The sequence below is a fragment of the Collinsella sp. AM36-4AA genome (genome assembly GCF_003467795.1).
Lineage (GTDB): Bacteria > Actinomycetota > Coriobacteriia > Coriobacteriales > Coriobacteriaceae > Collinsella.
In genome coordinates this window covers 1-42,217 of sequence record NZ_QSHS01000004.1, presented here as the reverse complement: position 1 = coordinate 42,217, position 42,217 = coordinate 1, and the positions used below count along the sequence as shown (strand labels likewise).

Below are 42,217 nucleotides of genomic sequence, written 5' to 3'. Positions count from 1 at the left end.
TTGGTCGACGGATCGTAGTTCTTGGGCATTTCTTCCATATATCTCTCCCTGTCCCGCCGGCGTGTCCGCCTGCTTGGTTTTCGCTCGGTCAAGTCCTGGCTCGCACGAAGGCCACATTAAGTGGCCTTCGGCTCGTGCGGAATCTACGAAAATCTCAACCCGGCCCCTCGGACCGGAGCTGCGGTAACTTTGCTGCGAATCCTCGCGCCCGTTGAGCGACGCGCCCCACGCATAACCCTTATGTCGGTAGGCTGATGCGTTGCGTCCCTGATGGCTACAGGGTTGAAACGAAGGTGGACAGGCGGTGGAGGCCTTCGTCTAGGTCTTTGTCGGAGACGCAGTAGCTTAGGCGGATGTGGCCTTCGGTGCCGAAGCAGTCTCCGGGGACTAGGGCTACGTTGGCCTCTTTGATGGCTTTGATGCAGAAGTCTTCGCTTGTCAGGCCGTACTGTTTAATGCTGGGGAAGGCGTAGAAGGCGCCGGCTGGTTCCACTACGTCGAGATCCATGGCGTCTAAGGCTGCGAGTACGCGCTCGCGGCGGGCTCGGTAGACTTTGAGCATGGGGGTTGGGTCGACGGTGAGGGCTCGGGCTGCGGCGTCCATCTCGAAGGAGACGGCGCTCGATACTAGGTATTGGTGAGCTTTTGCGATCTCGGCGATGACGGGTGCCGCTGCCGCGAGCCAACCCAGGCGCCAGCCGGTCATGGCCCAGGGCTTGGAGAAGCTCTCGATGACGACCGTCTGCTCGCGCAGCTCCGGGTGTCGCTGGGCGAAGCGCTCGTAGCCGTCCACATAGACGAGGCGGTTGTATACGTCGTCGCAGACTACGTATATGCCCGCCTGCTCTGCCACGCGCGCCACGGCGTCGAGCGATGCCGTGTCGAGGATGCAACCCGTGGGATTGTTGGGCGAGCAGATGACGATGGCCTTGGTCGCCGGGGTCACACAGGCGCTAAGCGCGTCCTCGTCAATCTGGAATTGCGCAGGCTCCGTATCCAAGAAGACCGCCTTGGCGTGGTTGGCCACGACGATGCTCTCGTACAGGCCAAAGGCGGGCGTGGGGATAATGACCTCGTCGCCGGGGTTGAGCATAGCCATAAATGTTGCCGACAGTGCCTCGGTCGCGCCGTCGGTCAGGATGACCTCATCGGCGGAAAACGCCAGGCCCGCGTCATCCATATATTTGGACAGTGCATCACGCAGGGCGGGGCGACCGTTGTTGGGCGGATAGTGCGTGTCACCGCGGTCCAGCGCGGCGGTCACCTCGGCGCTAATCACATCGGGCGTGGGAAAATCGGGCTCGCCGAGCGCGAGCGCGATACACCCCGGATGCCGGGCGGCGAGCGCGTTAATCCGGCGGATACCGGAGGGCTTGAGCATGGCAAGCGAGGTATTCATGGGCAGACGCATGGCGTTCCTTTCATAAGGGTTGCACTAGGATAGCGCGGCGGGGCGCCACCAGACGGTGTAACCTAAACGGAAACGAGCCGGAAAGGAGATGGCATGGAGACGACCGCGCGCGGCGACTTACCAAAAACACTGCACACCATTGCGTATATCAGTATTCCCAATAGCGCCGATCTTGATTTTTTGCTCTGGGACCTGCAGGATGCCATCGCCGCCTATGCTCAACTTTCCGGCACCGCACTCCCCCGCCCGGTCGACTTGAAGGCAAATGACGCCGGCAGCGTTGCCGATGGCATCGTGCTGGCCATTGAAGATGTGGCTGACGATGAGACGTTGACTGCTATCGAGCAGGCGCTTGAGCGCTTTGGCGGTACGGGAACGCGCGTCTATGCCGCGATTCGAGCCGCACAAGAGGGCACTGAGCAGGCGCGTGGGACCGCCGTTCGCCTGCACAAGGCATGTGAGCGCCATGACCAATTGTGGTGTGGCGGCGTTGCCATCTGCGCCGGCAGCGGCATCGCAGCGCTTCGCCATTCCCCGCGCATGGGACTCTTGCGGCGACCGTTTTCGGAGGCCATGGACAAGCTCGTGGGCGCCGTGCGCATGGGCTGCTCCGTCGAGCATGCACAGCGACTTGGCGGCGGCAATGCCGCCAACGTCGACGCCGACGGCATGGTTTGCGCCGAGCCAGCCGTGCCCGCGCCGATCTGGCGAGGCGTTCTGAAACGTCTGGGCGCCCACGCTCAAACAAAAATCTAAATTAAATAACAGCCCAGTCAACGGCTTCGTGCCAACGCTCGACAAGACGCTCCAGTCGCCAGGCGGCATTGGCAGGACTTGTCGAGGGCAGGACGACGGCGGGCAACCCCGTCCGATCTTGCAAGTAGCGTTTGTAGAGTCGCCCTGCCGTACCGCCGTTACAGACAACGACCTCGATCGGCGCGGCATCGGTAATGCGCTCGATATGTGCCGGCACAACGTTGCGAATGCTCGCGTCGCTCGAGCCCTTAATGTCGCAGCCCTCGATTGCATCCCACAGGGCCACGCCGCCGTTCAGCAGCATGGCCCGCTTGGCGGCAATGGAGGCATCGAGCGTCGCGGGCTCACCGCTTGCCAAAGGATCGCCCTCGTTGGGCGGCACAGGCACACCGAGGCACGCAGCCATCACACGCCAAAAGCGATTCTGAGGGTTGCCGTAATAAAAGGCATTTGCACGCGAGAGCACCGAGGGAAACGACCCCAGCACCAAAACGCGCGAGCGCTGGTCGAACACAGGCTCAAACCCATGCTCAATATGTTGATAGTCCTCGTCAGACACGGCCATGGGTTAGGCTCTCAACAGATAGCGCACCTCGTAGGGTGCAAGCTCAAGGGCACCCGTCAGCTCGACCGTGGGCGCATCGTCGGCAAGCAGGCCGACAAAGGACCCGTTGAGCTCGCCGGCGCCAAAGGCGTAAGGCTCGCCCACGGCGTTCACCGCCACGAGCACCGTCGCGTCATCACAGGCGCGCTCGAACAGCAGCTGCTTGTTCTGGATCACCACGTTGCGATAGGCACCATAGTTGAGGGCACGGGCCGCCGCGTCGTCTGCCGAGCGCAGGTGCGCGAGCTGCTTGATGAAGGCCGTCAGCTCGTTGGGCGCAGGCTCATCGAGCGCAGGTCGCAGCGCCCAGTCGCCATCGGGGCCACCCTTTTCGCCAGGAATCCCCCACTCGCTGCCATAGTAGACGCACGGAATGCCCGGCATGCCAAAGAGCATGCCATAAGCGGGGCGCAGACAGGACTTGTCGGTAAGGATGCTCGCCAGGCGCGGCACATCGTGGTTGTCGACAAACGACAGCAGATGCTTGCCGCGATAAATGCACCACGGGTCACCGCCAAACTGGCGATGCAGCGAGTGGGCGATCTCGAACATGTTGACCGAGTTAAAGCTGGAGTACAGGCCCTTGTAGCACTCGTAGTTGGTGCAGGAGTCAAGCATCTCGTCATTGACGATCTGGTTGTAGTCGCCGTGGAGCGTCTCACCAATCAGCACAAAATCGGGCTTGAGCTCACGGGTAAAAGTATGCAGGCGGCGCATAAAATCGCGATCGAGCATATAGGCGACGTCCAAGCGCAGGCCGTCGATGCCAAAGCCCTCGGCCCAGCGACGCACGGACTCAAGCAGGTAATCGACCACGGCGGGGTTTTGCAAGTTGAGCTTCACAAGCTCAAAATGGCCTTCCCAGCCCTCGTACCAAAAGCCGTCGCCATAGCAGGAGTCGCCGTCAAAGCTAATGTGAAACCAGTCCTTGTAGGGCGAGTCCCACTTGCGCTCCTGAACATCGCGGAAGGCCCAAAAACCGCGACCGACATGGTTGAAGACGGCATCAAGCACCACACGGATGCCATGGGCATGCAGTGTCTCGCACACGGCGGCAAAGTCGGCATCCCCACCCAGGCGACGGTCGATATGGCGCAGGCTGCGCGTGTCGTAACCGTGACTGTCGGATTCGAGCGGCGGGTTAATGAGCACAGCACCGATGCCGAGCTCTTGCAGGTAGTCGGCCCATTGGGCAATCTTCATTATGGGCGCATCGGGGTTGGGCGCAGCGTTGGCAGCCTGGGCGAGTTCATCCTCGGCAACAGGGGCGGCGTTTTCGCGCGGAGCTCCGCAAAAGCCCAGCGGATAGATCTGATAGAACGTCGTCTCGTATGCCCACATAGCAACCTCCCGGCAATCTTTCACGCAACGCCATCCATTGTATGCCCGCCGCGCATCCCCTCCCCCAAAATAAGTTGCGGTGAAATAGGGACTGTTGAGACCAATAAACCGGGCAAACAGTCTCTATTCCACCGCAACTGATGAGGGAACGTGATTAGGCGACGGGCTTTGCGCGGCGTATGACCGGGAACAGCACCGTAATGGCGAGGATGACGCCCACGACGGTAATCGCCCCGCCCGCAAAGCCAATCCAAGCGATACCGGGACCCGAAACCACGGCGCCGCCGATTGCGGTGCCCGTGCCGATGCCGAGGTTAAACAGGCCCGAGAAGATCGACATGGCGACGGCCGACGAATCCGCCGGTGTGTACTTGATGAGCTCGGCCTGGAACGCCACGTTAAAGGCTGTGGAGCAGCAGCCCCATAGCGCGCAGACGGCAAGCACTGCTACGAGCGACGATGCGACCGGACCCATGAGCAGCAGAGCCACCGGCACGCCGGAGAGCGTGATAGCCAAGAACGGGAAGCGATGCCCATCGAACAGGCGGCCAAACAGCCAGCTTCCGAGCAGACCGGAGCAGCCAAACGCCGTCAGCGTCATGGTAATAGCGCTTGCGTCGACGTGCGCGACCTGCGCCAGGAACGGCTCGATATAGCTGTAACCCGCATAATAGCCGGTTGCCATGAACACCGTGACCGCATAAAGCGCGATGAGGAACGGATTCTTGAGCAGCTCGGGCAGCTGCTTAACGGTAAAGCGCTCGCCCACCGGCATGGCCGGGAACACCGCGGCCTGGTACACCACCGCGGCGGCAGAGAAGGCACCGACCACGGCAAACGTCATGCGCCAGCCCACAGCTAGTCCGATGGCGCGGCCGATCGGCAGGCCAAAGATCTGCGCGATGGACGAGCCCGTGGCGATTATGCTGATGGCGAGCGCCCCGTGGCGACTGTCGACCAGGCGCGAGGCCATGATTGAAGCGACCGACCAGAACACGGCATGCGCGCAGGCGACCACCAGACGCGCGCAAACCAAAATAGGATAGGTGGGCGCCACAGCGGACAGGAACTGGCCGAGCGAAAACACGGCCAAAACGCCCAACAGCATCCGCTTGAACTCAAAGCGCGAGGCAAACACCATAAGCGGCAGCGACAGCAGCATGACGCCCCAGGCATAGACCGAAATCATGATGCCTGCCTGGGCCTCGGTGAGCGAGAACGACGCGGCGATATCAGTCAGAAGGCCGATGGGCATGAACTCTGATGTGTTGAACACGAACGAACAGCAGGCGAGCCCGATAAGCGGGAGCCACTGCTTGAGCGAGATGCCATCTTGTCTTGCCTGGGTCATGTAGGAAACCTCTCCGATTGTCTTGAGCGGTGGGCGATTATATAGCAACGACCCCGCATCCGTCAGTACAGATGCGGGGCCGCAATCAACTCAATACACAGAGGTGGCGACGTCAATTAATAGCTAAGCCAACCCCAGCAATATGCCCGCCGAATGCACGACAAACGCCACGATCCAGGCGACCGTCACCTGAAACGCGAACACGGCAACGGCATAGCGCGCGCCCAGCTCACTCTTGACGGCGCCGATTGCCGCTACGCAGGGCGGGTACAGCAGCGTAAAGACCAGGAACACGTAAGCGGGAAACGGCGAAAACATGGTCGACAGTGCCGCGGGCGAGGTCGCGCCCAAAAGCACGGTGAGGGTCGAGATGACGCTCTCCTTGGCGATAAGTCCGGTGACGAGCGCCGTGGATGCACGCCAGTCGCCAAACCCAAGCGGTGCCAGCGCCGGCGCGATAATGCTACCCAGACCGGCAAGTAGACTCTGCGACTGATCGGCGACCACATTAAAGCGAATGTCGAACGTCTGAAGGAACCAGATGACCACGGTAGCGGCAAAGATAATGGTAAAGGCCTTGGTAATAAAGTCTTTGGCCTTATCCCATGCCAGCATCACCGTCGTCTTGACGCTCGGCAGGCGGTAATTGGGAAGCTCCATGATAAACGGCACCGGGTCGCCCTTAAATGCCGTGCGGTTGAGCACCAGGGCGGCAATGCAGCCGACCACGATACCAATCAGATAGAGCGAGACCATGGCGGGAACTGTCGCCTGCGGGAAGAATGCTCCGCACAGCAGACCGTAGACCGGCAACTTGGCCGAACAGCTCATAAACGGCGTGAGCATGACCGTCATCTTGCGGTCGTGCTCGGATGGGAGCGTACGGGTCGACATGATAGCCGGCACGGTGCAGCCAAAACCGACGAGCATGGGCACGAAGCTGCGGCCCGACAGGCCAAAGCGACGCAGTACCTTATCCATGACAAAGGCAACGCGCGCCATGTAGCCCGAGTCTTCCAGAATGGAGAGGAACAAGAAGAGCACGACGATAATCGGCAGGAAGGTCAGCACGCTGCCCACGCCCGTAAGCACGCCGTCGACAGCCAGCGAGCGCACCACGTCGTTGGTGCCGAACGCCTTGAGACCCGCATCGGCCGAGGCGATGATGGCAGCGATGCCGTCCTCCATAAGTCCCTGCAACGCCGCGCCGATCACGCCAAACGTCAGCCAAAAGACGAGGCCCATGATCACCAGGAACGCCGGAATGGCTGTGTAACGACCTGTCAGGATGCGGTCAATCTTGACGGAGCGCACGTGCTCGCGGCTCTCGTGCGGCTTTACGACGCAGCGCCCGCACACGTCGCCGATAAAGCCGAAGCGCATGTCGGCCAGCGCAGATAGACGGTCGGTGCCGGCCTCGCCCTCCATCTGGGTAATGATGTGCTCGATGGCGTCAAGCTCGTTTCGATCCAGATGAAGTGCCTCGGTCACCAGCTCGTCGCCCTCAACCAGCTTGGTCGCCGCAAAACGCACGGGAATGTGCGCCGTCGCGGCATGGTCCTCGATCAGGTTGGCAATGCCGTGGATGCAGCGATGCAGTGCACCGCCGTCTGGACCATCGGGCGCACAGAAGTCCAGGCGACCGGGGCGCTCACGGAACCGCGCCACGTGCAAGGCATGATCCACCAACTCGCCAATGCCCTCGTTGCGGGCAGCGCTAATGGGAACAACAGGCACGCCCAGCAGGCTCTCGAGCAGGTTGACGTCTACGGCACCACCATTGGCGGTCACCTCGTCCATCATGTTGAGCGCGATGACCATGGGGCAGTCGAGCTCCATGAGCTGCAGTGTCAGGTACAGGTTACGCTCGATGTTGGTGGCGTCGATGATGTCGATGATGGCGTCGGGGTCTTCGTCCAAGATGAATTGGCGGCTGACGATTTCTTCGCCCGTGTACGGCGACAACGAGTAAATACCGGGCAAGTCGGTAACGCTCGCCTCGGGGTGGTTACGGATAGTGCCGTCCTTGCGGTCGACCGTCACGCCGGGAAAGTTACCGACATGCTGGTTGGAGCCCGTCAGCTGGTTGAATAACGTGGTCTTGCCGCAGTTTTGGTTGCCGGCGAGGGCAAAGTGCAGCGGCGCGCCCTCGGGCACGGCCGTCTTTGCCGCACGGGGCGAATACGTCCCCTCGCCCAGGGCCGGATGCTCCGTCGTGCCGATTGCGGCGTTAGCGCGCGGACCCGTATCGGTGTCGTGAATACCCACAAGCTCGATGCGAGCGGCATCGTCCTTGCGCAGTATCAACTCGTAGCCACGCAGGCGGATCTCGAGCGGGTCGCCCATGGGGGCGTACTTCATCATGGTGACTTCGGTGCCCGGCGTTAGGCCCATGTCCAAAATATGCTGTCGGAGTGCCTGATCGTCCGATGCCACCGATGCGACAACGGCGTCCTTTCCAATCTCGAGTGTATCGAGCTTCACGCGCTCATCCTTTCGTTAGACGCGGTTAACCGTTTACCGGGGCTAACCAACTCGTAACGACAAATGATAGCGCTCTGAACTATTTTATAAAGTCAAATACCGATGTTTACCTGCGCAAACTTTATGCGGTGCGCCCCGAAAGCTCTTTGCGCATACCGCTCAGCGAGATCGAAATGGAACCCGACCGCGCGGTAGCAGTGAGTCGATCACCCTCAACCGACCCCGTGCATGTAAAGGGCGCCTTGCCCATCAAGACGTGGGAGATAGTACCCGAGAGCTCAAAGAAATCGCACTCAGCGCGGGCACCCGAGAGAGCGATATTGAGACCCCTGACGTTTAGTACTGCCCTGAGTGCGCCGTTCACCCCATGTGAAAACGTCACCTCGCCGCGCTTGCTCCCCACCGGCGTCTGGGCCAAAACCACATACGTACCCTCAAGCATGGCTCCTCCTCTAAGCAGACTTTTTGAAACGGGCAAGTAGTCTACTTTTACATATGGCGTTCCAGGAAGCGGAAGGCCAGGCGGATCCAGGGACGGACGGAAACCTGCTTGTCCTCGTTGTCGACCGCGGTGTTGGCGTTGCCGAGCGAAAGGCCGTGGCCGCCCTGGTCAAAGACGTGCATCTCGCATGCAACACCCTCCTCGGCCATGCGCTGCGCAAACGGATAGGCCTGCGCGATCGGCGCCGTCTTATCGTCGGACACGCCCCACACAAAGGTCGGGGGCATCTGACGCGAAACGTGCGTGGTAGGGCAAATGTCGGCCAGGTGCTCATCGGTCGCCTCGCCGCCCGTCACCATCGACAGATAGTCGTTGAGCAAATCGCGCCCCGTCTTGCCACCCGTCTTGGGCACGCGCAGGTCGATGCGCGGGTCGCGCGTCTGCATATCGCGCACATAGGCAAGGTCGAGCAACGGATAGCCCAGCACCACGGCGTCGGGACGAATATCCTCCGGACGAGCCCCGGCAAGGCCCGCGAAGGGTCCGGTCTTCCACTGCGTTGCCAACGAGGCGCAGATCATGCCGCCCGCCGAGAAACCCACGATGCACACGCGCTTGGGATCGACATGCCACTCGTCGGCGTTGGCGCGCACGGTAGCGACCATCTTGGCGAGGTCCGCCTGCGGGTGCGGAAAGCTCACGTCGCCCGTGGCGCTCGTCACATAGTTGAGCACAAAGGCCTGGTAGCCGCGGTCCAAAAACGCAAACGCCACCGGGTCCTGCTCGTGCGGAGCGATATGCGTAAACCCGCCTCCGCCGCAGATGATCACCGCGGGGCGGCGGCCATTGGGCTTGTCGGGCAGCGGCTCGGCACCCAGATACGTAAACGTCGCCGGATAATCCTCGGTCGGCTCCTCGCCCCACAGCGCATGGTTCTCAATAATCATAGGTGCTCCCTCCGTGCGATTCGTGCGCACTCGTTTTTCGCACCTTAGCGTACCCCACTTGAGCCCGCGGCGTAGAAACACCCCCGCAATAAGTTGGCCTTCAACTGATATATCACAAAATCGCTGTTCAGAGGTATCGTTGGACAGCGTAAAATAGGAGCGCTGACCGTGCTGGGAAACACGTACGAAACGTTTCCGGCAAACCACACGCGTGCAACATGCACGCCTGATACGTTGGAGGCATCTATGGGTCTGCTCGATTCGCTCAAGTCCACGTTCACTTCGTCGGGCGAGGCGTCCGTTCCGCCCGCAGCAAGCTTCGCCACCCGCGAAGGCGTCATCTACGCTCCTGTCAACGGCGTGCTCGTCAATCTGAGTGAGGTTCCCGACGAGACCATCGCCTCGGGCATGCTCGGCCAGGGCTACGGCATCGAGCCCATTACCGGCACCATTTACGCCCCCGCTAACGGCCGTATCGGCGCCACCACCGTCACCAACCACTCCATCGGCATGATCACCGAGGACGGTCTTCGCGTGTTCATCCATGTCGGCCTGGGCACCGTGGAAATGAACGGCAAGGGTTTTGCCCGCTTTGTCGAGATGGGCGACACGGTCAAGGCCGGCCAGCCGCTCATCAGCTTCGACCGCGACGCTATCAAGGCCGCCGGTCACGAGGACATCGTGACCGTCATCATCTCTGAGCTCGACCGCCTCAAGAGCATCGACCACGTCGGCGAGTCTGGCACGCTTATCGGCGGCAACCCGCTCGTCAAGCTTGGCGACCCGCTGCTGGTAGCCAAGACCAAGTAGCCAGGCCCCGCGCCACACAGCCAAAAGGCAACACGCCAAGCGCCCGCGACCATTTGGCCGCGGGCGCTTTTCGTTTGAAACCGTTCTGCCAATGCCTTATCTGTATAGCCCAAATGAGCCAAGCTGCTAGAATATCGAACTGTATGGATAACTATCATTCAACCGTTATGGGAGGATACGTGAACCGCACCAAAATCGCGCAGCTCTATACGCACGCCGAGTCGCTCGGCGGCCAAACCGTCACCGTTGCCGGCTGGGTCAAGTCCGTCCGCGACATGAAGAACTTTGGCTTCGTTACGCTCAACGACGGCAGCTGCTTCCGCGACCTGCAGGTCGTCATGAACCGCGAGGCACTCGACAACTACGACGAGATCGCCCACCAAAACGTCTCGGCCGCACTCATTTGCACCGGCACCGTCAAGCTGACCCCCGATGCGCCCCAGCCTTTCGAGCTTTCTGCCACCTCCATCGAGGTCGAGGGCGTCAGCGCTCCGGATTACCCGCTGCAGAAGAAGCGCGCAACCGTCGAGTTCCTGCGCACCCAGCAGCACCTGCGCCCGCGCACCAACCTGTTCCGCGCCGTGTTCCGCATCCGTTCTGTCGCGGCTGCCGCCATCCACCGCTTCTTCCAGGAGCAGGGCTTTGTCTACGTCAACACCCCCATCATCACCACGAGTGACTGCGAGGGCGCCGGCGAAATGTTCCGCGTAACCACGCTCGACCCCAAAAATCCGCCCCTCACCGAGTCCGGCGAGGTCGACTGGAGCCAGGACTTCTTTGGCAAGCACGCGAGCCTTACCGTGTCCGGCCAGCTCAATGCCGAGAACTTTGCCATGGCCTTTGGCGACGTGTACACCTTTGGCCCCACCTTCCGCGCCGAAAACTCCAACACCACGCGCCACGCCGCCGAGTTTTGGATGATCGAGCCCGAGATGGCCTTTGCCGACCTTAACGACTACATGGATAACGCCGAGGCCATGCTCAAGTACGTCCTTAAGGACGTTATGGCTACCTGCCCCGACGAGCTCAATATGCTCAACAAGTTTGTGGACAAGGGCCTGATCGAGCGCCTGGACCACGTGGCAAACTCCGACTTTGCCCGCGTTACCTACACCGAGGCCGTCGAGATCCTGGAGCAGGCAGTCGCTGCTGGCCACCAGTTTGATTACCCCGTCAGCTGGGGCATCGACCTGCAGACCGAGCACGAGCGCTTCCTGACCGAGGAGCACTTTAAGCGACCGACCTTCGTAACCGACTACCCGGCCGAGATCAAGGCGTTCTACATGCGCATGAACGAGGACGGCAAGACCGTCGCCGCCGCCGACTGCCTGGTTCCCGGTATCGGCGAGATTATCGGCGGCTCCCAGCGCGAGGAGCGCCTGGATCTGCTCGAGGCCCGCATCAAGGACCTGGGCATGAATCCCGAGCAGTACAAGTACTACCTTGACCTGCGCCGCTACGGTTCCTGTAAGCACGCCGGCTACGGCTTGGGCTTCGAGCGCTTGGTCATGTATCTGACCGGCGTGGGCAACATCCGCGACGTCCTGCCGCACCCGCGCACCGTGGGCAACGCCGACTTCTAATCGCCACAGCGCCACCAAACGCGTTCCAGCGCATCACGCCAGCGCCTCTCGGCAAGCCGAGGGGCGCTTTTTTCAACAGTATCCGTCAAGCTTTTGGCAAGATTTTGATCAGTTGAGCAGGGCTGTTGAAAACTCGACCCGCCGCTTGCCGACGACTACCGACCGCCCGGAGTGTCCTGCACCCCTGGGAAAGCCCCGCGCCCTAGGCTCCATACCGTCGCCACCCAAAACGGAAAGGACGTGGACGCCATGACCGAAACCGCTGTTGAAACTTACGAGACCACGACGAGGGGCGCCGCCTCGATGGCAGCCTATCGCGCCGTTCGCATCCTGCAACTATTAAGCGAAAACACCGGCGAGGACAAGGCCATGCTTTCCGATGAGTTGATCCGGCGTCTCGCCCATCCCGACGACCCCGCCCGCATGCCCATCTCGGCGGCGCGGCGCAGCATCTACACCGCCATCTCCGCACTTCGCCATGCCGGATACGAAATTGAATACAAGCGCGGCGTGGGGTATCGGCTCTTGACCCGTCCGCTCACCGACGAAGAGATCATCCGGCTCCACGGCATGGTCATGCGCAACCGCTCTACGCCCATCGCCATTCGAAAAAGCATGGCGCAGCACCTGGTCGCCATGGCGAGTGCCGACGTTCGCGGCTACCTCGATGCACCCGAGCCTGCTCCAAGCGCAGGCGACAAATCCACCAAGGCCACACGCACGCCCGTCAAGCGCATCGATGCCTGCGAGCTCATCGAGCAGGCCATCGACCACGGAACCACGGTGAGTTTTGATATTTCGAGTGTCACGGCACGCGGAGAGGTCGAAGTAGCGCGGATGACACTCCGGCCCTTTGCCATCAAGCAACGAGACGGCATCTCGTATTTGCTGGGAACGGTCTATGACGCGCGAGGCGCCGACGACACGCTGCGTACCGTTGAGATCGGCCGCATGAGAAACGTCACCACACGTCTCCTTGACGGCAAGAAGCTCTTCGCCGTCCTGGACGAGGACGATGCCTCCTCCGCCGCATAAGACCCTCCGCCGCCCATTCGACTACCCGTACCGCCCATCCGGTTCTGTATTAAAAAACCCGCCGAGCTGTTGTAAAAATGGACATCAGCGCTACTATAGTTCCACTTGCACTTTGTCCCAGTGCAGTGTTTCCAGCCATTTTTATACTGGGGGTAATGATATGAAGGACATCACCATCAGCCGCAGGAGCCTTCTTGTCTCCGCTGGCCTGCTCGCGCTCGCCCCGCTCGCCGGATGCGGTGGCAACTCTGATTCCGGCTCCGCTGCCACCGGTTCCGACTACACCATCGGCGTTCTGCAGCTCACCGAGCACTCCGCGCTCGATGCCGCCAACGACGGCTTCGTCAAGGCCATCAAGAAGAGCAGTCTCAAGGTCAAGATCGACCAGAAGAACGCCCAGAACGACCAGTCCACGTGTAAGTCCATTGCCGACAAGTTCGTAGGCGACGGCGTCGACCTGATCTATGCCATCGCTACGCCCGCCGCGCAGGCTGCCGCCGGCGCCACCGCTGATATCCCCATCGTTGGCTGCGCCATCACCGACTACGCCGCTTCCGGCCTGGTCCAGGACAACGACAAGCCCGGCACCAACGTCACGGGCGCTTCCGACCTCACCCCGGTCGCTGAGCAGCTCGAGATGATGCAGAAGGTCCTGCCCGACGTTAAGAAGGTCGGCCTGCTCTACTGCACCGCCGAGTCCAACTCCGACGTCCAGATCAAGGCAGCCAAGAAGGAGCTCGGCAAGCTGGGTCTGGAGTACACCGACTTCACCGTCTCGAGCTCCAACGAGATTCAGTCCGTCGTCGAGTCCGCCGTGGGCAAGGTCGACGCGCTCTACTCCCCCACCGACAACACCATCGCCGCGGGTGCTTCGCAGGTCGGCCAGATCTGCAAGGAAAACAAGCTCCCCTTCGTTACCGGCGAGGAGGGCATGTGCAAGGCCGGCGGCCTGTTCACCCTCTCCATCAACTACGAGGATCTGGGCTACGCCGCGGGCGAGATGGCCGTCAAGATCCTGAAGGGTGAGGCTAAGCCCGAGGATATGCCGATCAAGCACCTCTCGAGCAAGGACCTAGTCGTCGTCAAGAACGACGAGATGGCCGAGGCTCTGGGCATCGATCTTTCTGCTCTGGACGAGTAGCGCCATGCGCGGTAGCGCGTCTAGGGCACGCACTCGCGCCGTTGCCGTGTTATTCAATATCTGAGCCACAGGGGCGAACGCTAAAGACCGGCGTTCGCCCTGCTTGTTTCGGATGAGACAAAACATCCGTCCGCAGCTCTTTTATGCATTGGTACCGCTATTATGGAAAATCACGTGTCCACCCTATCCTAGGAGGTATGAAGCATGCTCATTGCATTGCAGGGCGCCGTTTCGCAGGGCGTCCTCTGGGGCATTATGGTGCTTGGCGTGTTTATCACGTTCCGCCTGCTCGACATCCCCGATATGACCTGCGACGGCAGCTTTGCCCTCGGCGGCTGTGTCTGCGCCGTACTCATCGTCAACAATAACGTCGACCCGCTGCTCGCCGTGCTGGCCGGCATGTGCGCCGGCGCCATCGCGGGCGCGGTCACGGGCATTCTGACCACCGTCTTCGAGATTCCCGCGATCCTCGCCGGAATCCTCACCCAGATCAGCCTGTGGTCCGTCAACCTGCGCATCATGGGCAAATCCAACACGCCCATCCTTGCCAAGGGCACCGTGTTCTCGGCCGTCAGCAATATGACCGGTCTGCCGCAGTCCACCGTTGCCATCATCTTGGGCATCCTGCTCGCCGTGGCCATCGTTGCCATTCTGTACTGGTTCTTTGGTACCGAGATCGGCTCCGCGCTGCGCGCCACCGGCAACAACGAGTACATGATCCGCGCCTTGGGCGTTAACACCAACTCCACCAAGATGATCGCTCTCGTGCTCTCCAACGCTCTCATCGGCCTTTCGGGTGCGCTTATCTGCCAGAGCCAAAAGTATGCCGACATTGGCATGGGCACAGGCGCCATCGTTATCGGCCTTGCCGCCATCGTCATCGGCGAGGTGCTCGGTCGCCTGCTGCCCGGCGGACTCACGCAGTTTAGCGTCCGCCTGGCCTCCGCCGTCTTTGGCTCTGTGGTGTACTTCCTCATTCGCGCCATCGTGTTGCAGCTGGGCATGGACGCCAACGACATGAAGCTGCTCTCCGCCGTAATCGTTGCCGTGGCCCTGTGCGTGCCCGTGGTTTGGGAGCGTTATAAGCTCCGCAGCTCCTACACGAGGGGAGATGAGGCAGATGCTTAAGCTCTCGCACGTCAAAAAGACCTTTAACAAAGGCACCGTCACCGAGAAGCGCGCACTCACCGGCGTCGACCTTACCCTGAATGATGGCGACTTTGTAACCGTGATTGGCGGCAACGGCGCTGGCAAGTCCACGCTGCTCAACATGATCGCCGGCGTATATCCGCTCGATTCGGGCGTTATCGAGCTCGACAGCACCGACATCTCGCGTCTGAGTGAGTCGCAGCGCGCCAAGTACCTGGGCCGTGTGTTCCAGGACCCCATGCGCGGCACCGCAGCCGACATGCAAATTGCCGAGAACCTGGCCCTCGCCAAGCGCCGCGGCCAGCGCCGCGGTCTTTCGTGGGGCGTCACCAAGGCCGAGAAGGACGAGTACGTTAAGCTGCTCAAGCGCTTGGACCTCGGCCTGGACACGCGCCTCAACGCCAAGGTCGGCCTGCTCTCGGGCGGTCAGCGCCAAGCACTCACCCTGCTGATGGCCACGCTCACCAAGCCGCGCCTGCTGCTGCTCGACGAGCACACGGCGGCCCTCGACCCCAAGACGGCATCGAAGGTGCTCAACCTGACCGAGGAGATCGTCGACGAGAACCACCTGACCACGCTCATGGTCACGCATAACATGAACGACGCCATCCGTCTGGGCAACCGTCTGATCATGATGCACGAGGGCCACGTGATCTACGACGTGGCGGGCGACGAGAAGAAGTCGCTCACCGTGGCCGACCTGCTGCAGAAGTTCGAGGAGGTCTCGGGCGGCGAGCTCGCCAACGACCGCATGCTGCTGAGCTAAAACCTGCCAAAAAGGGACAGGTTTATTTTGGCAGGTTTTATCTGCACAAACGTCAAAACCGCCGCAAAGGAGCAGATACCTTTGCGGCGGTTTTCGCTAACCCCCATATCGAGCACAGAAGCCCGTCCGAATTTGATCGGACGGGCTTCTTGATGGGTATCATGGTTGGACGATCATTAGGAGGTTTCCCTACATGGAATTGTTTGAGCCGATTCTTCATTTCTTTGCACAACGATGGGTCCACAACATCATCTGGGCAGGTATCTTGGCTATCGGCACCGCCGTTGCCGCCAAGGTCGCGTCCAAGACCCTGTACCACCTGCTCAACCGCGACGATAACCCACTCCCTTCATCAAGCATCTTCATCAACATCGCGCGCGCCGTCATTTGGATGATCGGCGGCAGCTTTATCCTCGACAACTGCTTTGGCATTAATGCAAACGCCCTCGTCGCCGCTCTTGGCGTCGGCGGCATCGCCATCTCACTCGGCTTTCAGGACACGCTGTCAAACCTCATCGGCGGCATGCAGGTGACGTTTATGGGCATTGTCAAACCCGGCGACAATATCGAGGTCGGCGGCGTGTCCGGCGTGGTCCAAGATATCACCTGGCGCCATACGACCATCGAAGATGCCTGCGGGCAGACCATCATCGTCCCCAACTCCAACATCTCCAAGAACACGCTCGTGCATTTGATGCCCTTTGGGCGCGTGGCCGTCCCCGTCGCGGTCAAGGACACGTCCAAGTGGGCTTCACTGGACGCGCTGGCAGATGAGCTCACCGACGCCACCAAGGCCGCCGTGCTTCCCATCTCGGGCTTTGACAAGGAGCCCTACGTGCTCTTTAGCGAGATCGGCGACTTTGGCGTCAAGGGCAAAATCATCTTTATCGTCAGCGACGACAGCACCACTTTCACGGCAGCCGACGCCTGCATCCGCGCCATCGCTCCCCTCATTGCCTAGCCTGCCAAATAGGGACAGGTTTATTTTGGCAGGTTTTATCTGGGCAAATTAGCTACCCGCGGAAGGACGAGACGATGGTACTATGGTTTATATAGTTGTTTAAACGACTAAGGGAGTAGACACCATGGAAGAGGCCTATCGTCAAGCACGCAAGCGCGGCGAGCAGGGACGCCGTCGCGCCATCAGCCAAAGCGAGCACCCGTACCTTACGGACCTCGATAGCCTCGTTGCCCAGCTCCCCTTAGGTCAGCGAGAGAGCGTCGGCCTAAGGGACATTCCGCTCGAAATGGTCGTCGGCACGGTTACCAAGGGCCGTCAGTCTGCCTTTTCGTGCAACTTTATGCCCCTGTTGCCATTTAGCACCGAGTTCGCCCGCAAGTGGTCCAACCTCTATGACATCCAGGTGACCGAGGGCTATCGCGACCCCATCATCGTCACCGAGTTCATGCATCGGTTCTACGTCCAGGAGGGCAACAAGCGCGTCAGCGTCCTCAAATTCCTGGACGCCCCGACGGTTTCGGCCAAGGTCACCCGTCTCTACCCCGGCACATGGGATTCCGTCGAAAGTCGCCTGTACGGCGAGTTCTGCGCGTTTTGGCGCGTCTGCCCCCTATACGAGATCGAGTTCTCGCGCGAGGGAAGCTATGAGACGCTCGCCAAGATGCTCGGCCAGGACCTTGTCGAAAAGTGGCCACAGAAAAAGGTCGACTACCTGCGCCATACCTTCCTACTCTTTAAACGCGCCTACCTGCGCGCCGGCGGCGACCATCTGGACATTACGCCCGCCGACGCCATGCTCGTCTACCTCAACGTGTACAACCAAGACCGTCTACTGGATACGCCGACGGACATCGTCGTAAACCGCCTGTGCAAGATTTGGCGCGAGCTGGTCATTGCCGGCAAAAATGACGAGGACAAGGTCGATCTTGTCGAAGCGCCGAGCGTCGATGAGGAAGAGGCGCCCGCCAAGCCCACCTCCGGCGTGCTCAACTTCTTTATGGGCAAGACCGTCTACTCGGCGGCCAACCCCCTACGCATCGCCTTTATCCATGAGTTCCCCTGTTCGACGTCGAGCTGGGACAGCCTGCACGATCAAGGGCGCCAGTATCTCGATGAGCACTTTGGCGGTATCGTGCGCACCGAGGCGTTTGAGGACCGCCACGATCCGGACGTGTTCTACGCCGCCGTGGAAACGGCTGTCAAACACGGAGACAACGTCATCTTCTCGACCTCGCATCGCCTGATGGAATACACGCTCAGAGCGGCCGTTGAGTATCCCCAGGTTCGGTTCCTCAACTGCTCCATCGGCCTTCCCCACCAAAGCGTGCGCTCGTATTTTGGAAAGATGTACGAGGCAAAGTTTCTGCTGGGCGCCCTTGCGGCCAGCATGGCGGACAACCATCGCATTGGCTACCACGCGTCGGTCTTTGCGTCGGGCGCGCTTAGCGAGATCAACGCCTTTGCCATCGGCGCCTCGCTGCTCGACCCCCGCGCGCAAATTATCCTGACCTGGGGCGATGTGCCCGCCGGAGGCCTTTCCGAGGCCATGTGCCGCGAGGGCGTGAGCGTCATGACCGGCGCTGACATGTCAAAGTCGCTCGAAGACCCCACGGCCTACGGACTCCACCGCCTGGTCGATGGCAAGGTCACCGGCATCGCCATGCCGGTATGGAACTGGGGCCGATACTACGAGCTTATCGTGCGAAGTCTGCTGCACGGCACCTGGGATGAGACCAGTGACGACAGCCAGGTTCGTGCCGTCAACTACTGGTATGGTATGAGCTCGGGCGTCATCGACATTCGCTACGCTCCGGGCCTGCCCTATCAGACGCGTAAGCTTGTTCAGCTGCTCCGCAATGGCATCGTCGAGGGCTCCATCAATCCATTTGGCGGCGAGCTCCATAGCCAAGACGGCGTGGTGCAGATCGAGGGCTTTCCCCCGCTGCCGAGCACGCAAATCGTCGAGATGGACTGGCTGGCCGACAACGTGGTGGGCACCATTCCGCAACTCGACGATGAGCCGAAGGTCCGCGCCCTATGAAAATCCTTGCCATAGCCGATACCGAAGAACGATGCCTATGGGAGTGCTTTCGCAAGGAGCGCTTTGAGGGTATCGATTTGATTTTATCCGCAGGAGATCTGGACCCGGATTATCTTGAGTTTTTGGTCACGGTCATCAACAAACCGCTCATCTACGTGCGTGGCAATCACGATGACCGCTATGCGCGTCATGCACCGGGCGGCTGCATTTGTGTCGAAGACACCGTGTACGTGTATCGCGGCATCCGCATTGCGGGGCTTGGCGGCTCCATGCGCTACCGAGACGGTGCCAACATGTATACCGAGCGCGAGATGGCCAAGCGTGTGCGCAAGCTGTCCCGCAAAGTGAGGATGGTCGGCGGCTGCGACATTCTGCTGACCCATGCACCCGCCGCCGGCGTGGGCGATCTGGATGATCTGCCGCATCGAGGATTCGAGTGCTTTAATGCGGCTCTTGAGTCTTGGGGTCCCGACTATATGATTCACGGGCATGTGCACCAAAGCTACGGCCCCAACTTTCAACGCGAGCGCCAACACCCATGCGGAACGAAGATTGTCAACGCCTGCGGCTATACCAAGATCGAAATTGACGAGGCGCGCTACCCCACGCGCGGTTGGAAGGCCGCTTGGCTCAACTCGCAAACCATGCGCCGCGAGCTCAAACGCCACGAAGCAATCGAGTCTTCAACCGCCAGAACCCCCTGGTAACTGCCAACAACCACCACGAAGGGGATAGGCACCTTTATGGTGGTTTTGCTGACTCGTCCGACCTGTCCATCACGGTGCTTGTGTAATTAACGAGAACACTCATTGTTTTGTAAGGACGGCGCTCACGTGCCGTCTTTTTTTGTCAACTTATGCAGTCTCGACCGTGTTGTATGTAGAGGGACCTCGCGAGACGCCTTCCCTATATCCACCACGACCAATTGGAGGTGACACTATGCCTGCACGCCGTAACCGCAATAGCACGCTCCGATGCGATGCCGATCAGATCGAGCGGGAAGCAAAGCGCTTGGTCGACACGTATTCCGACCTCATCCTTCGATTGTGCTATTCGGCCCTTGGATCCGCTGACGACGCTCAAGACATCTGCCAGGACACGCTGATCAAGATTCTCCAACGCACTCAACCGTTCGACTCGCTCGAACACGAACGTGCTTGGGTGATCCGAGTCGCACTGAACGCATGTCGCGATATCGGCCGTACGCACGCGAATCACCCGGTTGTCGACCTCGATTCGCTCCCCGATTTCTGCGCACCCGTAACACATACCGAGCAAGAATTCGCGCAACGCGACTGCGCCATTCTTTCCGCTGTCACGGCCCTGCCTCAAGCACAGCGCATCGCCATCTTTTTGCACTACTACGCAGGCATGAGCATCAGGGAAATCGCAGACGCCGTTCACGCGACGCCAGCTGCAACCGCCCAGCACCTTAGCCGCGGACGTGCGTCACTTCGGCTTTCCTTGAAAGGAGACCACAATGACTACGAATTCGAATGACTATCGCCACGCCCTGGAGCACATTTCGTTTACCGATAATGCGAAGCAGCACATGGCAAACTCGATTGCTCAGTCCGTCGCCTCAAGCGATGCGGCGACCGCTCAAAGCAACTTTAATGGCACGCGACGCAAGCCGCGCATCGCCCGCCATCCCGTAAGAACAGTCGCTCGCATTGCCGCTGTAACGGCAGTCCTCGCTATCGTCATTGGAGGCGCTGGCACGGCTATGGCAACAGGCGTCCTGCCGCTTCCTTCTGACATGCTTTCCGACATCTTTGACGGACCTGCTTCTCAAACCGAGATCATCGACCGTATTGGCCGGCCCGTCGGTGCTAGCTGCTCCAACAACGGAGTCACCGTGACCGCCGACGCCATCATGGGCGACAAGGATATGGTTACCATCGCCTATACGCTTACGTTCGACGATCCCGCTGCCCTGAAAAAGCTTTCCGAGCCGGGCGAGAACGGAACTATCGCCGGAAGTGTCGATGGAAACGTATACGTTGATGGCGAGCATGGCGGCCAAGGCCAATCATGGCTCATTGACAAGAACCCCAATGACTCCAGCATTCAATACTTTGCACAGTTCAGCGTTGAATCACCCGGCCTTATGGGCAGGACCGTCCGCACGCATATCAACTCTCTCGTTGTGCCACGTGCTGGCAAAGAGCTTCCCGAGTATAAGAAAATACTTACGGGCCCATGGGATCTTAAGTTCCAGCTGAATTACGAAGATACATCCGTTACGATTCCCGCGCCCAAATCGGTCAACTTTAACGGCACCAAGGCGACGATTCAAGAGGCCACCGTATCCTGCGTTGGCGTTTCAGTCCGCTACAACATAGATCGTTCCATCGAACACGACAACAACAGCGGCAAGATGTCTCAAAACATGGAGGAGTCTATGGATGCCGTTGGCAACATACCCCTCATCGTGACGTTCAAAGACGGTCATGTTGAGGACGCAACCAGCCACAGCGGCTATTTCGCAAATAAACTGGATAACGGCACCACTGATGTCCACAAGACCTGGCCGTTCTCGCAAGTTTGTGACACAGACAAGATTGCAAGCGTACAAATTGGCGATACGGTCATTCCCATGAATTCGTAACGCTACGCGGCTCGTATATGCACCCGGTTCCGCACTTCGCGTCTAAAGATGCGCTGTCATCGAGCAGCGTGAGCGCAAGGCCGCCCGTATGGTCGGCTGGGAACACCTCGTTGCGCTAAAAACCACCACGAAGGGGACCGGCACCTTTGTGGTGGTTTTGCTGACTCGTCCGACCTGTCCCAACGGTTTGTCTCAATCTGTAACAGGTAGGGCCCAAATAATCGGTTAGCTGTTACAGATCGAGACAGACCACGGATGCTCAGCCGAAAATCTCAATCTGTAACAGGTAGGAACGATTTTGCCCCTTAGATGTTACAGATTGAGATATTTGACAGCTTGAATCGGCATCGCCTACAGCGCGGCGACGACCTTGTCGCCCATCGTCGTGGTGCCGAGGATCTTATCTGCCGGGGTGTTGACATCGGCGATGTCACGGGTGCGCCAGCCCTCGTCGAGCACGCGCGCCACGGCGCTCTCGATCCACGCGGCTTGCTCGCCCATGTCGAGCGCGTAGGTCAGCAGCATCGCCACCGACAAGATTTGAGCCAGCGGATTGGCCACGCCGAGCCCCGCGATGTCAGGAGCGCTGCCAGCGCTCGGCCCAAACAGCGATACGCCATCATCCAGCGAGGCAGAGGCAAGCATACCGAGCGATCCGGTAATCTGAGCCGCCTCATCGGACAGGATGTCGCCGAGCATATTCTCCGTCACCACGACGTCAAAGTCTGCCGGTCGACTGATGAGCTGCATGGCGGCGTTGTCGACGAGCAGGTCCTCAAGCTCCACGTCGGAGTACTCCTCGTCTTGCACGCGATGCACGATCTCGCGCCACACGCGGCTCGTCTCCAGCACGTTGCGCTTATCAACGCTCGTCACCTTGCCGCGACGTTTGCGCGCCGCCTCAAATGCCTGGCGCGCAATGCGCTCAATCTCGTACTCGCGATACTCCATCACGTCGACCGCACGCTGACCGGCCGCACCCGCAGCGCCCGCGCAGGTCACGGATGCGGGCGCCAAAGTCCCACGGCATGTTGTAGCCCATCGTATCGGGGATGTTCACGACCGTGGCACCGGCCTTTACGGCCGCCTCGATAATGCGCACCAGAAACTCCTGATCGGAGCGGCCGGCATCCTCGGCATAAAACTCAACATCGTCAACGAACTTGCGAGCATGTTTGACGGCATGGATCGCTCACTCAATTGCCCTTTCCTCAGTCATTTGGAGCTTGTCGCGCAGGTGACTGGTGCTCACACCCAGCCCTGTATGGATACGGGGCCTCTGGGCCGTTTTGAGCGCCTCTGCAGCCACTTCGATATCCCTGTCGACAGCGCGCGTCAGGCCGCATACCGTGCATCGGTCGCCCGCAATCTTGCCAATCTCCTGTACGGAGCGAAAGTCACCAGGACTCGAGATGGGAAAGCCCGCCTCGATAACGTCCACGTTCATGCGCACCAGCTGGCGGGCGATGAAGAGCTTTTCCTCGGTATTCATGCTGGCGCCCGGCGACTGCTCACCGTCGCACAGGGTGGCGTCAAAGATTGTGATTTTGCGGCTTATATGTTCCTCCTGATTGACCGTTTTATGACAGATGGCTTTCAGGAGAGAGAGAAGGCCTAGAGATAGAAAAATACCCGTGTCGCTCATCACGCCTGAAAGCGGCAGACGATAGCGCACCCGGGTACAACAAATCGTTATAGCGAGATTACAACCCTAGCGCGCTATCCAATCTAGTAGCGCTAGGCCTAGGAGCTGTTGCGTGTTCTTAAACATGTTGGGCTCCCTTCGGCCTCGGGTAGTACTACATCGCGCTAAAGTACAACACAAGTAAAACCACCACAAGGGTGCCTGTCCCCTTCGTGGTGGTTTCGTTGACTCAAAAGCAAGAGACCCGGTCCTGCACGAGGCAGAACCGGGTCTCTTTAGCAATGCTTGCTTTGCTCAGGCAGTAACTGTTAGTTACTCAGCCAGGAAGTCGCGCTGGATAGCGGGATCGACCTTGACGCCAGGGCCCATGGTGGAAGACACGGAGATGGACTTGACGTACTTGCCCTTAGCAGAAGAGGGCTTGACGCGCAGGATCTCGGTGTACAGGGCAGCGTAGTTCTCGACGAGCTGCTGCTCGGTGAAGGACTTCTTGCCCAGGGGCACGTGGCAGATGCCGTAGCGGTCGGCGCGGTACTCAACGCGGCCAGCCTTGAGCTCGGAGACCATCTTGGCGACGTCCATGGTCACGGTGCCGAGCTTGGGGTTCGGCATGAGGCCACGGGGACCAAGGATCTTACCGATGCGGCCAACCTTGGCCATCATGTTCGGCGTAGCGATAGCGGCGTCGAAGTTGATCTCGCCCTTCTGGATCTGGGCGACGAGCTCGTCGGAACCGATGATGTCGGCGCCGGCAGCCTCGGCCTCGCGGGCCTTCTCGCCCTCGGCGAAGACGGCAACACGAACGGTCTTGCCGGTGCCGTGGGGCAGGGAGATGGAACCACGGATGTTCTGGTCAGCCTTACGAGTATCGATGCCCAGACGGAAGTGGGCCTCGACGGTCTCGTCGAACTTGGCGGTGTCGAGCTCCTTAATGAGCTTGGCAGCCTGAAGGGGGGTGTAGAGCGTGGCGCGATCGATCTTCTCGGCAGCGGCGTTATAGCTCTTACCATGCTTAGCCATGTGCATTACCTCCTGTGGTTAAACGGGCGTGAGCCCTCCCACATCGTATCGTGTGCCCTATTGCACACATATAACGGGCGCCCCGGTCGGAGCACCCGCCATTACCTAAAGAAATCGCTACCCAGCGATGGTGACGCCCATGGAGCGGGCGGTACCGGCGATGATCTTCTTGGCGGCGTCAATGTCGTTGGCATTGAGGTCCGGCATCTTGATCTCGGCGATCTTGGTGAGCTGCTCCTGGGAGAGCTGACCGACCTTGTCGGCCTGGGGCTTAGCGGAACCAGACTTGAGGTTCAGCTCCTTCTTGATGAGGTGAGCCGCCGGCGGGGTCTTGGTGATGAAGGAGAAGGACTTATCCTCGTAGACAGAGATCTCAACGGGGATGATGTCGCCCTTCTTGTCCTGCGTCTCGGCGTTAAAGGCCTGGCAGAACTGCATGATGTTCACGCCAGCAGCGCCCAGGGCGGGGCCGACGGGAGGAGCGGGGTTAGCTGCACCAGCAGGAATCTGGAGCTTAATGACGTTGGCAACCTTCTTCTCAGCCATGGTCATTCCTTTCGAATCACGAGTGTGAAGTACTTGCTATATCGTAAGCACGCACGTGTTAGAAGCACTCCTGAGATGAGCAGTCACAGAAGAAGCACGCTCGCGCGAACGGACGCAAACTTAAGCGATGACAGCGACCTGGTTAAAGTCGAGCTCGACCGGCGTCTCGCGGCCAAAGATCATCAGCGTGACCTTGAGCTTGCCTGCCTCGGTATTAACCTCGGAGACCTTGCCATCAAAGTCGGTAAGCGGGCCATCGGTGACGCGGACGGACGTGCCGACCTGAATATCAACCGACGTACGCTTGGGCGAATCACCCTTACCGGGACGACGAGTCATCTTATTGTACTCGTCGCGGGAAAGCGGAGCGGGCTTGCCGTTGCCGCCCAGGAAACCGGTGACGCCGGGCGTGTTGCGAACACACGTCCATGCATCGTCATCCATCTCCATGCGAACCAGGACGTAGCCCGGGAAGATCTTGGAATCCTTGGTCTCGCGCTTACCACCCTCTTTAATTTCGGTGACGCGCTCCATAGGAATCTCGATATCAAAGATACGGTCCTGCATGCCCATAGTCTCGATGCGATGCTCGAGATCGGACTTAACGCGGTTCTCGTATCCAGAGTAAGTGTGAACGACGTACCAACGCTTAGACATGGTTTAGCCCCTCAATCCAGAGAACAGAGCAAGAGCCTCGCCAAAGCCAGCATCGAGCAGAGCGATGACGACGCCGACGACGATCAGAGAAGCGCAAACGACGACCGAGTAGTTCACGAGTTCCTTCTTATCGGGCCACGTGACGCGCTTCATCTCGGACTTCACCGAAGCGAAATACTTCCTGGTGCGGGCGAAGAAACCAGGCTTCTCGTTCTTCTTGGACTTCGCAGCCTTCTCGTTCTTCTTGGCAACGGCCTTCTTGGCCTCAACCTTGGAGTTGGCGGCAGCGTTGTTGGCAGGTGCCGGCTGCTGAGCCTTCTTCTTGTTCTTCTTGTTGGCCATTTGGGTTACCTCCGCGCAATGCGCTTATACATGAGTAAACCGTAAGCCCCCAATTGGGAGCTTACGGAATAATGACTGGCACGCCAGGAAGGACTCGAACCCTCAACACTCGGTTTTGGAGACCGATGCTCTACCAATTGAACTACTGGCGTATGTGACTAGAGACTAGCGAGTCTCTTTGTGCAGCGTATGGTGACGGCACCAGGGGCAATACTTCTTGATCTCCATACGATCAGGCATGTTCGCCTTGTTCTTAGTGGTCGTATAGTTGCGGCGCTTGCACTCAGTGCACGCAAGAGTAACTAGAGTACGCATGTATCCTGAACCTTTCATATCCGCCCCGTACGGGCACGAGATGGTACTTTATCAGCTCTATGTAAGTGCTGTCAATGAAAACCTCGAATCAATTGGTTCTCGGTGGATCCATTCATATTTGGAACACATCAATGGGGCCAGCGAGATCTAATCGACGGTGTACCCAGAACCATTATCGATCCTCTCGACACCAGCAACGGCTCAATATCCATTGCAGAAAAGAACCCGGCACCCACATAAGTGCCGGGTTCTCTAAGTCAGCTATATCAAAGAGCTAATTTACTCAATGATCGTGGAGACGATGCCCGAACCGACGGTGTGGCCACCCTCGCGGATAGCGAAGCGCAGGCCCTCCTCCATGGCGATCGGGTGGATGAGGTCGCCCTCGATGGTGATGTGGTCACCAGGCATAGCCATCTCGGTGCCCTCGGGGAGCTTGACCGTACCGGTAACGTCGGTGGTACGGAAGTAGAACTGAGGACGATAACCATCGAAGAACGGGGTGTGACGGCCGCCCTCCTCCTTGGTCAGAACGTAGATCTCGCCGGTGAACTTGGTGTGCGGGGTAACCGAACCGGGCTTGCAGAGAACCTGGCCGCGCTCGATGTCCTCACGCTTGATGCCACGGAGTAGCAGACCGACGTTGTCGCCAGCCTCACAGAAGTCCATGGACTTACGGAACATCTCGATACCGGTAACAACGGTGTTCTGGGTATCCTTGATGCCGACGATCTCGACGGGCTCGTTGAGCTTGAGCTCACCGCGCTCGACACGGCCGGTAGCAACGGTACCACGGCCGGAGATGGTCATAACGTCCTCAACGGCCATCAGGAACGGGAGGTCGTTGTTACGAGCAGGCGTCGGGATGTACTCGTCGACAGCGTTCATGAGCTCGCGAATGGCGTCCATCCACTTGGCGTCGCCCTCGAGAGCGCCCAGAGCGGAACCACGGATGACGGGGATGTCGTCGCCGGGGAAATCGTACTCGGAGAGGAGCTCACGGGTCTCCATCTCGACGAGGTCGATGAGCTCGTCATCGTCGACCATGTCGCACTTGTTCAGGAAGACGACGATGTAGGGAACGCCGACCTGACGGGCGAGCAGGATGTGCTCGCGGGTCTGAGCCATGGGGCCGTCGGTAGCGGCGATGACCAGGATAGCGCCGTCCATCTGAGCAGCACCGGAGATCATGTTCTTGACGTAGTCAGCGTGGCCCGGGCAGTCAACGTGAGCGTAGTGACGGGAAGCGGTCTCGTACTCGACGTGGGAGACGGAGATCGTAATGCCGCGCTCGCGCTCCTCGGGAGCCTTGTCGATGTTCTCGAACGCAGTGAAGTCAGCCTTGCAGCCCTCGGTCTCGGAGAGAACCTTGGTGATGGCAGCGGTCAGCGTGGTCTTGCCGTGGTCGACGTGACCAATGGTGCCGATGTTAACATGCGGCTTAGTGCGCTCAAACTTCTCTTTGGCCATAAAGCCCTCCTCTAAACAGGTCGTCCCCGGACGGGACTTTGCCTTTATACCATAGTGGCCTCTCAACATACTATTGAGAAGCCACCGTGTTACCTATGGTAGCGGTGACTGGATTCGAACCAGTGACGCCACGGGTATGAACCGTGTGCTCTAACCAACTGAGCTACACCGCCGGATGGAGCCTGCAACCAGACTTGAACTGGTGACCTCTTCGTTACCAACGAAGTGCTCTACCGACTGAGCTATACAGGCACTTGACGGGTGGGAGCTATAGGATTCGAACCTATGTAGGCAGAGCCAACGGGTTTACAGCCCGTCCCCATTAACCACTCGGGCAAACTCCCAATCGTTCAAGTATCCGCAGGTTCTTTGGTCTTTTGGACCGCCGCCCCCGCGAACGAAAAAGATAATACGATGCAACCTTGGGGGCTGTCAACGAAAACCTCTAGATACACGGTCCCGGGCGTATCTATATACCTTTGACCTGCGGTTTTGTTGAGTTTAGATATGATGGACAGTGGATTTGGCCGCGCTGGTGACATTTCCCGAGGGAACACTTTGGCACGGTGGAGTGAGCCTGCAGAACATCCCTTCGATAACAACTCATTTGTACCTATATATAGGTTGAGATCGGGCTTCCTTGGCAAATTCGAGCGTGGATATTCTCCCGTTTGAAATCGAGCGTGGACAATCTCCCCCTTTTGGCGTGCCACTGGGCCCAAAGTGGAAGATTATCCACGCTCATTCTCCAGGCGGGAGAACTATAGAGCCGAACTACTCGGGCCAGGCCAAAGTAGACCCATAGAGCGGCTCCCCCTTGGTGCAGGGGTAGCGACTCAAGTAACACGACGATAGCAAGTCGAAGAAATAAGTCATGGCATATTTCGAATAAACGCCGAGTCGGTCAATTCCGTTTCCCGCATTACCAAGACGATATACACGGTCAAAAGACCTCGATTTGTCATCGTTGCTAAACGCAGTAATTAGAATCTTCCTGCCCGAACGGCAATCAAGATACTCACGTGCCTGTGACGCAAATAGCCCGGAGACCGATACGAGAATTATCAATGACTGCGAAACGTCTCCCATGTTTTTCAATTCCGCGACGTTAGCCCCAGCAACTATGCGAACTATCTTGCCCGCATAAAACATTTCCTGCTGAAATCGTACGAGATTGGCGCTCACATTATTGGTGCACCAGATTTCAACGTTTTTATGGCCATCAATTTCGTCGGCAAGGTGCTTAATAGCGATATCGGACACGCCGCTTTCAACCTCAGCGAACATCTCGATCATGCGAACGTCGAGCTCTGCCCTGTACTCCTCGTAGCCAAATTCCTCCTCTCGATGGCTTAAGTCGCTTGGAAAGACTGATTGAGTAAATGATTCTTTCAAATCGCTAAGAGACTGGTAGCCCAATCGATTGCAGAAACGACGAACAGCGGAACGGGTCACGAATGCATCGCGGGTTATTGCGGCAACATTGATTTCGCTCGAACGCCTAATGTGAGCGATGAGATATCGAGCGATGGCGGCATCGTTTGACCCAAACTCGCTGTTGATGATTGAGCTAATGCGATTGAGCACATCGAAGTCATTGATATTCACGTGATCCCTCTTTCCGCTCTCCTCGATATTATGGTTCATTTATTGAATCAAACAGCTTTGGTCGTTCTCCTATGATTCAAATCAGTTGACGTCATCTTAATCGTAATTCCGTCACACGTATCCACCGTGTTGAATGATGGAAAGGGGATTCATGGGCAACGTGAACAACATGCCGTTTCTCTGGGGTTCCGCCACGGCGTCTTATCAGTGCGAGGGTGCCTGGAACGAAGACGGCAAAGGCCTCGGCGAGTGGGATTTCTTTAACCACACAAGCAATAAGAACATCAACCATGTTGACGGTGATGTATCTTGCGACTTCTACCATCGCTATGAAGAAGATATCCGCATGATGAAAGAAGGCGGACAAAACACCTATCGCTTCTCTCTTTCATGGAGTCGAATCATCCCCACGGGTATCGGCGAAGTGAATGAAGAGGGTATCGATTTTTATAATCGAGTCATTGATTGCTGCCTCGAAAATGGCATAGAGCCCAACGTTACGCTGTTCCATTACGATCTGCCATTCACGCTTGCTTGCAAAGGCGGATGGCTGAACAACGACATGGCAGAGTGGTTCTGCAAATACGCCAAGATTTGCTTTGAGCGCTTTGGAGACCGCGTCAAAATCTGGGCTACCGTTAACGAGCCGCATTTCTACAGCTACTGCGTAAACATGTTGGGCAACTATCCCCCCAATCGATCGCTCGACGTTCAGTCGTACATGCAGTTTCAATACAACCTGATGCGCGCAAGCGCACTCGCAGTCCGAGCATATCGTCAAATGGGCTACGACGGCATCATCGGCGCCGTCCACGATGGCGGCGTTGTCGAACTCGACCCGGCAACCGAGCACCCTGATGACGTATTTCGATACGCAGACTTTTTCGCCAATCGCATGATTCTGGCACCAGCGCTTCAGGGTCAACTGCCGCCAGAAATGGACGAAATCCTTGAAAAACTTGGCGTCTCGCTCTATCGATCCCCAAATGACGTAGAAGAATTCAGAGACGGTAAAGTCGATTTTATTGGACTCAACGTGTATTGCCGAGAGTATGTAACCGACTGGCACGGTGGAGAGCTTGCCGTTTCGGCGAACAATAAGGGCGGTTCGAGCAAAAAAGTCGAAGGAAAATGCATTGCGCCCTTGTTTGAAAGCGCCCGCGACAGCAATGTTCCCCGCAATAAATGGGGCCGCGAAATACTCCCAAGTTGCATGTATTCAACCATCATGGATGTCCACGAGCGCTATGACGCGCCCCGCATCTTTATTACGGAAAACGGACATGGCGCCTATGAGCAACCAGACGCAGACGGAATGATCCACGATGATGACCGCATCGAGCTTCTGGGCCAGTTCATCGAGCACATGATGAGGGCTAAGCGCGACGGCGCGCGCGTTGAGGGCTACTACCTCTGGTCGACGATGGATCTGTATAGCTGGATCAACGGCTACGAAAAACGATACGGACTTGTCCATATCGACTTCGAGAACAATTTAGAGCGCACCCCCAAAAAGAGCTGGTATTGGTACCGAGACCTTATCTCGAAATATCAGGAGCAGGAAGGCTAGGAGAAAGAGATGAAATATCAGGCAATGTCCGAAACAGTCCTAAAGGCTGTTGGCGGCAAAGAGAACATTACATCGGTAACTCATTGTGCGACGCGCCTTCGCATCGACGCACGAGACACCTCGATCATCGATCTCCAGCTCGCCAAATCGGCCGATCAGGCGCTCGGGGCAGTAGTCAGCGGTGGCCAGCTTCAGGTGATCATCGGCCCCAACGTCACCGAGGCTTACAACGACTTCCTCGACTTCGCGGGAATCGAAGTCGGCGGCGGCGCGGTTGCCGACGATGCCCAAACCGCCAAGGATCTTGCAGAGGGTATCAAAAGCGGCAACACTGCCATGAGCCTGGTTGAGAAATTCGGAAATGTCTCCGCACAGGTATTCATGCCCATCGTCCCGGCGCTCATCGTAGGCGGACTCATTCTTTCGATTAAGAATCTCCTGGTCAATTATTGTGGATTGAGCACCGATAGCGGAACTGCTCAGGTTCTGCTGGCGATCTTCAGCGCCTCATTTAGCTTCCTGCCCGTTTACCTAGGCTACCAGCTCGCCGCTGTCATGAAGATGCAGCCTATCATGGGCGCGCTGCTGGGCGCAATCATGATTAGCTCGTCTATTAGCGGTGCTGAGGGTCTCGACTTTCTTGGCATCCCCATCCCGACGAATGACTACTCGAGCACGGTGGTGCCAATCGTACTGGGCGTTGTGTTCATGTACTTTGTTGATCGCGGTCTTCAGAAAATCATCCCGGACGTTACCAAACTGTTCTTGAAGCCGCTACTCACCATGTTTATCGTCGTGCCTGTTGAGCTGATTATCCTCGGCCCCGCCGGCAGCATGATGGGCTACGCGCTGAGTGATGCCGTCACGTGGCTCATGGATAACGTGGCATTTATCGCTACTCCAATCCTTGCAGCCCTTAACCCCTATTTTGTCATGCTCGGTCTTGATAAGGCCTACATCGCAATCGAAGTTACGAGCTTGGCGCAGCTCGGCTGGGCGCCCATCATCTTTGGCTTCATCTCAAACCTCTGCATTGGCGGCACGAGTCTCGCCTTGGCAACTGCAATGAAAGGCAACAAGGAGAAGAGGGGTATGGTCACCACGGTTGCCGTCACCGCACTCTGCGGCGTAACTGAGCCCGCGTTCTACGGCTGTCTCATCGAGCGTCCCCGCCTGCTTGTCGGCACGGCAATCGGCGCCCTCTGCGCGGGACTCCCCGCAGGTATCTTCGTCCTGAAGGAGTATGTTGCGGGAGCATGCCCCGGCCTTCTTTCGGCGCTGATTTTTATCGCTCCCGATGGATCCATGGGCAACTTCGTACTGGCGTGCGTTGTCGCCGTCATCGCCATCGTCGTCTCGTTCATCGCTGCACGCGTGATCATCAAGAAGAACCCCAACTATATTGAGTAAATGCCCGCTGTTTGCATTGGGGACATCCTCGGCAGACCATTAGCAAGAACCCAAGAAGTCCCTTAGGAGCTCGATTAATCCATTCGGATTCCTGAGGCACAAACGACCCCGATTCCACAATGAAATCGGGGTCGTTGTTTCTAAAGCCGTCGATAGACAATCGGTGTTTACCTTAGCTCCCTATCCAAGTTAATTATCCACGCTCGTTCTCCGGTCGGGAGATTTTCTTCGCTCGCGTATCCAGAAATCCACGCTCGAGCAGGACATCCAGATCCGCGCTCGCCCTTGTCTCGATCTGTAACAGCAAGAGGCCTATTCCGCTTCTAGATGTTACAGATCAAGATATTCCTAAAACACCCTAAGTTTCATCTCAATCTGTAACAGTTAGATGCCGAATATCGGTCTTGGTGTTACAGATTTAGACAAACTGGAGGACGAGACAAACCAAAAACGGGATGGGCGCTAACCCGATGGCGCACCACCTAAATAGAAACGGGCTCTGTCCCATATAGAGACAGAGCCCGAAACTCTCATGGAGCCAGTGACAGGAATCGAACCCGCAACCCACTGATTACAAATCAGTTGCGCTACCGTTGCGCCACACTGGCACACTTGGCGCTTTCGCGCGAAGCCTGTTTAGGATAAAGGAATTGAGGACGGGGCGCAACAGGCCCTTCGACCGACCACATCTCAAAAACCGTTCGTCAGAACGAACAGTTTTATCTGTTCGTCAAAACATAAACCTATTCGTTTTGACAGCTGCAAACCCGCAACCCACTGATTACAAATCAGCGGGTAGACCAATCTAGGAAACGGCTCTCTGCCGCAACTCCCCTACCGTCCGCGCAGGGCCTTGAGCTTGGCCAGCGCCTCGGGGCTCAGGCGACTGCCCAGAGTCATCTTGATCTGCGGAGCTTCCTCTGCCTCGTGAACGTCGTTATCGATCTGCTTGATCTCGTCCACCAGCATGCGGCTCGAGATGCGCGTGACGCCCTTGCCCATGACGACGGCCTGGATCGTGCCGTCGCTCGACACCACGGAACACGCGCGGCCTTCCTCGCGCGCCTCGATGCAAAGCTTCTGCACCACGGTATCGGCGGAGACGCCCGTCGGCGAAAACTCGATACGCACGCCACGGGCCGGCAGGTTGGGGCGCTCGTTGGAGATATTGCCCGCGCCGTCGAACACGATCACGGCCTCGTAGCGGCCCTGGGCAAACGCCGCAACATCGTTGATGAGCGCGGTGCGTGCCATATCGTGGACGTCGCTGGAATACGGATCGTCGGAATGGTCGTAGACGAGCTTTTCGTAGCGCGGCGTGCAGTGAATCACGTTGTAGCCGTCGACCACCAGCAGCTCGGGCTTATTGGAGTGCACCGTCGAGACCGGATCGGCGATGGCCTGCGCAAACGCATTGCCGCCCACGCCATAGGTCGCGGCCGAAACAATCGGCTTGGCCGAGCCCTCGCCAAAGCGCTTGGCCTTGGACTTGGCACGGTTCTTCTTGGACATGGGCTACTCCTCCCCCATGAGCTCGCCGGCATTGCGGCGCAGCCACTCAAAGCACAGCGCGGTGGTCGCCTGGGCCACATTGAGACTCTCGGTCATGCCGCGCTGGGGAAGCTTGGTCAAAAAGTCGCATTTCTCGAGCACCAGGCGCGAGATGCCGTCGCCCTCGGAGCCCATGACGAGCGCCACGCGACCCTCGAAGGGAGCATCCCAGCAACTGCCCTCGGCGTGCTCGGAGGCACCGCCCACCCAAAAGCCGGCGGCCTTGAGGTCGTCGAGCGCACGGGCGATATTGGGAACCTGTGCGATAGGCAGATGCATGACGGCGCCGGCTGAAGTCTTGTAGCTGCCCACGGTCACGCCGGCGGCACGCTTATTGGCAATGACGGCGCCGGCCGCGCCCACGACCTCGGCAGAGCGCACGATCGCACCAAAGTTGCCATCGTCGGTCACATGGTCGAGCACGACGACGAGCGCCGGACCGTCGCCCGCACGGTCGAGGATATCGGCAACATCGGCATAGGGGAAGTTACCAACCTCGAGCGCAATGCCCTGGTGAGCGCCATGGCTCGACAGTGCGTCGAGCTGCGCGCGCGGCACATACTTCATGCGGACACCCGCGGCGTTGAGGTCGTCGACCAGGCGCGACAAGGCGGCATCGCGCTCCCCGCCCTCGGCGATGAGCGCACACTTGATGGGAAAACCGGTACGCAGCGCCTCGGCGGCAGCACGGCGACCTTCGATAAACTCGCCCTTGGGAGCCTGGACAGCGTCGCGGTTGCGATCTCGCTGCGGACGCGCAGCCTGGGCTTGGGAGCGCTCGCGCCGGCCCTTGGGAGCGGCAGCGCGGTCGTTGCGGCGAATCGGACGCGAGCCAGAAGCGGCCTGTTTGCCGCCACGCAGCGCACGCTTACGATTGTCGGCCATAAAGCAGCCTCCTTTAAAAAAATTTCAAACAAGACAAAAGAAGCGACCGCTTAAGACGAATAGCCCAAGCGGTCGGTACGGGTTTTCCAAGTGCCCGAGATTGCCGTGAAAGAGGAGAGACGCGTACTTGAGTACGCGAGCGACGGTTTGAACGGCAAGGTCGGGTGCTTGGGAAACCCGCGGGGATTAGATGGATTTGATACGGGTGCCGGCGGCCGTATCCTCGATGGTGAGGCCCAAGTCCTTGAGCTGGTCGCGGATGGCGTCGGCCAGATCCCAGTTCTTGGCGGCGCGGGCCTCGGCGCGGGCCTCGAGAATCTTGGCAGCGGCCTCGTCCACGTCGTCGCCCGTGTAGGCGACCAGGCCGGCGGCAACGCCTAGCAGGCCCAACGGCAGCTCGACCTTGGGCTCGGGAAGCTCAACGCCAAACGTATCGAGCAGCTCGGCCAGCGTGTCGGCGGCGGCAAGCGCGGCGGCCTTGTCGGCAGCGTCGCCCGCCTGCTCCAGGTACTGGTTGCACTCGGTCACAAAGCCAAAGACGGCACCCATGGCACCGGCGGTGTTAAAGTCGTCGTCCATGCACTCCTTAAAGGCGGCACGAGTCTCAGCGGCCTTGGCGGCAAACGCCTCGGATGCTGCCTCATCGGCATCGGTCGTCGCATGGTTCGCGGCCCAGCGCAGGTTCTCGACCGTACCGGCGATACGCGTGAGCGAGTTCTCGGCACCCTCTAGGCGCTCCCAAGAAAAGTCGAGCGGCGAGCGATAGCTCGTCTGCAGCATCAGCAGGCGCAGGGCGGCAGCGGAGTGCTGCTCGAGCACCTCGGCCAGCGTAAAGAAGTTGCCGAGCGACTTGGACATCTTCTCGCCGTCTACCAGCAGCATGCCCGTGTGCATCCAGGTGTTGGAGAAGCCCTGGTGCCAGGCGCAGGTGGCCTGGGCGCACTCGTTCTCGTGATGCGGGAAGGCAAGGTCGGAGCCGCCGCCATGAATGTCGATCGGGGTGCCCAGGTAGCGGTGCACCATGGCGGCGCACTCGGTGTGCCAACCGGGACGGCCCTCGCCCCAGGGGCTCGGCCAGCTGGGCTCGCCGGGCTTGGCGGCCTTCCACAGGGCAAAGTCGAGCGGATCGTTCTTGTCCTCGTTCTCCTCGATGCGCGCGCCAACCATAAGGTCATCGATGTTGCGGCCCGAGACCTGACCATAGTTGGGATCGCTGCGCACGGCAAAGTACACGTCGCCGTTATCGGCTGCGTAAGCGTGGCCCTGCTCGATGAGCGTCTTGATCATAGCGATCATGGGGCCGATCTCCTTGGTGGCGCGGGGGCGCACATCGGGATCGAGCACGTTGGCGGCGCGCATGACGCCGATGAACTTGTCGGAGAACTCCGTCGCGACCTCGGCGGCAGTGCGGCCCTGCTCGTTGGCGCGTTTGATGATCTTGTCATCGACATCGGTGAGGTTCTGGGCGAACGTGACCTCGTAGCCGCTCGCGATGAGCCAGCGACGAATCACGTCAAAGCTGATGAACGTGCGGGCATTGCCGATGTGGATGTTGTCGTAGACCGTGGGGCCGCACACGTACATGCGAACCTTCCCGGACTCGATGGGCTGAAACTCTTCCTTTTTATGGGTAGCGCTGTTGTAGATACGCATTCGTTACTCCTTAACGGTTTTCTGTAGCAGGCAGACGGCCCAGGCGCCAATTCCCTCGCCTTGGCCTTCCCAACCGAGCTTTTCGGTCGTGGTGGCGGCGACGCCCACGTTTTCCACGTCGACGCCCAGGGCATGGGCAAGGTTGGCGCGCATGGCATCGCGGTGCGGGGTGATCTTAGGCTGCTGACAGGCAATGGTGCAGTCGGCATCAACAAACTCAAAGCCCAGCTCGCGCGCATAGTCCATCACGCGGGCGAGCAGCACCATCGAATCGGCACCCTCGTAGGCGGGATCGGTGTCGGGGAATAGCTTGCCGATATCTCCCCCGCGGCAGGCGCCCAGAATGGCGTCGGCCAAGGCGTGCGCGAGCACATCGGCATCCGAGTGGCCCAGCAGGCCGCGCTCGTAGGGAATGTCGACACCGCCGATGATACATCGACGCCCCTCCACCAGACGGTGAACGTCGTAGCCATGGCCAATGCGCAGGTTACTGAACATGGGGAAGGTCCTCTCCCTCGGCCATGCGGCCAAGCAGAATCGCGGTTACGGGACGCAGGTCCTCGGGTACCGTCACCTTAAGGTTATCGCGCGGGCTCTGGACGCAGCGGACGCGCCCACCCATGCGCTCGACCAGTGACGAATCGTCCGTGCCGATAAAGCCCTCGGCAATCGCCGCGGCATGGGCGCGCTTCATGGCGTCGACGCTAAAGATCTGCGGCGTCTGCGCGGCCCAATAGAGCTCGCGCGGCGGCGTCTCGACGATGTTGTCGCCATCGACGATCTTGAGCGTATCGATCGCGGGCTGACCGCACACGACACCGTCGAGCGAGCGGTCACCCACAAGCACGTCAATCGCATGATCGATGGCCTCGGTCGTGATAAGCGGACGGGCGCCGTCGTGGATGGCGACATATTCGAAACCCGTCGGTACCGCATGCATGCCGGCACGGGTGGAATCCTGACGGGTATCGCCGGCATCGGCGAAGCTGATGGGCGTGTCATAGTCAAACGGATCGATGGCCAGGCGGCGCATCTCGGCGCGGCGCTCGGCAGGACACACCACCACGATGTGGCCGACCTTGTCGCTCCGATCGAACGCGCGGATAGACCAGCTCATGAGCGGACGGCCCGCCACGTTAACGAGCTGCTTGCCGCCGGGATTTCCAAAGCGCTGGCCGCTGCCGCCGGCAACGACCACGGCGCATACGGGCGCCATTATGCGTTCCCCTGTTTGGTGCCCTTCATGCGGTACAGCGAGTCCGCAAGAATGGCAGGGTTGTTGACGCCAAAGTCGCCTAGGCGCTCCGGATCCTCGCTGATGTCGTCCATGAGCTCCTGCAACGAGCCATACTCGTCGACGATCTTCTCGGCCACGCCGTCGCGCACGACGGACACGCGCGAAAGCGTGCGCAGGCCCAGCGGCGTCATGACGGAGTCCTCGTCCAGGTCGTCGTAACCCAGAACCGCCGCCACATGCTGTGGGTCGGACAGGTCCTTAGGTGTCATACGGCTCAGGTTGGCGCGAATCTTCTCGGCATTAGCCTCGGAAGAATCACTTGCGTAGTCGCGGATCATCAGGTCGTATTCGGTATCCATGCTGGAGCCCGCGAGCTGCTCGAGCTGCATCTGCACGAGCTTGCCCTGGTTGCCCAGCTTGACGATGCAATCCTTAAGCTCAGTCTTTGCCTGCTGCATGATCTCGAAACTCGAGAAAATGCCGGTGATGTCGGCGAGCGTAACGTAGTCGTCGAGCTCGAGGGCCGTCAGGCGCAGCAGGGAGCGGTCGAGCGACTGACGGGTAGTCTGGAGCGTGGCGACGAGCTGGTTGACCGAGCTCATGATGGTGGTGACGGGCTGGATCTCGTAGCTCTTGCCGTGAACGTACACGTTGACGACGGCACGACGGGCCGAGACCGAGATCACGATGGCATCCGTGAGCACCGACATGCGGGCGGCGGTGCGGTGACGCATGCCCGTCTCACTCGTGGCGAGCGAGGGATCGGGATTGAGGTGGAAGTTGGCGCGCAGGATCTGGGTGAGGTCGCCATCGATGACGATGGCGCCGTCCATCTTGGAAAGCTCGAACAGGCGGTTCGAGGTAAACGAAATGTTGAGCGGGAAGCCGTCGTTACCGGCAGCGAGCACGTTTTCGGTGTCGCCGACGCAGATAAGGGCGCCCAGGTGACCAGCAATGATCATGTCGAGGGCGGTGCGGATCGGCTGGCCAGGTGCCGTCAGGCGGATGGCCTGTTCCATACGCTTTTGCAGCTCGTTCTTATCCAAGGCATCGCTCCCATCGTATACGCTCCATAAACGTCAATAAGTTTCTCACGGTTTGCCTCTGTGACGCCCGCAAAATCCGATGCTTACAGAATGAGCGAACACAGCTGAGAGCCCCAATCCAAATGAGCTGCTTATGTGGTAGCATCGGGATTCGCATAAATGAGGGAGTAGTCGCGTGATCGGGTTCGCCTCCGGTGGCGCGGCAAGTCAACACACTGGCCGATGCGGCCTGGCTTGCCTTAATGAACGAGACTCGTGGCTGTGCGCGCAACGCGTACGCCACGGGTCTTTTTTGTTACTCCCCCAAGAGGTACACGCGGGCCCGCCCGCAGAGAGGGAGCCAGACTATGGGACTCGCAGAGCTCGTGTTGCTCGCCGTTGGCCTTTCGATGGACGCCTTTGCCGTTTCCATCTGCAAGGGCCTCGGCATGAAGAAGATCAACTTTAAAGTCGCCGTGGTGCTCGGCCTGTTCTTTGGCGGCTTTCAGGCCGGCATGCCCGTAATCGGATGGGCGCTCGGCAGTCAATTCATGGGCATCATCGGACCCATCGACCATTGGATCGCCTTTATCCTTTTGGCCTTCATCGGCGGCAAAATGCTGTGGGAAGCCTTTACCGAAGACGAGGATGAAGGCGACGGCAAGAATGCCGAAAAGATTGACCTAGGCGAGTACCTGATCCTCGCCATCGCCACCTCAATCGACGCCCTAGCCGTGGGCATCTCATTTGCCGCGCTCTCGGTTGACATCGTTCCCGCTGTATCGCTTATCGGCGTCACAACGTTTATCTTCTCCGTCGCCGGCGTAGCAATCGGCCACACCTTTGGCGCGCGCTACGAAAAACCTGCCACCATCGTGGGCGGCATCGTGCTCATCCTCATCGGACTTAAGATCTTGCTTGAGCATCTGGGGATTCTCGCAATATAAAAAACGCCTCTCATAAGCTCAACGTCAATGTAGAGGTCTCATGCAGAGTTTTGCATAATGCCTTTTCGTGCAGACTTTTGCATGTCATACTGATATGCAAAAGTCTGCACATTAGGAGATCGCCATGGATACCCTTCCCATCACCACACCGCGCCAAGCTGGCATCTACGTGCGTCAGGCACGCAAGGCTCAGGGTCTCGCCCGTGCCGCCCTCGCCAAAAAGGCCGGTGTTTCGGAGCGCCTGCTCGCATCGCTCGAGCTAGGAGACGCCACTGGCATTCGACTCGACAAGCTGCTGACGATTTTCAATGCTCTTGGACTGGCACTCGCCGCTCAAGGGGATATCGGCGAAGCAAAAAATGAGCGACCAGTCGACGCTCCGCATGCCAATCCGCTGCCTCGCAGCATTCCCAGGCGCCATCACACTCAACGTCCCCATCATCGCAACAGTCGTAGTACCGCCATTCCGGCTCTTGCAGATGCCCCCTTTACATCCGCACTTTACGACGAGATCTTCGCCGATTTCGTCATGTCCAATCTCGGAGTCTCGATTGCCGCAAACGCATCTAACCAAACCAAGCCCGAAGGGAAATAGCCAATGGCCAGAACATCACTTCGGACCATTATTTGCGGCGTACCTGCGGGAACGCTCACGCAAGATGAGAACGGTCTTATCAGCTTTACCTACGATCATGACTATGACGGGCCAGCCCTATCGACCAACATACCCGTATCGAATCGCACATACGGACAACAGGTCATGAATCCGTACCTGTTTGGCCTTCTACCCGACAGCGATGACCAGCGAAAAGCGATTGCCGCCGAATTCGACGTTAGGCCCAACAATCCCGTTGCGTTGCTCAGCCATATCGGACTCGACTGTCCGGGCGGAGTGCAGTTTTATGCCGAAGAAGATGCCGACGCCGTCCTGCATCGCGCTGGCGATTACCGCCCTATAGACGACCACGAAATTGCTCTCCGCCTCAAGTCGATCAGAGATGACCGCGATGCATCGTGGATGGGTCTAGATGAAAGTTGGTCACTTGGAGGCAACCAGGGCAAGTTCGCGCTCGCGTTCATTAACGGCCGCTGGTGCGAATGCATGGGCTCCTCGCCCACGACGCATATTTTCAAGGCTATGTCACAACAAACAGTTGATAAATAGCCATTTTTATAGGGGAGTATCAGAACTCCCCTACAAACTGTTATTTGCAGTTATCTATACTCATTTGGAATTTCGATATGAAGTGTCTCACACAATAACTTCACATCATGTGCATCATTTTCATCAAACTCGTATCCCAGATGGAACATTACTTGACTATATGGTTCAATACAGGAAACCTCTATTTCCTCAATTCTTCCTTTACCCGAAAAAGTTTCTACCGGAAAACAATCCCCATCATAAAGAATTTCACCTTCGTCCGTATATTCAAAACAATGCAAATCAATAATTCTGTTTTTCAAATCTTCCCATACAGTATGGTTCAATGTTGTATATTCCATCTTAATCTCATAAAAGCCATTAGCTTTCATTATTTCTATAAAGTTCTGATAATCGTTCTTTTCTACAAAAATGTCAATATCATTATGGGCTCTTGACTGATATCCAAGAAGAGCATCTACACCCCAGCCACCATCAAGAAAGACTTTAATCTCCGCATCTATTGCAAATTGAAGAATCTGTTTTACATCTGTTATATTGACCATCTTATCATCTCCACAAATTCTAATTAGGCGACCAGAGGAACTGCTGGTCTGTTTGATAAATCTCTGCATTTAGCAGTTTTCAATGTTGCCAAAACGAAAGTTAAGAAGATGTTCCTTTTCTCCATGTCGCTTTCTTTGGCGTAATTTACAAGGTTATTCCACACAAGATAGTTGTTCAGATACTTGGTAGAAACACCGTTAAAGCCACGCATAAACCTCTTTAGCTGGCTATGGTAGCTATTGATATGTTGGATATTATAAATGCCTTTCTTGGCTTTGCCAGTCTTTAACTGCACAAGGTCAATGCCATTGGCATTTGTAAATCTCACATAGGAGTTCATCTTGTCCGTAACAAGAGTGGAATTGGTCTTAGTCCTACCATCATAAATATGATGTAAATCTCTTGTAGAAACTCTACCAGTATTCGTAATCTTGGAGATAGACAAGCCATTCCTATTAACCGCACAAGGAACACATACCTTTTCTTGGGACAAGCCTCTGATATGTGTAGAATGACCACGCTTATGAGCCTTGCGTGGCATAGCAAATGTCTTACTCTTGCTATGATTGCCCTTGTACGAGATGGCGAAAAAAGTTTCGTCAGCCTCAATAATGCCGTCAAGGGTAACATCGTCTGCCATATTCTGAAGTGCATCCAAAATCTTGTGTCTCCAAAGGAATGCGGTGTTTCTGTGAATCCCACAAGCAACAGCAGTCTTACGAATGGATAAGCCATTCATCATACAATCAATGTACTGCTCCCACACGGACAAGTCTTTTCTTGTACCAGACACAATGGAGTTCGTAGCAATCACGAAGGACTTGCCACAATCCTTACATACATATCGCTGTGTGCCATCTTTACGATGACCATTGCGAACCACATGGATACAGCCACAAAGAGGGCATACACGACCATTTGCAAAGCGTTCCTTTGCTACGAAATCTTCAATATTCAAAGACTTTACAAAGGCAGGACTTAAAAGCATTGTTTTAAGGCTTTCCTGCTCTGCGACAGTCAACTTACCGATAATATCTAATGCGTCTTTGATAGTAGGCATATCCAATTACCTCCTTCGGTGGTACTGTTTCTTACTATTATTATACGCTATTTCTCGTCAAAATCAACCATTTGTTGTGACAGAGCCATTTTCAAAAATGGCGTCCTTGATTCTCATCTTCATTGCAACAGA

Annotated in this window: 40 protein-coding genes, 5 tRNA genes and 1 pseudogene; 17 read left to right on the top strand and 29 right to left on the bottom strand. The window is 58.1% G+C overall.

Going from position 1 to position 42,217, the window contains the following annotated elements; translation table 11 throughout:
* Nucleotides 1-274 precede the first annotated feature (274 nt).
* Nucleotides 275-1,411 (bottom strand): pyridoxal phosphate-dependent aminotransferase, encoded by a 1,137-nt coding sequence (locus tag DW850_RS02525; protein WP_117786147.1) that lies wholly within the window; start codon nucleotides 1,409-1,411, stop codon nucleotides 275-277.
* Between the two features lie 93 nt (nucleotides 1,412-1,504).
* Between DW850_RS02525 and DW850_RS02520 the strand changes: the two genes are divergently transcribed.
* Nucleotides 1,505-2,167 carry a hypothetical protein gene (locus DW850_RS02520; protein WP_117563775.1) on the top strand — a complete coding sequence of 221 codons (663 nt, stop codon included), beginning with the start codon at nucleotides 1,505-1,507 and terminating at the stop codon, nucleotides 2,165-2,167.
* Nucleotide 2,168: 1 nt separating this feature from the next.
* Here the strand turns inward: DW850_RS02520 and DW850_RS02515 are convergent, their stop codons facing one another.
* The 6 genes from DW850_RS02515 to DW850_RS02490 form a co-directional block, all read right to left on the bottom strand.
* On the bottom strand, nucleotides 2,169-2,732 hold the full coding sequence (locus DW850_RS02515) for a uracil-DNA glycosylase family protein (protein ID WP_117786146.1): 564 nt from the start codon (nucleotides 2,730-2,732) through the stop codon (nucleotides 2,169-2,171).
* Between the two features lie 3 nt (nucleotides 2,733-2,735).
* Entirely contained in the window at nucleotides 2,736-4,112 is a 1,377-nt protein-coding gene (locus tag DW850_RS02510) for an alpha-amylase family glycosyl hydrolase (RefSeq protein ID WP_117786145.1), read from the bottom strand.
* Nucleotides 4,113-4,266: 154 nt separating this feature from the next.
* The gene (locus tag DW850_RS02505) at nucleotides 4,267-5,463 is read right to left on the bottom strand and encodes an MFS transporter (protein WP_117786144.1); all 1,197 of its coding nucleotides are present in this window, start codon (nucleotides 5,461-5,463) and stop codon (nucleotides 4,267-4,269) included.
* 123 nt (nucleotides 5,464-5,586) lie between these two features.
* The gene (gene feoB / locus DW850_RS02500; protein ID WP_117786143.1) at nucleotides 5,587-7,947 is read right to left on the bottom strand and encodes a ferrous iron transport protein B; all 2,361 of its coding nucleotides are present in this window, start codon (nucleotides 7,945-7,947) and stop codon (nucleotides 5,587-5,589) included.
* Between the two features lie 121 nt (nucleotides 7,948-8,068).
* Nucleotides 8,069-8,389 carry a hypothetical protein gene (locus DW850_RS02495; RefSeq protein ID WP_117786142.1) on the bottom strand — a complete coding sequence of 107 codons (321 nt, stop codon included), beginning with the start codon at nucleotides 8,387-8,389 and terminating at the stop codon, nucleotides 8,069-8,071.
* Nucleotides 8,390-8,436: 47 nt separating this feature from the next.
* Nucleotides 8,437-9,336, bottom strand: a complete 900-nt coding sequence (locus DW850_RS02490; protein WP_117786141.1) for an alpha/beta hydrolase — start codon at nucleotides 9,334-9,336, stop codon at nucleotides 8,437-8,439.
* A gap of 246 nt (nucleotides 9,337-9,582) precedes the next feature.
* Here DW850_RS02490 and DW850_RS02485 point away from each other — a divergent pair, with 246 nt between their 5' ends.
* The 11 genes from DW850_RS02485 to DW850_RS02435 all read left to right on the top strand — a co-directional run bounded on the left by DW850_RS02485 (nucleotide 9,583) and on the right by DW850_RS02435 (nucleotide 21,433).
* Nucleotides 9,583-10,146 carry a PTS glucose transporter subunit IIA gene (locus DW850_RS02485; protein WP_117583092.1) on the top strand — a complete coding sequence of 188 codons (564 nt, stop codon included), beginning with the start codon at nucleotides 9,583-9,585 and terminating at the stop codon, nucleotides 10,144-10,146.
* A gap of 179 nt (nucleotides 10,147-10,325) precedes the next feature.
* Nucleotides 10,326-11,729: an asparagine--tRNA ligase gene (gene asnS / locus DW850_RS02480; RefSeq protein ID WP_117765221.1), complete on the top strand. Its 1,404-nt coding sequence runs from the start codon at nucleotides 10,326-10,328 to the stop codon at nucleotides 11,727-11,729.
* Nucleotides 11,730-11,978: 249 nt separating this feature from the next.
* A complete protein-coding gene (locus DW850_RS02475; RefSeq protein WP_117786140.1) occupies nucleotides 11,979-12,764 on the top strand; it encodes a hypothetical protein in 786 nt (261 codons plus the stop codon).
* A gap of 160 nt (nucleotides 12,765-12,924) precedes the next feature.
* Nucleotides 12,925-13,905, top strand: coding sequence for an ABC transporter substrate-binding protein (locus tag DW850_RS02470; RefSeq protein ID WP_117786139.1), 981 nt, complete (start codon nucleotides 12,925-12,927; stop codon nucleotides 13,903-13,905).
* 204 nt (nucleotides 13,906-14,109) lie between these two features.
* Nucleotides 14,110-15,033 (top strand): ABC transporter permease, encoded by a 924-nt coding sequence (locus tag DW850_RS02465; RefSeq protein WP_117786138.1) that lies wholly within the window; start codon nucleotides 14,110-14,112, stop codon nucleotides 15,031-15,033.
* Entirely contained in the window at nucleotides 15,026-15,820 is a 795-nt protein-coding gene (locus DW850_RS02460) for an ABC transporter ATP-binding protein (protein WP_117786137.1), read from the top strand. The genes DW850_RS02465 and DW850_RS02460 overlap by 8 nt, the downstream gene beginning before the upstream one ends.
* A 193-nt stretch (nucleotides 15,821-16,013) precedes the next feature.
* On the top strand, nucleotides 16,014-16,781 hold the full coding sequence (locus DW850_RS02455) for a mechanosensitive ion channel family protein (protein WP_117786136.1): 768 nt from the start codon (nucleotides 16,014-16,016) through the stop codon (nucleotides 16,779-16,781).
* 124 nt (nucleotides 16,782-16,905) lie between these two features.
* A complete protein-coding gene (locus DW850_RS02450) occupies nucleotides 16,906-18,822 on the top strand; it encodes a BMP family ABC transporter substrate-binding protein (protein WP_117786135.1) in 1,917 nt (638 codons plus the stop codon).
* Nucleotides 18,819-19,529 (top strand): metallophosphoesterase, encoded by a 711-nt coding sequence (locus tag DW850_RS02445; protein WP_117786134.1) that lies wholly within the window; start codon nucleotides 18,819-18,821, stop codon nucleotides 19,527-19,529. The genes DW850_RS02450 and DW850_RS02445 overlap by 4 nt, the downstream gene beginning before the upstream one ends.
* 232 nt (nucleotides 19,530-19,761) lie before the next feature.
* Nucleotides 19,762-20,322, top strand: coding sequence for an RNA polymerase sigma factor (locus DW850_RS02440; protein WP_117583099.1), 561 nt, complete (start codon nucleotides 19,762-19,764; stop codon nucleotides 20,320-20,322).
* Nucleotides 20,303-21,433: a DUF4179 domain-containing protein gene (locus DW850_RS02435; RefSeq protein WP_117635373.1), complete on the top strand. Its 1,131-nt coding sequence runs from the start codon at nucleotides 20,303-20,305 to the stop codon at nucleotides 21,431-21,433. The genes DW850_RS02440 and DW850_RS02435 overlap by 20 nt, the downstream gene beginning before the upstream one ends.
* 351 nt (nucleotides 21,434-21,784) lie before the next feature.
* Here the strand turns inward: DW850_RS02435 and DW850_RS02430 are convergent, their stop codons facing one another.
* The 13 genes and pseudogenes from DW850_RS02430 to DW850_RS02370 all read right to left on the bottom strand — a co-directional run bounded on the left by DW850_RS02430 (nucleotide 21,785) and on the right by DW850_RS02370 (nucleotide 29,036).
* Nucleotides 21,785-22,450, bottom strand: coding sequence for an isocitrate/isopropylmalate family dehydrogenase (locus DW850_RS02430; RefSeq protein ID WP_233540592.1), 666 nt, complete (start codon nucleotides 22,448-22,450; stop codon nucleotides 21,785-21,787).
* Nucleotides 22,359-22,925: pseudogene (locus tag DW850_RS02425) on the bottom strand (hypothetical protein). The gene DW850_RS02430 and the pseudogene DW850_RS02425 overlap by 92 nt, the downstream one beginning before the upstream one ends.
* Before the next feature lie 465 nt (nucleotides 22,926-23,390).
* Nucleotides 23,391-24,098: a 50S ribosomal protein L1 gene (gene rplA / locus DW850_RS02420; protein ID WP_117736544.1), complete on the bottom strand. Its 708-nt coding sequence runs from the start codon at nucleotides 24,096-24,098 to the stop codon at nucleotides 23,391-23,393.
* A 117-nt stretch (nucleotides 24,099-24,215) separates the two neighbouring features.
* Nucleotides 24,216-24,644 carry a 50S ribosomal protein L11 gene (gene rplK, locus DW850_RS02415; protein WP_117786132.1) on the bottom strand — a complete coding sequence of 143 codons (429 nt, stop codon included), beginning with the start codon at nucleotides 24,642-24,644 and terminating at the stop codon, nucleotides 24,216-24,218.
* 120 nt (nucleotides 24,645-24,764) lie between these two features.
* Nucleotides 24,765-25,301, bottom strand: a complete 537-nt coding sequence (nusG, locus tag DW850_RS02410) for a transcription termination/antitermination protein NusG (protein ID WP_006234984.1) — start codon at nucleotides 25,299-25,301, stop codon at nucleotides 24,765-24,767.
* Nucleotides 25,302-25,304: 3 nt separating this feature from the next.
* Nucleotides 25,305-25,643 carry a preprotein translocase subunit SecE gene (secE, locus tag DW850_RS02405; protein WP_117786131.1) on the bottom strand — a complete coding sequence of 113 codons (339 nt, stop codon included), beginning with the start codon at nucleotides 25,641-25,643 and terminating at the stop codon, nucleotides 25,305-25,307.
* A gap of 76 nt (nucleotides 25,644-25,719) precedes the next feature.
* Nucleotides 25,720-25,795, bottom strand: a tRNA-Trp gene (locus tag DW850_RS02400).
* Between the two features lie 13 nt (nucleotides 25,796-25,808).
* Nucleotides 25,809-25,958 (bottom strand): 50S ribosomal protein L33, encoded by a 150-nt coding sequence (rpmG, locus tag DW850_RS02395; RefSeq protein ID WP_102372646.1) that lies wholly within the window; start codon nucleotides 25,956-25,958, stop codon nucleotides 25,809-25,811.
* 279 nt (nucleotides 25,959-26,237) lie between these two features.
* Nucleotides 26,238-27,428, bottom strand: a complete 1,191-nt coding sequence (gene tuf / locus DW850_RS02390) for an elongation factor Tu (RefSeq protein WP_089572520.1) — start codon at nucleotides 27,426-27,428, stop codon at nucleotides 26,238-26,240.
* Between the two features lie 96 nt (nucleotides 27,429-27,524).
* Nucleotides 27,525-27,601, bottom strand: a tRNA-Met gene (locus DW850_RS02385).
* Nucleotides 27,602-27,604: 3 nt separating this feature from the next.
* Nucleotides 27,605-27,680 (bottom strand) — tRNA-Thr (locus tag DW850_RS02380).
* Nucleotides 27,681-27,690: 10 nt separating this feature from the next.
* A tRNA-Tyr gene (locus DW850_RS02375) sits at nucleotides 27,691-27,772 on the bottom strand.
* A 430-nt stretch (nucleotides 27,773-28,202) separates the two neighbouring features.
* Nucleotides 28,203-29,036 (bottom strand): MurR/RpiR family transcriptional regulator, encoded by an 834-nt coding sequence (locus tag DW850_RS02370; RefSeq protein WP_158550121.1) that lies wholly within the window; start codon nucleotides 29,034-29,036, stop codon nucleotides 28,203-28,205.
* A 151-nt stretch (nucleotides 29,037-29,187) separates the two neighbouring features.
* Here DW850_RS02370 and DW850_RS02365 point away from each other — a divergent pair, with 151 nt between their 5' ends.
* Nucleotides 29,188-30,606: a glycoside hydrolase family 1 protein gene (locus DW850_RS02365; RefSeq protein WP_117765108.1), complete on the top strand. Its 1,419-nt coding sequence runs from the start codon at nucleotides 29,188-29,190 to the stop codon at nucleotides 30,604-30,606.
* Nucleotides 30,607-30,615: 9 nt separating this feature from the next.
* Nucleotides 30,616-32,016 (top strand): PTS transporter subunit EIIC, encoded by a 1,401-nt coding sequence (locus DW850_RS02360; RefSeq protein ID WP_117765110.1) that lies wholly within the window; start codon nucleotides 30,616-30,618, stop codon nucleotides 32,014-32,016.
* Between the two features lie 533 nt (nucleotides 32,017-32,549).
* Here DW850_RS02360 and DW850_RS02355 read toward each other — a convergent pair.
* The 7 genes from DW850_RS02355 to disA all read right to left on the bottom strand — a co-directional run bounded on the left by DW850_RS02355 (nucleotide 32,550) and on the right by disA (nucleotide 38,361).
* Nucleotides 32,550-32,624: transfer RNA gene (locus tag DW850_RS02355), tRNA-Thr, on the bottom strand.
* Between the two features lie 226 nt (nucleotides 32,625-32,850).
* Nucleotides 32,851-33,528: an NYN domain-containing protein gene (locus tag DW850_RS02350; protein ID WP_117786129.1), complete on the bottom strand. Its 678-nt coding sequence runs from the start codon at nucleotides 33,526-33,528 to the stop codon at nucleotides 32,851-32,853.
* Between the two features lie 3 nt (nucleotides 33,529-33,531).
* On the bottom strand, nucleotides 33,532-34,452 hold the full coding sequence (gene rlmB / locus DW850_RS02345; RefSeq protein WP_117786128.1) for a 23S rRNA (guanosine(2251)-2'-O)-methyltransferase RlmB: 921 nt from the start codon (nucleotides 34,450-34,452) through the stop codon (nucleotides 33,532-33,534).
* Nucleotides 34,453-34,638: 186 nt separating this feature from the next.
* A complete protein-coding gene (cysS, locus tag DW850_RS02340) occupies nucleotides 34,639-36,105 on the bottom strand; it encodes a cysteine--tRNA ligase (protein WP_117786127.1) in 1,467 nt (488 codons plus the stop codon).
* A 3-nt stretch (nucleotides 36,106-36,108) separates the two neighbouring features.
* On the bottom strand, nucleotides 36,109-36,603 hold the full coding sequence (gene ispF, locus DW850_RS02335) for a 2-C-methyl-D-erythritol 2,4-cyclodiphosphate synthase (RefSeq protein ID WP_006234975.1): 495 nt from the start codon (nucleotides 36,601-36,603) through the stop codon (nucleotides 36,109-36,111).
* Complete coding sequence (gene ispD, locus DW850_RS02330) at nucleotides 36,593-37,321, bottom strand: 2-C-methyl-D-erythritol 4-phosphate cytidylyltransferase (RefSeq protein ID WP_117786126.1); 729 nt, start codon at nucleotides 37,319-37,321, stop codon at nucleotides 36,593-36,595. Before ispD ends, ispF begins: the two co-directional genes overlap by 11 nt.
* Entirely contained in the window at nucleotides 37,321-38,361 is a 1,041-nt protein-coding gene (disA, locus tag DW850_RS02325; protein WP_369831362.1) for a DNA integrity scanning diadenylate cyclase DisA, read from the bottom strand. The genes ispD and disA overlap by 1 nt, the downstream gene beginning before the upstream one ends.
* 374 nt (nucleotides 38,362-38,735) lie before the next feature.
* Between disA and DW850_RS02320 the strand changes: the two genes are divergently transcribed.
* From DW850_RS02320 to DW850_RS02310, 3 genes are all read left to right on the top strand, one after another.
* Entirely contained in the window at nucleotides 38,736-39,314 is a 579-nt protein-coding gene (locus DW850_RS02320) for a manganese efflux pump MntP family protein (protein ID WP_117736536.1), read from the top strand.
* Nucleotides 39,315-39,438: 124 nt separating this feature from the next.
* Nucleotides 39,439-39,909 carry a helix-turn-helix domain-containing protein gene (locus tag DW850_RS02315; RefSeq protein WP_117736535.1) on the top strand — a complete coding sequence of 157 codons (471 nt, stop codon included), beginning with the start codon at nucleotides 39,439-39,441 and terminating at the stop codon, nucleotides 39,907-39,909.
* A gap of 3 nt (nucleotides 39,910-39,912) precedes the next feature.
* Nucleotides 39,913-40,479 carry a HipA N-terminal domain-containing protein gene (locus tag DW850_RS02310; RefSeq protein ID WP_233540591.1) on the top strand — a complete coding sequence of 189 codons (567 nt, stop codon included), beginning with the start codon at nucleotides 39,913-39,915 and terminating at the stop codon, nucleotides 40,477-40,479.
* 50 nt (nucleotides 40,480-40,529) lie between these two features.
* Here the strand turns inward: DW850_RS02310 and lnu(C) are convergent, their stop codons facing one another.
* Together lnu(C) and DW850_RS02300 are read right to left on the bottom strand one after the other, a co-directional pair.
* Nucleotides 40,530-41,024, bottom strand: coding sequence for a lincosamide nucleotidyltransferase Lnu(C) (gene lnu(C) / locus DW850_RS02305; RefSeq protein WP_019543803.1), 495 nt, complete (start codon nucleotides 41,022-41,024; stop codon nucleotides 40,530-40,532).
* A 23-nt stretch (nucleotides 41,025-41,047) separates the two neighbouring features.
* A complete protein-coding gene (locus DW850_RS02300; protein WP_117786125.1) occupies nucleotides 41,048-42,085 on the bottom strand; it encodes an IS1595-like element ISSag10 family transposase in 1,038 nt (345 codons plus the stop codon).
* Between the last annotated feature and the right edge of the window lie 132 nt (nucleotides 42,086-42,217).

Coding starts and splice junctions, on each gene's coding strand:
- DW850_RS02525 (WP_117786147.1), bottom strand. CDS start 1,411: ATGCGTCTGCCCATGAATACCTCGCTTGCCATGCTCAAGCCCTCCGGT.
- DW850_RS02520 (WP_117563775.1), top strand. CDS start 1,505: ATGGAGACGACCGCGCGCGGCGACTTACCAAAAACACTGCACACCATT.
- DW850_RS02515 (WP_117786146.1), bottom strand. CDS start 2,732: ATGGCCGTGTCTGACGAGGACTATCAACATATTGAGCATGGGTTTGAG.
- DW850_RS02510 (WP_117786145.1), bottom strand. CDS start 4,112: ATGTGGGCATACGAGACGACGTTCTATCAGATCTATCCGCTGGGCTTT.
- DW850_RS02505 (WP_117786144.1), bottom strand. CDS start 5,463: ATGACCCAGGCAAGACAAGATGGCATCTCGCTCAAGCAGTGGCTCCCG.
- DW850_RS02495 (WP_117786142.1), bottom strand. CDS start 8,389: ATGCTTGAGGGTACGTATGTGGTTTTGGCCCAGACGCCGGTGGGGAGC.
- DW850_RS02490 (WP_117786141.1), bottom strand. CDS start 9,336: ATGATTATTGAGAACCATGCGCTGTGGGGCGAGGAGCCGACCGAGGAT.
- DW850_RS02485 (WP_117583092.1), top strand. CDS start 9,583: ATGGGTCTGCTCGATTCGCTCAAGTCCACGTTCACTTCGTCGGGCGAG.
- DW850_RS02475 (WP_117786140.1), top strand. CDS start 11,979: ATGACCGAAACCGCTGTTGAAACTTACGAGACCACGACGAGGGGCGCC.
- DW850_RS02470 (WP_117786139.1), top strand. CDS start 12,925: ATGAAGGACATCACCATCAGCCGCAGGAGCCTTCTTGTCTCCGCTGGC.
- DW850_RS02465 (WP_117786138.1), top strand. CDS start 14,110: ATGCTCATTGCATTGCAGGGCGCCGTTTCGCAGGGCGTCCTCTGGGGC.
- DW850_RS02460 (WP_117786137.1), top strand. CDS start 15,026: ATGCTTAAGCTCTCGCACGTCAAAAAGACCTTTAACAAAGGCACCGTC.
- DW850_RS02455 (WP_117786136.1), top strand. CDS start 16,014: ATGGAATTGTTTGAGCCGATTCTTCATTTCTTTGCACAACGATGGGTC.
- DW850_RS02450 (WP_117786135.1), top strand. CDS start 16,906: ATGGAAGAGGCCTATCGTCAAGCACGCAAGCGCGGCGAGCAGGGACGC.
- DW850_RS02445 (WP_117786134.1), top strand. CDS start 18,819: ATGAAAATCCTTGCCATAGCCGATACCGAAGAACGATGCCTATGGGAG.
- DW850_RS02440 (WP_117583099.1), top strand. CDS start 19,762: ATGCCTGCACGCCGTAACCGCAATAGCACGCTCCGATGCGATGCCGAT.
- DW850_RS02435 (WP_117635373.1), top strand. CDS start 20,303: ATGACTACGAATTCGAATGACTATCGCCACGCCCTGGAGCACATTTCG.
- rplA (WP_117736544.1), bottom strand. CDS start 24,098: ATGGCTAAGCATGGTAAGAGCTATAACGCCGCTGCCGAGAAGATCGAT.
- rplK (WP_117786132.1), bottom strand. CDS start 24,644: ATGGCTGAGAAGAAGGTTGCCAACGTCATTAAGCTCCAGATTCCTGCT.
- nusG (WP_006234984.1), bottom strand. CDS start 25,301: ATGTCTAAGCGTTGGTACGTCGTTCACACTTACTCTGGATACGAGAAC.
- secE (WP_117786131.1), bottom strand. CDS start 25,643: ATGGCCAACAAGAAGAACAAGAAGAAGGCTCAGCAGCCGGCACCTGCC.
- rpmG (WP_102372646.1), bottom strand. CDS start 25,958: ATGCGTACTCTAGTTACTCTTGCGTGCACTGAGTGCAAGCGCCGCAAC.
- tuf (WP_089572520.1), bottom strand. CDS start 27,428: ATGGCCAAAGAGAAGTTTGAGCGCACTAAGCCGCATGTTAACATCGGC.
- DW850_RS02365 (WP_117765108.1), top strand. CDS start 29,188: ATGGGCAACGTGAACAACATGCCGTTTCTCTGGGGTTCCGCCACGGCG.
- DW850_RS02360 (WP_117765110.1), top strand. CDS start 30,616: ATGAAATATCAGGCAATGTCCGAAACAGTCCTAAAGGCTGTTGGCGGC.
- DW850_RS02350 (WP_117786129.1), bottom strand. CDS start 33,528: ATGTCCAAGAAGAACCGTGCCAAGTCCAAGGCCAAGCGCTTTGGCGAG.
- rlmB (WP_117786128.1), bottom strand. CDS start 34,452: ATGGCCGACAATCGTAAGCGTGCGCTGCGTGGCGGCAAACAGGCCGCT.
- cysS (WP_117786127.1), bottom strand. CDS start 36,105: ATGCGTATCTACAACAGCGCTACCCATAAAAAGGAAGAGTTTCAGCCC.
- ispF (WP_006234975.1), bottom strand. CDS start 36,603: ATGTTCAGTAACCTGCGCATTGGCCATGGCTACGACGTTCACCGTCTG.
- ispD (WP_117786126.1), bottom strand. CDS start 37,321: ATGGCGCCCGTATGCGCCGTGGTCGTTGCCGGCGGCAGCGGCCAGCGC.
- disA (WP_369831362.1), bottom strand. CDS start 38,361: ATGGAACAGGCCATCCGCCTGACGGCACCTGGCCAGCCGATCCGCACC.
- DW850_RS02320 (WP_117736536.1), top strand. CDS start 38,736: ATGGGACTCGCAGAGCTCGTGTTGCTCGCCGTTGGCCTTTCGATGGAC.
- DW850_RS02315 (WP_117736535.1), top strand. CDS start 39,439: ATGGATACCCTTCCCATCACCACACCGCGCCAAGCTGGCATCTACGTG.
- DW850_RS02310 (WP_233540591.1), top strand. CDS start 39,913: ATGGCCAGAACATCACTTCGGACCATTATTTGCGGCGTACCTGCGGGA.
- DW850_RS02300 (WP_117786125.1), bottom strand. CDS start 42,085: ATGCCTACTATCAAAGACGCATTAGATATTATCGGTAAGTTGACTGTC.